We start from the raw sequence: 54,026 nt of genomic DNA on the forward strand, positions 1-54,026 counted from the left end.
TGGTGGGCCGTCTGGGAATCGAACCCAGGACACGCGGATTAAAAGTCCGCTGCTCTACCGACTGAGCTAACGGCCCTTGCAGGGCGAGGCGGGGGAACCGGCGTGTCCCGTCAGGCGGGGACGTAAGGCGTGGGATCCGCCACGCCGGCGGCGGCGAAACCATCCGCCCGCAGGCGGCAGGCGTCGCAGTGGCCGCAGGCGCGACCGAGCGGGTCGGCATTATAACAAGACACCGTCAGGCCAAAATCGACGCCCAGGGCCACACCGCGGTGCACGATGTCGGCCTTGGATAAGTGCAACAACGGCGCTTCGATCCGCGGCGCGTGGCCCTCCACGCCGGCCTTGGTCGCCACCCGCGCGAGCGCCTGAAACGCATCGACGAAGGCCGGGCGACAGTCGGGGTAGCCCGAGTAATCGACCGCGTTGACGCCGACGAAGATCGCCGCCGCGTCCAGAACCTCGGCGTAGCCGAGCGCGATGGCGAGAAACACCGTGTTGCGGGCCGGGACGTAGGTCACCGGAATGCCGGCGCTCGGCGCCGAAGGCACGGCGATCAAGCTGTCGGTGAGCGCGGAACCGCCGATGGCGTCGAGATTTACCGACACGGTGCGATGGCTGGCCGCGCCACCGGCCGCCGCCACACGCGCGGCGGCGGCGAGCTCCGCGCCGTGGCGTTGGCCGTAATCGATGCTGAGGGCATGGCAGGCGTAACCCGCCGCGCGCGCCATGGCGAGCACAGTGGCCGAGTCGAGCCCGCCCGACAGCAGCACCACCGCCGGTTTCGACGCTGCCGCGTTCATCGCCCCGGCGCCTCGCCCCACAGGATTTTGTGTAGCTGCAATTGCAGCCGGTACGGCAGGTGATCCGCCAGCATCCACTCGGCCAGCGCAGCGGCGTCGAGCTGGCCCCAGGCGGGCGAGAACAGCACGCACGCCCGGCTCGCGATGTCGTACTGCGCGGCCGTGGCCACCGCCCAGTCGTAATCGGCACGGTCGACCAGCACGAACTTCACCTGGTCACCCGGCCGCAGGTGTTCCAGGTTGGCGTAAAGGTTCCGCGCGCACTCGCCGGACGACGGGGTCTTCAGATCGAGCACCCGCACCACGCGCGGGTCGACCGCGGCGACATCGAGCGCGCCGCTGGTTTCGAGCGACACCGCGAGGCCGGCATCACACAGCGCTCGCATCAGATTGAGCGCGCCCGCCTGCGCCAGCGGCTCTCCGCCGGTCACGCACACGTGCCGTGTCTGAAAGGCGCGCACACGGTCGAGGATCTGCGGCACGGTCTGGTACTCACCACCGCTGAAGGCGTACGCCGTGTCGCAGTAGGTGCAGCGCAGCGGGCAGCCGGTGAGGCGCACGAACACGGTCGGCACGCCGGCCGTCAGGCCCTCGCCCTGGATGGAAAGAAAGATCTCGGTGATCTTGATCTGCGCGGCCACGGGGGCGGCGGTCGGGCTTGCAGACACTGTCATCGTCACGGCCGCACGGCGGCCAGGCCGCCGTCTGTCGTTATCAGGCTCAGACGCCCTCTTCCTTCATGCGGCTCAGGCGGTTGTCGGCCAGGCGCGCGGCCGGGCTGTTGGGCCACGTGGTCTTGAGGTTGTTCAGCGTCTGGCGGGCGGCGCTGAACTCGCGCCGCTCGTACTGGATATAGCCGACCTTGAGCAGCGCATCGGCCGCCTTCGGCGACTGCGGGTACTCGGACGCGACACGCTGGAACTCACTCAGCGCGCGGTCGAACTGCCGGGTGACGTAGTACGCCTCGCCGATCCAGTACTGGGCGTTGTCGGCGAGCGCGCCGCCGGGGTAGGTCTGGAGCTGTGTCTGAAAACCGGCGATGGCGTCCTCGTAACGACCCGTGCGCAACAGGTCGGAGGCTGCACGGTAGGCCGCCTGCTCGCCGCTGGTATCGACATGGGCCGCCGGCGCCACTGCGGCCACGGGCGGAACCTGTTCTGCGGCCGGCGGCTGGGGCTCGCCCGGGATAACTGGTGCAACCGGCGCCACCGGACGCTCCACCGGTCCGGGATCATTGCCCGCCGGCGGCGGCGGCGCAGCGCTCATCTCGGCGGGCGGTGCAGCTGGCGCTGGCGACTGTGCCGCCGCGTCGTCCGCCGTGGGCGCGCCCGGCTCGCGCGGCGTGGCGCCGCCGGGCTCCAGCGCACTCAGGCGGCTATCGAGATCAAGATAGAACTCGCGCTGGCGCTTCTGTAGCTGCTCCACCTGGTTGGCGGACTCCTCCACCATGCCGCGCAGCTGGCGAATCTCCGCCTGCATCTGCTGCAACTGGATGACCAGTTGCGCCTGGCTCTGGCCGGAGCCCGCACCCGCCGCGCTCATGGCCTGTTCGAGCGCCGTCAGGCGCTGGTCGAAGTCCCTGGGGTTGGGTGCAGCCGACGCTGCGCCGGCCATGGCCAGCGATACGAGCAGGGTGCCGCCCGCACGGGCGCAGCGTTGCAGCATCGAGGTTTACCGCGCCGTGTAGACGATTTCCACGCGCCGGTTCTGCGACCAGCAGCTCTCGTCATGGCAATCGGACGCCGGCTTCTCTTCGCCGTAGCTGACGGTGGTGATCTGCGTGGCCGACGCACCCAGCGCCACCAGCAGGTCACGCACGGCGTTCGAACGGCGCTCGCCGAGCGCGATGTTGTACTCGCGCGAGCCGCGCTCGTCGGTGTGGCCTTCCAGCGTCACGGCGGCGCTGGGGCTGCTGCGCAGGTAGCCGGCGTGCGCCTCGACCAGCGCCCGGTACTCGTCGCTCACGTCGTAGCGATCGAGGCCGAAATAAATCTTGCGCTGCGACAGCGGGCTGCTGGGGTCGTCCAGCGAGCCGGCGGCAAAACCGCTGCCGGAGCCCGCCCCGTAGGCGCCGTTGGTGCCGGTACCGGCTCCCGCCGTGCCGGCGGTGGACGCCGCGTCGCCGCCCGACCGGGTGGTGGACTTCTTGCCGCAACCGGTCGCCGCCACGGCCGTCAGCGCGATGACGCACACATACAAAAACTTCTTCATGGGCCGAAGCTCCTCACGAGCGTTGGGGGGAAATCAGGGGGTGCCGCCGAAGGGCGACCAGCCGGGTTCGCGAACCTTGGCCTGGGACACTCCCAGGCGCTGACGGACCGCGCCGTCAATGGAAACCGTGGCGAGCGCCTCGGCGCTGCCGGCCTTCGAAGTATAGATGATGACCTGTCCGTTGGGCGCGAAACCGGGCGACTCGTCAAGGGGGCCATCGGTCAGTACCTCAAGGCGCCGGCTGGGGATGTCGAGCACCGCGATGCGGTAGCCGCGCCCGGCGGCGCCGTGCACCACGGCGAGCTTGCGGCCGTCCGGCGACAGGGCCGGGCGGGCGTTGTAGTTGCCCTCGAAGGTGACGCGCTCCTCCGCGCCGCCACTCGCCGGCACGCGATAAATCTGCGGGCCGCCACTGCGGTCGGACGTGAAGTACACGTAGCGGCCGTCCGGCGACCAGGTGGGCTCGGTATCGATGGCGTAGTGCTGCGACAGGCGCCGCGGCGGGCCGCCGGCCAGATCCATCACGTACACGTCGGGGTTGCCGTCCTTGGACAGCACCAGCGCCATGCGGTTGCCGTCGGGCGAGAAAGCCGGCGCGCCGTTCAGGCCCGGGAAGGACGACACGAGCTGGCGCACGCCGCTGCCGACGTCCTGCCGGAACACCGCCGCGCGGCGGTTGGCGTACGTGGCGTAGGCCACGAAGCGGCCGTCCGCCGACCAGGTGGGCGACAGGATCGGCTCCTGCGAGCGCAGCACCGTGACCGGGTTGTGGCCGTCGGCGTCGGCCACCTGCAATTCATAGTTGTTGCCGACCTGCGTCACGTAGGTAATGCGCGTGCCGAACACGCCGCGCACGCCGGTGATGGCCTCGTAGATGAGATCGGCGATATGGTGCGCCAGGCGCCGCTTGCTGGCCGGCGACACGCCCGGGAAACGCGCGCCCGTCATGCGCTGGCCGGTGGCGACGTTGAACAGCTCGAACTCGGCCGTGAAGCGCCCGTCGGGCTGCGGCAGCAGCCGGCCGATGGCGAGGTACTGCGCCATCACCAGCTGGAAGTCGCGGAAATTGACCTGCGCCGCCTCGGTCGGCCGCGACAGTATCTGCTCGTCCGGCACCACGCGGAACTGTCCCGAGCGCGTGAGATCGGCGCCGATCACGGCGTGGATGGCGTCCGCCCCGCCATCGTTGCCGTAGGGCACCACGGCGATCGGGATCACCTGCGCGGCGCCCTGCGTGATCTCGATGCGCAGTTCCGCGCGCGCGGCGCAGCCGACGGCCAGAAGCAGCAGACCGATCAGCCAGCGCTCAGGGCGCATCGGCTTTGAACGTGAACGGCAAGTTTCTGAACTCTTCATTGAACAGCCTAATGTCTTTCGGAACGCTCAAGGGGGAGGCGGCGTTAATAGCGTCTTGCACCGATTCGAAGAAAACCGGGTCGCCACCACAACTTTCGACTCGTATATCGATCGCGTCTCCACTAGGAAGCAGCTTTACTCGGACATTGCACTTTAAGTCTTGCGGCCAGTTGAGCGGCTTGCGCCAACGCGCGCGCACCTGCCGCTGGATGGCTGCGACATAGGCGCCGAGTTCGTCCGCTCGCTGCGTCGCAGCCGCAGCCGCAGCTTGATCGGCGGCCGCCTTGTCTGCTGCCGCTTTATCCGCGGCCACCTTGTCGGCTGCGGCCTTGGCAGCAGCCGCCTTGTCCGCCGCGGCCTTGGCGGCGGCTTTATCCGCTGCCGCTTTTTCTGCGGCGGCCTTCTGCACAGCTGCCTTGTCAGCCGCCGCCTTGGCGGCGACTTCCTGTTGCCGCTTCTGCTCGGCGGCCTTCTGCGCAGCCGCCTTGTCGGCGGCAGCCTGCTGTGCGGCGGCCTTTTCGGCAGCGGCGCGCTCGGCGGCTTCCGCCTTTTGTCTGGCCTGCGCCGCCTGCTGCGCGGCTTCGCGTTCGCGCGCCGCTTTCTCGGCCGCCTCGGCGGCGGCCTGTTCGGCCTGCCGGCGCTGCTGGGCGGCCTGCTCGGCGCGCTGCTGTTCCTGTTCGCGCTGACGCTGCAAATCGGCGATGCGCCGCTGCTCGGCCTCGGCTTTTTCCGCACGCTCGCGCTCGGCTTGCTCGCGCGCCTGTTCGGCCGCCTCCATCTGCTCGCGTGCGGCGTCGAGCGCCGCGGGGTCGATGACCTCGGCCTCGATGGCCTGGCCGGACGGCGGCGTCGGATCGTCCTTCCACCAGTCGAAACCGACCGTCAGCACGAGGATCAGCACCACGTGCAGGGCCACGGCCCACGCCAGCGGGCGCGACAGGCCGGGGCCTTTCGTCCGGCGTGTGCTCGAACGCTCAGTCCGCAATCTCAGTCACCAACCCAACTTTTGGGGCGCCCGCTTCCTTCAACAAACTCATCGCCTGGATAACCGCCTGATAGGGCACTTCCTCGTGGCCACGCACCAACACCGGTGCTTGCGGCGCGCGCTTCATCGCCTCCTTGGCCAGAGCCACAATGTGCTTCGCATCCTCGGGCTTGTCCTTCTCGCTGCGGTAGTTCTTGGCGTCGAAGTACAGCTTGCCGTCGCGGTCCACGGTCACGGTGATCGGCGTCTGCTTGTCCTGCTCGACCGCCTGCCCCTTGGCCTGCGGCAGGTCGACCTCGACGCCCTGCTCCAGCAGCGGCGTGGTGATCATGAAGATGATCAGCAGCACCAGCATCACGTCGATGTAGGGCACGACGTTGATCTCGGCCACCACCCGGCCGCGCCGGCGCCGTCCGGACACCTGCGCCATGGATCAGCCGCCCTGGCCGGCGCGAAACGCGTGCGCCTGCCGCTGCAACAGGCTCATGAAGTCCTCGATGAAGGCCTCGTACTGGCCGGCGCGGTGGTCGACCACCGCCGCGAAGCGGTTATAGGCGATGACTGCCGGAATGGCCGCGAACAGCCCCATGGCGGTGGCGACCAGTGCCTCCGAGATGGCCGGCGCCACCAGCGCCAGCGTCGGCTGGCCCGTCGTGCCGAGTGACTGGAACGCGCTCATGATTCCCCACACGGTGCCGAACAGGCCGATGTACGGACTGATGGAGCCGATGGTGGCGAGATACGGCAACTGGTCGTCGAGCGCCTCCATTTCGCGCGCAAGACCCGCGCGCATGCCGCGCTGGGCGGAGTCGAGCGCGGCCGCGATCGGCAGGTGTTTTTGCTCGTACAGGTGGCGGAACTCGCGGTAGCCGCCGATGAACACGCCCTCCACGCTGCCGGCCGGGTACACGCTGCCGGCCACCTGGCGGAACAGCTCTTCCATGTCCTGGCCGGACCAGAAACGCCGCTCGAAGGCCTCCAGCGCCGCCGCCACCGCGGCGAACGCGCGCCGCTTGCGCAGCATGATGGCCCACGACAGGACCGACGCACCGAGCAGGATGATCATGACGGTCTTGACGACCGGACCCGCCCCCATGACCAGGTGGGCGATGGATAACTCGTTGGCCAAGCAGGGCTCCGCGGGTGTGCGAGAAGAAATGGAGAGATGCGGGCGGGCGACCAGTGACTCAGACCATTGCCGCGGCGCGAAATTTTAACAGCCGCACGGCGCCCGCTTAGTCAACAAAATTGCTCAACTGAACAGCTCGCCCGGCCCCGCGTCGCGCGCCGGGGCGACCGGCAGGCCCAGATACAGGCTGGCCGCCTCGGTCGCCACGCGCCCGCGCGGGGTGCGCATCAGCAAACCCTGCTGGATCAGGTAAGGCTCGATCACGTCCTCGATGGTGTCGCGCGTCTCGCCGATGGCGGCGGCGAGGCTGTCGACGCCTACCGGGCCGCCGCCGAATTTTTGCAGCACCGCCGACAGCATCCGCCGGTCGTTGCCGTCGAGGCCCTGGCGGTCCACGTCCAGCATGGCGAGCGCGGCGTCCGCCACCGCGCGCGTGACCGCGCCGTCGGCGCGCATCTGCGCGTAGTCGCGCGCGCGGCGCAGCAGGCGGTTGGCGATGCGCGGCGTGCCGCGCGAGCGGCGGGCGAGTTCCTGCGCACCACCCTCGTCGAGCTCGAACCCGAGCAGGCGCGCCGCGCGCTGCACGATGAGCGTGAGCTCGTCCTCGCTGTAGAACTCAAGCCGCGCCACGATGCCGAAGCGGTCGCGCAGCGGCGACGTGAGTTGGCCCGCGCGCGTGGTGGCGCCGACCAGCGTGAACGGCGGTAGGTCGAGCTTTATCGAGCGCGCCGCCGGCCCCTCGCCGATGACGATGTCGAGCTGAAAGTCTTCGAGCGCGGGGTAGAGCACTTCCTCCACCGTGGCGCTGAGCCGGTGAATCTCATCCACGAACAGCACGTCGTGCGGCGCGAGGTTGGTGAGGATGGCGGCAAGATCGCCCGGCCGCTCCAGCACCGGCCCCGAGGTGGTGCGCAGGCCCACGCCCAGCTCGTGGGCAATGATGTGCGCGAGCGTGGTCTTGCCAAGACCCGGCGGCCCGTACAGCAGCACGTGGTCCATGGCCTCGCGGCGCTCGCGCGCGGCGCCGATGAAGATGTCGAGCTGCTCGCGGATGGCGCGCTGGCCGACGTAGTCCGCGAGGCGCCCGGGGCGGATGCCGCGCTCGACGTGCACCTCGTCCGGCGCCGTCGGCTGCGGCTTCAGGATGCCGTCGCGTTCAATCGCCATGACGCCGGCTCCCCGCTCTAGGCCCGCATCAGGCGCTTGAGCGCCGCGCGGATCAGGTCTTCGCTGCTGTCGCAGGCCGGAAGATCCCGCAGCGCGGCGCGCACTTCGGTCGGCTTGTAGCCCAGCGCTTCGAGCGCGGCAGCGGCGTCACCGGGCGCGTCCGCGCGCGGCGCGATGGCGCTGTCGGGTGCGCTGGCGAGCTTGGCGAACGGCTCGCGCAGTTCGAGGATCAAGCGCTCGGCGGTCTTGCGGCCGATGCCGGGGATGCGCACCAGACGCGCCGGGTCGCCATCGGCGACGATGGCGACCAGCTCCTCGGCCGCCACGCCGGACAGGATGACCAGCGCCAGCTTGGCGCCGACGCCACTCACCTTGAGCAACTGGCGAAACAGCGCCCGCTCGGCCTCGGTGCCGAAGCCGTACAGCAGCTGCGCGTCCTCGCGCACCACCAGGTGCGCGTGCAGCACCACCGGCGCACCCACCGCCGGCAGGTTGTAGAAGGTGCTCATCGGCGCTTCGAGTTCGTAGCCGACACCGCCCACGTCCACCAGCAGCGCGGGCGGCGCCTTCACCAGCAGCGTGCCGGCGATGCGGCCGATCATGCGCCGGGCCGCCCGATGGCAGGGGCGGTCATGGTCATGTGCTGGGCGTGGCACAGCGCCCCCGCCAGCGCGTCCGCCGCGTCGGCGCGCGGCAGCGTGGCCAGGCCCAGCAGGCGACCGACCATGAACTCGATCTGCGCCTTGCTGGCGCGGCCGTGGCCGACGATGCTGAGCTTGATCTCGGCCGGCGTGTACTCGGCCACCGGCACGCCGGCCACCGCCGCCGCCACGATGGCGGCGCCGCGCGCCTGGCCGAGCTTGAGCGCCGATGCGGCGTTGCGGTGCATGAACACGTTTTCGATGGATACCGTGGTCGGCGCGAATTCGGCGATGAGTTCACTCACGCCGGAGAAGATGCAGCCCAGGCGCGCGGCTAACGGGCCCGGGTCGACGCGGATGATGCCGCTTTCGACGTACTGCGCGCCGCCGCGGCGGGTGTCGATCAGCCCGAAGCCGGTGAAGCGCGAGCCGGGGTCGATGCCGAGTATGCGCGCCACGCCGGCCGGTCAGGACAGCGCCGCCAGCGCCTCGTCGGAGAACTCGGCGTTCGAGTGCACCTGCTGCACGTCGTCGAGATCTTCGAGTCCGTCGAGCAGCTTGATCACGGCGAGCGTCTGCTCGACGTCGAGCTGCACGGTGGTGCTCGGCCGCTCGGCAAGCTCGGCCGACTGCGGCGTCACGCCGAGCGCCAGCAGCGCCTCGCGCACCTCGTGCAGGCGATCGGGCGCGGTCAGCAGTTCGATGCCGCCGTCCTGCACCGCCACATCGTCGGCGCCGGCTTCGAGCGCCAGCTCGTAGGCGCGTTCCTCGTTCACCGTCGCCGGCAGCACGATGCTGCCGCGCGCCTCGAACAGGTACGCCACCGAACCGTCGGTGCCGAGGTTGCCGCCGCGCTTGGAGAACAAATGCCGCACCTCGCCCACGGTGCGGTTCCGGTTATCGGTGAGGCAGTCGACCATCACCGCCACGCCGCCCGGGCCGTAGCCCTCGTAGCGCACGGCCTCGTAGTTGTCGCCGTCGGCCGCGCCGCCGCCGCGCTTGACGGCGCGGTCGATGGTGTCGCGGGTCATGTTGGCGACCAGCGCCTTGTCGATGGCCGTGCGCAGGCGCGGGTTGGAGTTCGGATCCGCGCCGCCCATGCGCGCGGCGGTGGTGAGCTCGCGAATCAGCTTGGTGAACAGCTTGCCGCGCTTGGCGTCCTGGGCGGACTTGCGGTGCTGGATGTTAGCCCACTTGGAATGGCCGGCCATGACGATTGCTTCGCAGATTCAGGTGGTTGCAGGCTTCTTGACGGCGGTGCGGATGGCGAGTTCCCGCAGCTGCGCGTCGTCCACGGTGGACGGCGCGTCGGTAAGCGGGCAGTGCGCGCGCTGCGTCTTGGGGAAGGCGATCACGTCGCGGATGGAGCCCGCGCCCGCCATCAGCATCACCAGGCGGTCGATGCCGAACGCCATGCCGCCGTGCGGCGGCGCGCCGTAACCGAGCGCCTCCAGCAGGAAGCCGAACTTGGCCTCGGCTTCCTCGGCGCCGATGCCGAGCAGGCCGAACACCGCCTGCTGCATGTCCGGCCGGTGGATGCGGATGGAGCCGCCGCCGATTTCGGAGCCGTTCAGCACCATGTCGTAGGCGCGCGACAGGCAGCGGCCGGGATCGGCCAGCATGGCGTCCGTGTCCGGCACCTGCGGGGCGGTGAACGGATGGTGCAGCGCCTGCCAGCGGCCGTTGTCGGCATCGCGCTCGAACATGGGGAAATCGACCACCCACAGCGGCTTCCAGCCGCCGTCGAGCAGGCCAAGATCGTCCGCCAGCTTGCCGCGCAGGTGGCTCATGTAGCCGTTGACGGTGCTCGCATTGTCGGCGCCGAAGAACACCACGTCGCCCACCTTGGCGCCGACGCGCTCAAGGATCGCGCTGACCGTCTCGCCCTGCAGGAACTTCACGATCGGAGACTGCCACTCGACACCGCCGTCAGCACCTTCGGCGAGGCGAATGTAGGCCAGACCCTTGGCGCCGAACTGCTTGACGAACTCGACGTAGTTGTCGAGCTCGCGCCGGCTCAGCGTGGCGCCGCCGCCCGGCACGCACAGCGCGGCGACGCGGCCTTCGGGATCGTTGGCCGGGCCGGAGAACACCTTGAAGTCGGTGTCGCGCAGCAGGTCCGACACCTCGACCAGCTCCAGCGGATTGCGCAAATCCGGCCGGTCGATGCCAAAGCGCGACATGGCCTCGGCGTAGCTCATGCGCGGCAGCGGGTTTGGCAGCTCCACGCCCAGCACGTCCGCGAACAGGCCGCGGATCATCGTCTCCATGATGGTCATGAAGGCGTCCTCGTCGAGGAACGACACCTCGATGTCGAGCTGCGTGAACTCCGGCTGGCGGTCAGCGCGCAGGTCCTCGTCGCGAAAGCAGCGGGCGACCTGGAAGTAGCGATCGAGCCCGCCCATCATCAGAAGCTGCTTGAACAGCTGCGGCGACTGCGGCAGGGCGAAGAAACTGCCCTGGTGCACGCGCGACGGCACCAGGTAATCGCGCGCGCCTTCGGGCGTGGCGCGGGTGAGGATGGGCGTCTCGACCTCGACGAAGCCCTCGGCTTCCATGAAGCGTCGCAGCCAGCCGGTCACCTTCGACCGCAGGCGAAGGCGCTCCTGCATCACCGGGCGGCGGATGTCGAGGTAGCGGTAACGCAGGCGCTTGTCCTCGCCGACGTCGTCCTCGTCGAGCTGGAACGGCGGCGTCTGGGCGGCGTTCAGCACCTCGATGGCGCCCGCCAGCACTTCCACCTGGCCGCTGCGCATGGCGGCATTCTCGGTGCCGGCCGGGCGGCGGCGCACGGCGCCGACGATCTTCAGCACGTACTCGGAGCGCACCTGCTCTGCGGTGCGAAATGCGGCCTCGGTGTCGGGGTCGATCACCACCTGCACCAGGCCCTCGCGGTCGCGCAGGTCGATGAAGATCACGCCGCCGTGGTCGCGCCGACGATGCACCCAGCCGCACAGCGTCACCGCCTGCCCCAGGGCCGACTCGTCGACCAGCCCGCAATAAACGCTACGCACGATGGTGCTCCGGTACGTGGGCGGACCTCACACGGCCCGCTGATAAACGCAAAAAGCGCCAGGTGGCGGGGTGCATTCCCGCCGGCCTGGCGCCAAAGAATATCGCGTCAACCCGCCGCAGCCGGCGCGGCGGGCGTGCTGTCGCTGCTGGAAGAAGGCGTGCTCGATGCCGTATCCGTCGTCGACTTCTCGGTACCGGCGCCGGACTCCGCGCCGCCGCCCTTCTTGGAATCACCGCGAAAATCGGTCACGTACCAGCCGCCGCCCTTGAGCTGGAAGCCGGCCGCCGACACCTTTTTCTCGAAAGCCTCGGCTTGGCACTGCGGGCAGGTGGTCAGCGGTGCATCGCTGATTTTCTGCATCACGTCGCGCTCGACGCCGCAGGCGCGACAGACATACTCGTAGATCGGCATGAAACCCGAAACCTCTTTGCCTTCCCTCAGGCGGCGTGGGCCTTGAGGTATTCCTCGACAAACATCAGCCGGTCGTTGCCCCACCAGATCTGGTCGTCCGCGATCATGATCGGCACGCCGTACACGCCCCGGGCGTGTGCCGCGACCCGCGATGCCTCGTAGGCCTTCTCGCCCTCGCGTGACGCGACGTAGGCCATGAAGGCGTCCACGTCCAGTCCCGCCTTGGCAGCCAGCCCGCGCAGCACGGCGTCGTCGTTGGGATCGACACCCTCGCCCCAGACCAGCCGAAAGCCCTCGTCTACGTATTGGCGCGCCCTGCCCTTTTCAATGGCAAAGAAGGTGCCGATGTTCATGCGCCAGGCGACGAGGCCCTTCGGGAACTTGAACGGCACGCCGTAGTGCTGGGCCCAGCGGTTCAGGTCCTGCATCAGCGCCTTGATCTTGGCCGGCACCTGGCGGTTCGACGGGCCGTAGTTGCCGGCGGCGAGCTTGGCGGTCGGGATGTCGATCACGTGGTAGTTCAACTGATAGCCGTACTTGGCGACCAGGTCCGGCAACTTGAGGTTGCACAGATACGTGAACGGGCTCGTGAAATCGATGTAGAAATCCAGTGCCTTTGCCATTGCCGACTCGCTCCTCGTTGATTGTTACGCCCAGCCCATCTGGTCCCGGTAGTACTCCCAGAACCCGATGATGCTGCCCTCGGTGACCAGGTGCTCGGCGTCCTTGGCCTCGGCGCCGCCCATGGCGATGTAGGAGGTCTGATCCTGGTCGCGCACGATGGAGCGGTGCACGATCTCGACCGCCTCGCCGTCTTCCATGGAAATGAGACCGGCCGGTCCGATCAGGTTGCCCTGCTTGTGGCGGATGGCGTCCATTTCGGTGTCGTCGTCGGCGTAGCCGAACTGCGTCCAGACCAGCTCGAACTTGTCGACGCCGCGCGGGATGATCTGGCGCACCGCGAGCGTGTTGGCGATCTGCTGCACCACGAGGTTCGGGAACACGGCGAGGATTACCAGCGTCACGCCGTCGTCGAACTCGGGTCGCCCGGCCAGGACCGACGGGTCGGCGAGCGTGAAGTCGGCGTTGAAGGTGCGCGTGTCCTTGTACTCGTCGGTCTGGCCCTCGTCGGTGCCGCGCTGCGCCGTCAGCATCGAGTGACGGTGCTTCGCGTCCATCACGCTGACGCCCTTCTGGCTCGACCGGTACAGGCCGAACGTGCAATGGAACAGGTGCAGCAGGCTCGCGTGGTAAGGATCGCGCGTGTTCTCGGCGTACAGCTTCCAGTTGCCGGCCACGTACTGGCGCTGGTCGCCCAGCACCTTGATCGGGCGGCGCATGATCCGGTCGATGGCCTTGCACGGCATCGGGCCGAGATAGTCCGCCAGCGGCTCAACGGATTCCGAGAAGGTGGCGAACACGAGCCCGCCGTAGCTGTCGACCCGCAGCTTCTGCAGGCCGTGCTTTTTCATGTCGAAGTCGGCCGGCATGCCGCCCTGGCCGTTCAGGCCGCGCCGGAACGGCACGCCGATCAGGTTGCCCTTGAGGTCGTACGCCCACTGGTGATAGACGCACAGGTGGTTTTGCACGTTGCCGCGCAGCTCGCGGCAGATGGCGGCGCCGCGGTGCGCGCAGCGGTTCACGTAGGCGTGGACGGTGCCATCCTCGGCGCGGCTGACCACCACCGGCGTGTCGCCAACGAAGGTGGACTTGTAGTCACCGCTGTTCGGGATCTCGGCTTCGAGCGCGACGAACGACCAGTTGTCGCCGCGGAACAGGCGCCGCTGCTCGGCCTCGTACACGGCGGGGTCGGTGAACACGCCGTAGGGAACGCGGCTGCCGCCGGCAACCGGCCAGGCGAGCTGACTCAATGCGGGTTCGCGGATGGCATTCATGGGGGAGTCTCCGGGTGACGACGGGGAGCGCCGGCCGGCGCCGCCTTACAGCGGGGTGACGAGCAGGTTCGGGATCCGATACGTGTCGAACACCACCACCTTGCGCTTGAATCGTAACCCGTCGGGCGTCGCCACCATGCGGTCGAGGTATTTGCCGGCGTTGAACACGTGCGTGTCGCCTTCGACCAGCGTCTGCAGCACCACGTAGTTGCTCTGCACGACCAGCTCGTCGCCTTCGACGCCCTTCACGTTGACGTTGCTCAGCACGTGCCGGTAGTAGTGTTTGGCGTAGATGTTGGCGTGGCGCAGCGCGACGATGCGGTCGACCAGCATGCCGCGGCTGTCGCAGTAGATGGCAGACGTCGGCAGGCCGCGGTCGGCGTTCTCGCGCGCGATGACCTGGTACACGCAGTCCGTCACGAACAGGTCCGGCCATTGTTCCAGCCGGTCCTCGTCGATGGTCTCGACGTAGTCGCTCAGCAGCTTGCTGGCCGCGTAATGCAGTTCCAGCGCGGAAAGTTTCGAAAGATCAATCATCGAAGGGCCTGCACCCGTGTCGGTCAGGCCGCCGGCCGTTCGATGCACACCTCGTCGCCCACCACCTTGACGGTGTAGGTCTGCAACGGAACCACGCACGGGAACGCAGTCGGCTCGCCGGTACGGATGTTGAAGCGGCCGCCGTGGAACGGGCACTCGACCTCGTCGCCCTCGACGTAGCCGTCGGTCATCCACGCCATGCCGTGCGTGCACATGTTGTTGGACACGAAGTACTCGCCATCGAGGTTATAGACGGCCATTGCCGGCAGACCCTCGGCATCCACTTGCAGCGACTGGCCTGGCGCCACGTCCTGCGTCTTGCACAGCTTGATCAGATCAGACATGTCATCCCCGTAACATCAACGGCGGCGGGCCGACGATGCCCGCCGCATACTCACTGGCCCTGTCAGGCGGTCACCGGCTTGGCGGCCGCGTGCGGCTTGCCGTCACCAAACACGAAGGCCGGCCGGAACACGTAAATCATCGCCGGGATCAGCAGCAGCGAGGTGATCGCCGACACCGTCAGCCACAGCGCCATCAGCAGTCCCATCTCGGCCTGGAACTTCAGCGACGAGGCATACCAGACCAGCACGGCGGCGATCATGGTGCCGCCGGTGATCAGCACGCCGCGGCCGGCGGTGCGCAGCGAGCCTTGCAGGGACTGCATGACGTCGCCGGTTTCCTCGAAGCGTTCCTTCACGCCGTCGACGATGTAGAACGCGTAGTCTACGCCCAGACCGATGCCCAAGGCAGCCACCGGCAGGGTGTTGATGTTCATGCCGATGCCCTTCCACGCCATGAAGGCGAACGTGATCGTGTTCGACATGATCACCAGCGGCATGTAGAACAGCCCGGCCACGGTGGAGCGATAGGCAATCGCCGACAGGATGAACAGCGTCAGCAACGCGAGCGCGATGCTCTCCACCTGACGCGCGAACACTTCCTCGTTGACGGCGGCCAGCACGCCGACCAGACCGCCGGCCAGCTTGTAGGTCGACTCGCCGGGCAACGGGTTGTTTTCGATGTACTCCTCGATGCGCGACACCGCGGTGCGGATGGTGTCGCCCTTGTGGTCGCGGAAGAACATGGTCACCGCGCCGTCCTTGAAGTCGGTGTCGACGAAGCGGTCCATGTCACCCGGATCGGCGCCCTGCATGTACATGAACAGCAGCTCACCGTTGATGTCCGCCACCGGGCCCAGCTCCTCGAAACGCCGGTTGCCCTCGTGCAGGTTGGCGTTCACCGGGCCGATCAGGTCCACCACCGACACGGTGCCGCCGATTTGCGGCTGGGTTTCGAGGTAACGCTGGAAGTTGTCGATGTTGGTCAGCAGCTCGGGCTCCTTGAGCGCGTTCGGGCCCTCGCCGTCGACCACGACGAACATCTGATCGCTGCCCTGGAAGGTGTCGTTGATGGCCTTGGCATCCACGTTGTACGGATGGTCCGGCCACAGCAGCGGCGTGCCTGGCAGCGCGTCACCAACCGTCACCTTGGTGGCGTAGAAGCCTGACAGCAGCAGCACCGCAAGCCCGAGCAGAACGACGATGATTGAGCGTCGACCAAGCACCAGCGTGCCGCACAGGTTCAACAACGGCCGCAGCAGCCAGCGATTCGTGTCGACCGGAAACGCCACCGCATGCGGCTTGGTCACCCAGGACAGCAGCGTCGGCACCAGCACCATGGCCGACACCGCAATCGTGCCCAGCCACACCGCGCCGACGAAGGCCGTCTTCTGCAGCAGCGGCATCGGCATGGCCGCGACGATGGCGACCGCCACCGCGTCCACCACCACGCCCAGCATGCCCGGCCGGAACAGTGCCACCAGCGCCTTGGCGGCGGCGTCTCGGGGGGCGTGACCGCGCTCCAGCTCATCGTCGAACGCGGCCAGCATCTGCACCGCGTGCGAGATGGCGCGGGCAGTCACCAGGAACGCCACCACGATGATCAGCGGGTCGAAGTTGACCTTGAACAGGCTGGCGATGCCCAGCGCCCACAGCGCGCTCACCAGACCCGCCAGCATCGGCAGCAGCACGCCACGCCAGGTGCGCACGGTCACAAACAGCAGCGCGGTCATGATCACGATGGTGATCAGGAACAGCTTGAACGTCTCCGGCAGGTAGTGCACCACCCAGCCGGTGAGCAGCGGCTCGCCGACAACGCGCACGTTCACGCCGTTGCCGTCGTACTTGGCGGCGATCGCCGTGACGGCGTCGTAGAGCTTCCCGTAGTCGATCAGGCGGTCGATGAAGTCCGCCGTCACCAGGGCGGACTTCAGGTCCGGCGACACGTAGCGGCCGTACACCAGCGGATTGGCCAGCACCTGCTCGCGCAGCAGGTCGATCTCGGCCTGATCCTTGGGCAGGTCGGGCCACATCATGGGCTTGGTTTCGATGCCCTCGGTCGACGAGTTGATCGACCGAATCTTGCGGGAGGCGAGCGAGATCACCTGGAACTGGTTGATGGCCGGCACCAGGTACAGGTCGTCGGTGACCTGCTTGATGCGCTCCAGCACCTGCGGCTGGAAGATGTCGCCGTTCTCGGCCTCGACCATGATCGAGACGATGTTCGGCCCGCCGAAGCGCTCGTTGTACTTGTCGTTGATCTCGATGAACGGGTGCCCCTTGGGCAGCAGATCGTGGAAGATCGTCTTGATCTCCACGTGCGCCGCGAACCAGGCGAATACCACCGTGAGGGCAAGAATGAGCGTGGTGACAAACTTGCGCCGTTCGATACAGAACGCCGCGAACCGCTCGACCCGACTAACCTGCTGCATGACCTGATCCCTGATCGAATACTGCGATTGAAACGATGCTGCCGCTGACGGACGGCATCAATGGAAGCGCGGGCCGAACAGCTCCCACTGCCCGGCTTCCCAGCGGCCGACGTTGAGGCCGACGGTCACGAACCCGTTGCCGTGGCGCGCCAGCGCGATGCGCCACGCAAAGTCAGCCGGGTTGACGCGGCCGATTTCCCAGTGCGCGGCGTCCGCGTCGCCGGTCAGCAGCACGCCCTTGTCGCCCACGGCAACCCAGCGCGCGTCGGTCCAGATCACGTCGAACAGGTGCCGTTCAAGGCCTTCGATTGTCGCCTGGCGCCAGCTGAGGCCGCCATCGCCCGTGGCGAGCACGGTACCGCTCAAGCCCACGGCCAAGCCGTTCTGCGCGTCCCGGAACACCACCGACATCAGGCTCGGCGCCACGTTGGTTTCCCGCGCCTCCCAGGTCACGCCGTCGTCCGCGCTGCACGCCAGGCGCCCGAACTCGCCCACCACGCAGACGGTGCCGGCGCCGTTGAAGGCGATGTCGTTCCAGGCCACGTCATCGTCGACCGACGTCACCCGCTCCCAGGTCTTGCCGAAATCCGCCGAGCGCAGGATCACGTTGATTTCGGACACCGCCCAGGCGCGGCCCTGCGGGTCGATGCGCACGCGCAGCACCTTGCCACTGCCCATGTCGGACACCGGCAGCGCGACGGGCTCCCAGGCTTTGCCGCCGTCGGTCGTGATCAGTCCCTTGCCGCCGTTGGCGACCACCACCGCTCGGTTCGCGTCCCAGGCGGCGATGGACTGGAAATTGTTGTGCACGCCGGTCACCTGGCGGGCCCAGGTCTTGCCGCCGTCCTCACTGCGGATGATCTTGCCGTCCTTGCCGACCGCCCACAGCACGTCGCCCACCGCGGTGACGGCGAGGAAACGATCGCGCGTTTCGATGACCGGGGGTTCGATGATCACCCGCGGCACCTCCAGCCGGACCCGCGACAGCGCCGTCAACGCCACCACCACCAGCACCGGCGACAAGATCGCCCACATCCTTGCGGTCATCGACTGCTGCGCCATTTCCAAAGGCCTCGTCCGTAAATCCACTAGTTCGGCACCCCGAAACTGTTCATAGGGTGCCGCCAAAAAAAAACCGCCGGTGTCACCGCGGCGGCCTTTGCAAACCAACCCCCGCCCGGTCATGCGTTACCGAGCGGGGGCCAGAGATTACTGCAACATGCGCGGCAGCGCTTCCGGCGTGTAGTCCGCCGCCTTCGCATCGGGCGGGTTGTGATGGAAAGCCGGCGAGTAGCCGAACGCGGTGGCGTGCATGCGCTGCACGTCGACCAGCACCACTCCGGTCACCGTCGGCCCGGTGCGGCCGTCATCCCACTTCCAGTCCTTGTAGCCCACGTACTCGGTATGCCAATGCTCGCCCTTGCGGTCGTAATGGTCCTGCCAGTAGAACTTCGGCGCGCCCAGCGTGGCACCCACGAACATGTGCCGACGGCTTACCAGGTGGTTGTTCTTGGGCGTGCCTTCCAATTCGTAGACGTCCTTGATCTCGTAATTATCCGGCTGGAAGTTCCAGTAGGGAGCTTCATCCAGGCGCATGAACGGGTACTTGGCCTTGCCGCTGGCCTTTTCGTCGAGGGGCGGCAGGATGGACTTGTCGACGCCCAGGCCCTGCCGCTTGGCGATCAGCTTCCAGTTCTCGTACCAGGTCGGGTCGAGGTTCAGGCCGAACGTGTCGTCGAACAGCAGGTCGGTACCCTGCACCGGATCAGCCCAGGCGCCGCTCGACAGCCGCCGCACGCGCCGCAGGCTCTTCACGTAGGCGTACACGTCCGGCAAGCGGCCGTCGGCATAGTTCACCGTGAGCAGACCCAGGCCGCGCGTGTCGTTGGGGTACACGTTGACCAGCGCCTCGTACTTGGAAATGCTGTTATCCAGCACATGCGGTTCGCCGAGGCGGCCCGACATCAGGAAGCGGCGGTAGACCCAGCCCTGCTCCTTCTCAAGACCCGTCTTGCCGCTGATGATCAGGAAGTTCAACGGTTGCAGATTCATCGTGTCGCCAAGCCAACCGAACCGCAGAATGTTGTAGGTCAGCTTGTAGCCGGCGTCCGGATCGGCCGGGTCCAGATCGGGGAACGGCACACCCGTGGTGTAGTTCACCAGGTGCTTGCCCGCGTCCAGGCTCGCCTCGCCCTTGTGCTTTTCCGTCACTTCCAGCACGCCGGACGTCACGTTGACCGGCGTAGCCTTGGTCAGCTTCATCTGCCAGCCGTACTCGCGAATCATCTTCTCCTGCTGGCCGACCAGCACATCGCGGATCGGCTTGCCGTCGAGCGTCTTGTCGAGCAGGCCGTCGATGGTCGCGGCGCTGAGCAACGTGCCTTCGGCCACTTCCTCGGCCTGCGCCGGCAGGGCCATCGCCAGGCCGACTGCCATGCCGCTGGCCGCCAACAGGCGGGTTAGATCGTTCTTGAACATCCTGTAGTCCTCACTCCGTTAGGTGTCAGCTTCTCCCGGCGGCCGGCCAGCGACCGGCGCCGGAAGATTCCTCTTGCAGACTCGCCGCCAGTTTTCTCAGAACTGGTAAGTGATGCGCGCCACGAACTGGTCGCGGTTATGCAGCGTGCCGAGCGTGCGCGTCTTGGTGTCGACCCGGCCGAGGTTGGTCTTCTCGACGTGGGTCGGGAAGAACAGGTCGGCCTCGAAGCGCACCCGCCAGTGGTCGCCAAACTGCAAGTCGAGCGACGGGATCAGGAACGAGTCGAAGCTGCCCAGATCCACACCCAGCGCGATGCCCGGCGTCACCGTGTCGTACTTGTACGGGAAGCTGAAGGCATTGGTCAGGAAGGTCTGGTGCTCACGCCGCGACGCGCCGAAACCGAAGTTTTCGACAATGTCGTCATCCCGATCGAAATTCATGACCCAGGTGTCGAACAACTGCATGGTCCAGAACGCCGGCCGCGAGGTGCCGAGCTTGCTCATGGTCCAGTTCAGGTTCTTGTCCACGCCGAGCATGATTTTCAGCGTGTCTTTTTCAATCACCGGCCCCAGGCCGGGAACGTCCATGGCCAGGCCGACCGGGATACCCCCCGAGGTGAGGGCGTCACCCGGCGTGTACCCGGACAACGGGTTGGCCGGGTCGTTCAGAATGCCGAACAGCGGCGGCATCGGCCCACCGGGCGTCGGCGTGCCTGCCGGAGGCAGTACGCCCAGCGCCTGGAACGCGCCCAACAGATCGATCATCGTGTTGGTGCCGGTGTTGTAGGGCTTGTTCGGCGTAAACGCCAGCTCACCACGCAGCACCGAATCCAGCGCCCCGGAATACGCATTGAACGTGAAACCGTAGGTCTCCACCATCGGCGACAGTAGTTCCACCAACCTTTGATTGATGCCGATGCCGCTGTCCTTCGGATCCCAGCGCCAGTTGCTGCCACCCGGGCTCAGGATCGGGTTGTAGGTCGTCACGCCCTCGCTGCTGATGCCGCGGTAGTAGGCGAACGAGTAACCCACCTGCTTGAACGTGCCGGACCAGCGGAAGCCGTAGTTGGCGTCGTCCTCGTCGCCGTACTCGTGGTGGCGGTTGATCGGGCCGATCAGGGAGCTGGTCACGCCCGCCCCGGTCCACGGCGCCGGCGCCCAGCGGCCGCCGTTGATGGGGCCGTCGTCGCCCACGTCGTCCGCGCCGTCCCAGCCGGGCCGGTAGATCAACTGCAGCGAGCCCGCCAGTTCCGGCACGTCGATGGTGACGTTGGCGAGGTTCAGCGGCTTGCGCAGTTCCTCGTTTTCCAGCTCCAGGAACGAGCGCCAGCGCAGGTCGTAACCGTGGATGATGTCCATGGCGCGGAAGAAGTCCGTCTCGCCCCACACCACCTGCTGCTTGCCGAGCTTGACGTGCACGCGATCGGTCACGTCGAAGGTGACGTAGAACTCGCGCAGCTCCGTGGAGTCGTAATCGTCCAGCAGCAGGTCGTCGGTGGTGCCGCCGCCGTAGCCGAACAGACCGGCATTGGCGTACACAGCTTGACCTGGAGCCACCAATGGAGCGCCCGTAGCATCCGTGGTTACCCCAAATCCGCCGAACGCCGGCGGAGCAGTGAGGGCGCCAAACCCAAAGGCACCCGTATAGACGTAAGCCGGGGTGATCTTTGACGCGTCTTGCAGTCCGCGCTCGTAGCTCGTGCGCGTCTCGCGCGCGATGCGCCCTACGCCGGCAATCTGAAACGGCCCGAAGTCGGCCGAGGCTTCCAGCTTGCCGCTGTGACGGATCATCGAGAACTCGCCCTGGCCGCCGAATTCGTCGCCCATCAGGGTCGTCGGATTGCCGCCCGGAAAGCCCTTCGGCTCGAACTGATCGTTGTCCTGCAAATTGACCGACAAGTGCTCGCGCACGTAGCCGGAGTATTCGAACTCCACCGCCCGGGCCATGCCCGGCGCCAATACGGCGGAGCCCAGCAGGGCCACCACGCCAGCCGGCAGGGTCGCGCGGACCCACTTCACTGATTGCATTTGCATGTTGGGTATACCCCTCCCAAAGTCGAGTTACGGTCGCCGCGTCCCGCGCCGACCCCGCCCCCCTCTACCCCGCCAAGGCGGAGCCCTCCAATGCGCCTGGGCACGGCGCACCGAACCTTGCCCGCTTACGCCATGCGCAGCACGGGCTTGAGCGTGCCGCCGGCCTCGGAATCGGCAGCGGCCTGATTGATCTCATCCAGGCTGTAGAACTTGATCAGTTTGTCGAACGGGAACCGGCCCTGCTTGTACAGCTCGATCAGGCGCGGGATGAACACGTCGGAGTTGCTGTCGCCCTCGATGATGCCGCGCAGGGTGCGGTTGAACAGCATGAAGTTGACGTCGATGCTGACCGTGGTGCCCATGGCCGGCGCGCCGACGATGCCACCGACGCCGCCCATGCCCAGGCTGAACACGGCGCCTTCCAGCACCTTGGGGTTGCCGGTGGTCTCCAGCATGTAGGGCACGCCAAGGCCGCCGGTGATTTTCTGGATTTCTTCCACCGGGTTGCACTGCATGCCGTTGATGACGTGCGTGGCGCCGAGTTCCTTGGCCAGCGCCAGACGGTTGTCCTTGATGTCGACGCAGATGATGGTGGTGCAGTTGGCGACCTTGGCGCCCATGACCGCGCTCAGGCCCACCGCGCCGGCGCCGAAGATGGCGATGGCGCTGCCGGCCGGCGGATTGAGCGCATTCAGCACCGAACCCGCGCCGGTCTGGATGCCGCAACCCAGCGGGCCGAGGATCTCCAGCGGCACGTCCTTGGACACCTTGACGGTGTTGCGCTCGTAGGACAACGCGTAGCCCGCGAACGAGGACTGGCCGAAGAAGCTGCAGCCGATTTCCTCGTCGTCCTTATGGATGGTGCAGCGGCCGTCCGGCGTGCGTCCGCCGAAGTTCATGCCGAACGCGTTAAGACAGGACAGCGACTGACCGGCAAGGCAGTTCTCGCACAGGCCGCAGCTGTAGAACGTCAGCACGACATGGTCGCCGGGAGCGACCTTGCGCACGTTGCGGCCGACCTTCTCGACCACGCCGGCGCCTTCGTGCCCCAACACCATGGGCAGCGGGGCCGGGTAGAGCTGGTCGCGGATGGACAGGTCCGTGTGGCACATGCCGGCTGCGACGATGCGTACCAGAATCTGGTCGTCCGCTGGGTCCGCAAGGTTGACGGCCTCGACCGTGAACTGCCCTTTGGGCGTCCGAATGACGGCGGCACGCGTCTGCATTCCCACTCCTCCTGGTGCTACAAGGCTGGTCCATAGCCCGACCCGAACATGCGTCAAGGTTCGGCGCGGGCGGTACCTTACGCACAAAAAATCGGCGTGGCAATTAAGCGCCGCAGAAAAATTAAGTTTTTTTTGTCGATCGCGCTTGACAGGCGGCCCGCGTTCGTCACGAGCCGACCGGTCGGCCAGTGTTCGGCACCCACCCTCACAGGCGCCGGTGTTGTACCGCCGGAAACCGCGTCCGGGTCTCGTGCAAAGCCGCGAGATCGACGCTGGCGCAGGCAACGCCCGCGCCGCTTTCGGTGCATTCGGCCAGCACCTCGCCCCACGGGCCGGCGATCAGGCTGTGGCCATAGGTGCGCCGGCCGTTGTCGTGCAGGCCGCCCTGGCCCGGGGCAAGCACGTAACCGAGGTTCTCGACCGCCCGCGCCCGGCACAGCAGATGCCAGTGCGCGGCGCCGGTGGTTTCGGTAAACGCCGACGGCAGCACCAGGATTTCCGCGCCACGCGCCAGCAGCGCGCGGAACAGCTCCGGGAAGCGCAGGTCGTAGCACACGGCTAGGCCGATGCGGCCAAGTTCCGTGTCGACCGCGACGATGTCCGCACCGGGCTCGATGCTGGCCGATTCGCGGTAGCGCTCGGCGCCGTCGGCGCCGACGTTCACGTCGAACAGGTGCATCTTGTCGTAGCGGGCAAGACGTCGTCCGTCCGGGCCGTGCAACAGGCAGGCGGCGCGCACGCGGGCGGGGTCGGCGCCACGCAGCGGGATGGTGCCGCCGACGAGATGAATGCCGTGCCGGGCGGCGGCATCGGCCAGAAAGTCCTGGATCGGTCCCGCGCCGTCGTCTTCCGCCACGGCGAGCTTGTCCTGCTCGCGCCGGCCGAGTAGCGCGAAGTTCTCCGGCAGCGCTACCAGCTTTGCGCCGGCCTGTGCCGCTTGCGCAATGAGCCTGTCGGCGCTCGCGAGGTTTGTGGCCACGTCTGCGCCGGACACCATCTGCACCACGGCGGCGGTGAAGGTCTGGGCCATGAACTTGCTCCCGGGATGCACGGTCGAAGGCCGCGATGTTAACGATCGGTCAGCGCGCGGCGCGTCCGTGCAGGCTTGTGGCTAGAATGCCCGGCCTTTTGCCATGGCGGCGCGGGCAATTGCTGTTGAGGGGGACTATGCAGCCAGCGGTCGCGGTCAGGCATCTGACCAAGGATTTCGGCGCCCTGCGGGCGGTGGACGATTTGTCGTTCAGCGTCGGCAGCGGCGAGGTGGTGGGGTTTCTCGGGCCAAACGGCGCCGGCAAGTCCACCACCATGAAGATGATCACCGGGTATCTGTCGCCCACGGCGGGCGAGATCGATGTGTGTGGCCTTGATCTCGCGCGCGAGCCGCTGGCCGTGAAGGCGGCGATCGGCTACCTGCCGGAGGGCGCGCCGCTGTACGGCGACATGACGCCGCGGCGGTTTCTGGATTTCGTGGCGAGCGTGCGCGGCATGGACCCCGATGTGCGCGGCCGGCGCATCAACGCCGTGGTGGACCGCATGGCGCTGCGCGGCGTGCTCGATCAGTCCATCGAGACGCTGTCGAAGGGCTTCAAGCGCCGCGTGGGCCTGGCGCAGGCCATCCTGCACGACCCGCCGGTGCTGATCCTGGACGAGCCGACCGACGGGCTCGATCCGAACCAGAAGCACGAGGTGCGCGAGCTGATCCGCGACATCGCCGCCGACAAGGTGATCATCGTCTCGACGCACATCCTGGAAGAGGTCGAGGCCATCTGCAGCCGCGCCGTCATCATCGCCGGTGGCCGGCTGCTGGCCGACGGCCGTCCGGCCGAGTTGGCGAGCCGCTCGCAGTTCCACAACGCCGTGGTGCTGGTGCTGCGCGGCGGCCCGGCCGATCTGCCGGAACAGCTCGCCGCCGTGCCCGGCGTGGCGCGGGTGGAAGTGCTGGACGAGGCGGGCGACACGCGGCGCCTGCGCCTGCTGGCGCAGCACGGCCGCGGCCTGCTGGAGACCGTCACCGACAAACTGCGCAGCGCCGGCTGGCAGGCGGACGAGCTGTACGTGGAACAGGGGCGTCTCGACGACGTGTTCCGTCAACTCACGCTCGAAGTCGCCGGCCGGGAGACGCGCTCATGAATGCCATGCTGACCGTGCTGCGGCGCGAGCTCGCGGCGTATTTCTACACGCCGCTCGCGTATGTGTTCATCGTGATCTTTCTGTTCCTGAACGGCATCTTCACGTTCTACCTCGGCCAGTTCTTCACCCGCGGGCAGGCGGATCTGCTGCCGTTCTTCCAGTTCCACCCGTACCTGTACCTGGTGCTGATTCCGCCGGTGGCGATGCGCCTGTGGGCGGAGGAGCGCAAGACCGGCACGCTGGAACTGCTGATGACGCTGCCGATCACCACCGGCCAGGCCGTGCTCGGCAAGTTCCTCGCCGCGTGGCTGTTCACGGCGGTGGCGCTGGCGCTGACTTTCCCGATCTGGATCACCGTGAGCTACCTCGGCAACCCGGACCACGGCGCCATCGTGGCGGGGTATCTGGGCAGCCTGCTGATGGCGGGCGCGTATCTGGCCATCGGCGCCTGCATCTCGGTGCTCACCAAGAGCCAGGTGATCGCGTTCGTGCTGTCGGTGGTGGTGAGCTTTCTGTTCATCGTCAGCGGCCTGCCGATCGTGCTCGATTTCTTCGGCGCCTGGGCGCCGGCGTGGCTCACGCAGGCGGTGGCGTCGCTGAGCTTCATGCGGCACTTCGAGGCCATCCAGACGGGCGTCATCGAGCTCCCGGACATCGTGTACTTCGCCAGCATGATCGGCGTGTGGCTGTACGCCAACACGGTGCTGGTGGAAGCCAAGAAAGCGGCGGGTTAAGGGGACATAGCCATGCGACGCGGAGTTCTTTCGACCGGCAGCCTGCTGCTGGCGGTGGTGGTGCTGCTGGCGGCCAATATCCTGGCCGCCACGGTGTTCGGCGGCTGGCGGCTCGATCTGACGCAAAACCGCCTGTACACGCTCAGCGACGGTTCGCGCGCCGTGGTCGGCAAGCTGGAGGAGCCAATCACGCTGAACCTGTTCTTCTCGCAAAAGGCGCTGCGCGACGTGCCGCAGATTCAGGCCTACGCGGCCCGCGTGCGGGCGCTGCTCGGCGAGTACGTGGCGCAGTCCGGCGGCAAGCTGCAACTGAAGGTGATCGACCCCGAGCCGTTCTCGGACGCCGAGGACCGCGCCGTGCAGTTCGGCCTGCGCGGTCTGCCGGTGGGCGGGGCGGGCGGCGAGAGCGCCTACTTTGGTCTTGCCGCCACCAACAGCACCGACGGCGAGGAGGTCATTCCCTTCCTGTCGCCGGCCAGCGAGGACACGCTGGAGTACGACCTCACGCGCCTCATCTACAAGCTCGGCCAGGCCAAGCGGCCGGTGGTGGCGGTGATGAGCTCGCTGCCGGTCAACGGCTCGGTGGCGCCGATGACCCAGCAGCAGGCGCCGGCCTGGGCGGTGATCGAGCAACTGCGCGAGCTGTTCGAGGTGCGCGTGCTGGCCACGTTCGAGAAGAAGATTCCGGACGACGTCGAGCTGCTGATCCTGATACACCCGAAGGGCCTGTCACCGGCCACGCAGTTCGCCATCGACCAGTTCGCATTGCGCAAGGGCCGCGTGCTGGCGCTGCTGGACCCGTACAGCGACGTGGAAGCGCCGCCGCGCGACCCGATCATGCCGACCATGACGCTGCCCAAGATGCCGTCCGATCTGGGTCCGTTGCTCGGCGCCTGGGGCGTGGACATGGCGCCCGACAAGGTCATCGGCGACCGCGAGGCGGCGCGCATGGTCAGCTTCCGCGAGGACGCGCCGCCGCAGGAATATCTGGTCTGGCTGGACCTGCAGGCGCCACGCTTCGACCGCAAGGACGTGGTCACGGCGCGTCTGACGCAGATGTACATGAACACCGTCGGTGCGCTGGTCAAGAAGGATGGCGCCAGCACCGAGTTCACGCCGCTGATGACCTCCAGCCGCCAGTCCACGCTGATCGGCACCGACGGGCTCGACAAGCCGGACCCCGAGGCGCTGCTGCGTGAGTTCAAGCCGTCCGATCAGAGCTACACCTTCGCCGCGCGTGTGCAGGGCCCGCTCAGGACGGCGTTCCCGGACGGCCCGCCAGAAGGCGCGGAGGTGCCGGCGCAGGTGCTGAAGGAATCGGCCGCGCCGGCCAACCTCATCCTGATCGCCGACGCCGATTTCATCTACGACCGCTTCTGGGCGCAGGTGGCCGACATGCGCGGCAGCCGCATGGTGCAGCCGTTCGCCGACAACGGCGCGTTCTTCATCAACGCCGTGGACAACCTCAGCGGCAGCGGCGACCTCATCAACGTGCGCTCGCAGGGCACCTACGCGCGGCCGTTCACCGTGGTGCAGGCCATGAACCGCACCGCGCAGGAGCAGTTCCGCGCCGCCGAGCAGCGCCTTCAAGCCGAGCTCGAACAGACCGAGCAGAAGCTCGCGCAGTTGCAGCAGAGCCGTGGCGAGCAGGCCGGCCCGCTGATGAGCGCCGAGCAGCAGCAGGAGATCACCCGCTTCCAGGCCGAGCGCGTGCGCCTGCGGCGCGAGCTGCGCGAGGTGCAGCACAACCTGCGGCAGGACATCGACCGCCTGGAGACGCGCCTGAAATTCGTCAACATTGGTCTGGTGCCGCTGGTGATCGCGTTTGCCGCCGCGCTGGTGGTGCTCACGCGCGGCCGTGGACGGCGCAGCACGGGGGAGCGTCATGTCGCGGGCTAAGTGGATACTCGCTGGCGCCACGCTGGCGCTGGTGCTGATCACGCTGTGGGCGGTGCGCGACTTCGGCACCCGCACCGGTTACGTCGCGCGCGCCGAAAAGCTGTTTCCGGACCTGCCGGCGCAGGCCGCCGCAGCGCGGCGCATCGAGGTGCGCTCGGCCGGTCAGCAGGTCACCCTGCACGGAGAAGGTGCCGCCTGGGCCATCGCCGACAAGCATGACTACCCGGCCGATCCGGCCAAGGTGCGGGCGCTGCTGGAGGGGCTGGCGGGCCTCACGCTGATCGAGCCGCGCACCGCCGATCCGGCCCGCCACGCGGCGCTGAACCTCGACGCACCCGACGCGGCCGGCGGCAAAGCCGTGCTGGTGCGCGTGCTGGGCGAGGGCGACAAGGAACTCGCGGCGGTGCTGATCGGCAAACCGCGCGCCGCGGCCGGCCAAGGCCCGCGCCAGACCTACGTGCGCCGGCCGGGCGAAAAGCAGACCTGGCTCGCCGAGGGCGCGGTCGATGTGCAGCGCACCCCGCCGCTGTGGCTGCCGGCCGAGGCCTTTGATCTGCCGCAGGCCAGCGTGCGGCAGGTAAGCGTGCAGCACCCCGGACAACTGCCGTTGCTGATCGCCCGCAACACGCCGGACGAGGCCTTTGCCCTGCGGGCCAAGCTGCCCGAAGGCCGCTCGCCGCAGGCATCCACCGTCGGTGCCGTGGCCTATGGCCTGCAGCGGCTGCCGCTGCAGAACGTGTTCAAGCCGGACGAAGTGGCCGACGACTGGGCGCAGGCGACCGCGGTCGTGTTCGACACGTTCGACGGTGTCAGCGTCACGGCCACCGTGCTGCCACTGAACAGCGTGCCGCATCTGCGTCTTGCGGCCGCCGTGGCGGCCGACGCCGCTGACCCGGCCCGCGCCGCGGCGGAAGTGGAGCGCATCAACCGCCAGGTCGGCGACTGGGTATTCGTGGTGCCGCCGCACACGGCGGCGACCTTCACGCCCACGCTCGACACGCTGATGGAGCCGCTGGCGCCGCCACCGGAAGCGGGGCCAGCCGGCCCGACGGGCATGCCGCCGGGGATGCGGGGAATGCCGGGCATGCCGGCTGGTATGCGCCCGCCTGGGATGTAGGCAAACGAGTGGTCATGGCGGGCGCCAGTGCCCGCCGGGGCGGCTGCATTCAGAGGGCGGTTGGAACCGGTCGCCTACAATACGGGTGCCCCTTCGTCACGCCCGCCCGCCATGTCCCGCCCCGTGCTGCATCTCGCGTTTGACCTGCCCGCAGACATCCTCTACGACGACGCCGGCCTGGCGCGGGTCGACAGGGCCTTCCTGGATCACCTTGGCGCCGGCGACGCGGGGCTTGCGACGCGCCTGCTGGCGGCGCGCGAGGGCGTCGAAACGTTCGATGACAAGGCGCACAGCGAGCTGTTGGTCGAACTGGCTCCCCACGTCGAGGACTTCATCGGCACGCTGTTCGGCATCGCGCCCGAGCTGCGGGCGCTCGCCGGCCGGCTCAACGGGCTGGCGCCCCTGTCGATCTGCAAGCGGCAGTTCGTGCAGCGCCAGGCGGCGCGCAAGCTGACTGCCGAGCAGGCGGCGCTCGAAGATGGCCCGGCGCTCGCCACGGAGCTTGAACAATCATTCGGCGAACCGTTCTCGGAGCTCGCCTTCGCGCGGCAGGTGAATGCCTGGTCCGACGCGCCGGAGCAGCACGCGGACGACCTTGATCTCGCGCTGCGCTACGCCGCCTGGGCGCTGCACACGCCGGCCGGGCAGGCGGCCCACGCGGCCGGCGTGCTGTTCCGCGAGCCGCATAAACTGGACCCGCAGCACCTGGTGCCGCTTGCCACCGTGCGCGAGCAGGTCATCACCCGCCATCGCCTGGATGGCCCGCCGCGACAGCGCGAGGGCTTTGCGCTCACGGACGCCGGCGGCAGCGCCGAGTACGTGCAGGATCAGGCGCATTACTGCATCTGGTGTCACAGCCAGGAGCGCGATTCCTGCTCGCATGGCCTGCGCGAAAAATCGGGCGCCTTCAAATCGAGCGCGCTCGGCGTGCCGCTGCAGGGCTGCCCGCTCGACGAGCGCATCTCGGAGATGAACTACCTGCGCGCGAACGGCCACGGTGTCGGCGCGCTCGCGGTAGCGGCAGTCGACAACCCCATGCTGGCCGGCACCGGCCACCGCATCTGCAACGACTGCTCGAAGGCCTGCATTTATCAAAAGCAGGAGCCGGTCGACATCCCGCAGGTGGAAACGCGCACCCTGCAGGACGTGCTGGAGCTGCCCTGGGGTTTCGAGATCTACAGCTTGCTGACGCGCTGGAATCCGCTCAATCTCGCCCGTCCCCTGCCGCGCCCGGCCACCGGCCGCAAGGTGCTGGTGGCCGGCATGGGCCCCGCCGGCTACACGCTGGCGCATCACCTGCTGAACGACGGCCACACGGTGGTGGGCGTCGACGGCCTCAAGATCGAGCCGCTGCCGGCGGACCTCACCGGCGTCGCGCACGACGGCACGCGCCAGCCGCCGCGCCTCATCCGCGACGTGAGCGAGCTGTACGAGCCGCTCGACGCGCGCGTCATGGCCGGCTTCGGCGGCGTGGCCGAGTACGGCATCACCGTGCGCTGGAACAAGAACTACCTGAAGCTGATCCGCCTGCTGCTGGAGCGGCGCGCCGGCTTTGCGCTGCACGGCGGCGTGCGTATGGGCGGCACGCTGACGCTGGAGGACGCGTTCGATCTTGGCTTCGACCACGTGGCGCTGGCCATGGGCGCCGGCCGGCCACGCTTTGTGGACGTGCCGAACGGCCTTGCGCGCGGCGTGCGCCAGGCGTCGGACTTCCTGATGGGCCTGCAACTCACCGGCGCGGCGCGGCGCGATTCCATCGCCAACCTGCAACTGCGCCTGCCGGTGCTGGTGATCGGCGGCGGCCTGACCGCCATCGACACCGCCACCGAGGCGCTCGCCTACTACCCGCTGCAGGTGGAGAAGTTCCTCACCCGCTACGAGACGCTGTGCGCGGAACGCGGCGAGGCGGGCGTGCGCGCGCGCTGGGATGGCGAGGAGCAGACCATCGCCGACGAGTTCATCGCCCACGCCCGCGCGCTGCGTGCCGAGCGTGCCGCGGCCGCCGCCGAGAATCGCGCGCCGCGCGTGCTGGAGCTGCTCCGCTCCTGGGGCGGCGCCACGCTGGTGTACCGCCGGCGCCTGGTGGATGCGCCCTGCTACACGCTGAACCACGAGGAAGTGCACAAGGCGCTCGAAGAAGGCATCGAGTTCGCCGAGTGCCTGGTGCCGGTCGGCGTGCAGGCGGACGCGCATGGCCACGCGATGGGCCTGGAAGTCGAGCTGCAAACAGCCGGCGAGGACGGCCGCCTCGCGCCGAGCGGCCAACGGCAAGTGTTGCCGGCGCGGGCGATTCTGGTCGCCGCCGGCACGGTGCCGAACACGGTGCTGGCGCGCGAGGCGCCGGATCAGTTGTCGCTCGACGGCGCCTATTTCCGCAGCCTGGATGAGCACGGCGAAGTTCAGCCGGCGCCGCGTCTTGCGAAGTCCGGCGAGGTGCCGATGCTCACCGAGCGCCGCGCCGACGGCCGCGCGGTGAGCTTTTTCGGCGACCTGCATCCGAGCTTCGCCGGCAACGTGGTCAAGGCCATGGCGAGCGCCAAGCGCGGCTACCCCGTGATCAGCCGCCTGCTGGCGACGCGGGCGCCGGCCAGCGCCGAAACCGCGGCCGACTTCCACGCCCGGCTGCACGGCCTGCTGCGCGCCCGCGTCGAGCGCGTCGAGCGCCTCACGCCGACCATCGTCGAGGTGGTGCTGCACGCGCCGCTGGCGGCGCAGCGCTTCGAGCCCGGCCAGTTCTACCGCCTGCAGAACTTCGAGACGCTGGCCCGGCGCGACGCCGACACCACGCTCGCCATGGAGGGCCTCGCGCTCACCGGCGCCTGGGTGGACCGCGAGCGGGGTCTGGTGGCGCTGATCGTGCTGGAAATGGGCGGCTCATCGGACGTGTGCGCACACCTCGAACACGGCGAGCCGGTGGTGCTGATGGGCCCGACCGGCGCGCCGACGGAAATCCCGGCCAACGAAACCGTGCTGCTGGCCGGCGGCGGGCTCGGCAACGCGGTGCTGCTGTCCATCGGCAAGGCGCTACGGGCGGCGGGCTCGCGCGTCGTCTACTTCGCCGGCTACAAACACGCCGCCGACCGCTACCGCGTGGCGGACATCGAAGCCGCCGCCGACGTAGTGGTTTGGGCCTGCGACGAGGCGCCCGGCTTCGTGCCGGGCCGCCCGCAGGACCGCGCGTTTACCGGCAACATCGTCGCCGCCATGCAGGCGTATGCCGCGGGCGAACTCGGCGCGAACGACATCGCCCTCGACACGGTCGACCGCATCATCGCCATCGGTTCGGACCGCATGATGGCCGCCGTGGCCGCCGCCCGCCACGGCGCGCTCAAGCCGTATCTCAAGACCCACGTCGCCATCGGCTCCATCAACTCGCCGATGCAGTGCATGCTCAAGGAGATCTGCGCCCAGTGCCTGCAGGGCCGGCGCGATCCAGCCACCGGCCGGCCGCTGGCGCCGGTATTCACCTGCTTCAACCAGGACCAGCCGCTCGACGAGGTGGACTTCGCCTGTCTCGGCCAGCGCCTGCGCCAGAACGGGGTGCAGGAGAAGCTATCCGCGCAGTGGATCGACCGCAGCCTGCGGCGGCTGGGGCTGCGCGCAACGGCTTAGCCGCCCGGAGTCCGGTCAGGACGTGGCGGTTTGCGGCACCGCTCGATCGCTGTGCAGGCTCGTCCCGTGGCCGCCGCGCAGGTGATCGACCGCGTACCGTCGCCAGGCCAACTGAAACCCGTCCGGCCGGTACAGCGGCGCGGGATCGTTGCTGCCGTGGGTCTTGGCGTAGGCGTGCGAGTCCTCGGTCATGTCGAGGTCCTGCGCGTTGAAGCGCACCATGCCGGCCCAGCGACCCCAGGCGAAAAACCGCGTGAGCCAGCTTGCGCGTTGCAGCCAGGTTTTCGGGTAGCCGCAGGCAACCTGAAAGTAGAGGTAGTGGTCGGCGTCGGTCTGCACGAACCATTCGTAATAGAGCGCGCCCTCGATCGGGAAACGCGCCACCCGAACGATGCCCGGCAGGCGCACCGACACGATGGTGCGCACGCCCATCGGGCCACCCACGAAATCGCCGAGCGGAATGAACTCGCCGAAGCGATGACGTGGCCACTGCCCGAGCCCCGGGTAATCGCGATTGCTGCCCATGGCCTCGAATTTCTCCATCAGCCACTCGCCGTCTTCGCCTTCCTGGCCAAGCACGGCGTGGGGCCCCTGCGCGTAGCCGAACATGTCCACGATGCGCATGTAGGCGGAATCGCGGTGCAGGAACGTGGCGTGGCCAAGGCCCGGGTTCTCGACGTGCCAGCGCCAGTTGCCTGGGGCGATGCGGCGCACCGTGTGCACTTCGTCGGCTTGCAGCAACCCGTTCGGGATGTCCTGCTCCACTGGCACGGGCGCCGAGTCCGCCAGCCAGATCCACACGATGCCCTTCCGCTCCTCAACCGGGTAGGTACGCACGCGCGCCTTGCCGACGATGGGGCTGTCCGGGCCGTCGGTGAGCGCCGCCACCAGACGACCGTCGGCGACGTCGAAGGTCCAGCCGTGGTAGCGGCAGGTGATGGTGCGTGAGCCCGGAAACTCGCAGCTACCCTTGGACAGCCGGGTGCCGCGATGCGGGCACTCGTTGCGCACTGCATAGGCGCGACCTTGCCGGCGCAGCAGCACGACCGGGTCGCCCATCAGCGTCATCGCCGTGGGTTGTTCGGTGATGTCGCGCGACATCGCCACCGGGTGCCAGTAGTTGCGCAGGCCGGATTCCGGAATGTGCCGGTAGAAAAGCTGGTTGATGCGGGCCGTGTCGGCGCGGGCATCGATCACCTGCATGGCGTTCTCCTCGCATGCTGCGGCGCTTGGTGGTGCCGTCGTTCGGTCGGTTCGCAGCCTAGCAACGCCACTCGGCGCCCACAAGCGCGACGACCGCTGCCGTACGGCTTAGTCAGATTGTTACCATCCCGCTGCGCGCAGCACCCCGAGTGCCGCGCCAACACGACCAGGAGGAGATGCTCGATGGCCGAGATTCTGGGCCTGACGGTTTCGGATTTTCCGTTCCTGCGGATGAAGCCCGCCAACATGCCGTGGGTGCTGTGGGGCAACCTCGCCTGGGGTTGGCGGCAGCGCCCGGACCTGCGCGACCCCGCCAACTGGCCGGCGCCGATGCGCGCCGAATGGGGCACCGATCAGGGCTTTGCCGCCGGCGCGGCGCACCAGCTGCGCCAGCACGAGCAGTTCCGAACGCTGCGCGGGGCGCTGGACGACTTTCGGCCGGATCTGTTGCTGGTGCTGTATCGCGACGTGCACGAGACCTTTGCCGGTGCCGAGCGTCCGCAGTGGTGGCTGCATACGCACGACGCGATCACGGTGCGGCCTTACAACCTGTGGACCTTTTTTCGGGACAACTGGTTCGAGGAAGACCCCGACCGCGCGCAGACCTTTCACGGCCACCCGCAGGCCGCGGCGGCCATTGCGCGGCATCTGGAAACGGTCGGCATCGCGCCGCGTCTGGTGTCGACGTCGCCTCATCCGGCCGGGCTTGGGCACAACGCCATCGCCGGCGCCGTGCACCTCGATTTCGAGCGGCGTGCGTTCGGCACGCCCATCCTGCCGCTTGGCATCGACCCGTTTCGGTTTGGACGCGCGCGGGACGAGGAGGGCCTGAGCCCGCTCGACCCGTCGCGTATCGACGCGCCGCTGACGCCGCGGCAGGCGTTCGATCTTGGCGTGGAGCTCGCGCGCGCGCTGCGGCCGTCGCCATGGCGGGTGGCCGTCGTTGCTGCGGGTGACTGGTCGCACGCCAACGACGCGCCCAAGACGCAGGGCCGCATCCACCCGGACATCGACGCCGACCGCGCGCGCTTCGCGCAGTGGCAGGCCGGCGAGTACACCGCCTGGCCGGACGTGCTGAGCTTCGACGAGTTCGAGGCGCACGCCCAGTGGGAGCTGCTGATCGCGACCGTGCTCGCCGGGGCCATGGCCGAGCTCGGCGCGGGCGCGCCGCGACACGCCGATTTTCAGCCCACCTGGGTGTGCAACGACAATTTCGTGACCACGGTATTCGAGCCCCGCTGAGGACACCGCCATGGGACGTTTGCAGGATCGCGTGGCGCTGGTGTTCGGCGCCAGCCCGCACATTGCCGGCACCACCGCGCACTGGTTTGCAAAGGAAGGCGCCCGCGTGGCGGTAGCCGACTGCAAGGCCGAAGCGGCCGAGGCCTGCGTGGCGTTCCTGCGCGGCAAGGGTTTCGATGCCCGGCCGCTGGTGGGCGACCCGACGGACGAAGCCGACGCCGAGCGTCTGGTCGCCGAGGCGGTGGCGCACTACGGGCGCATCGACATCATGTTCAACCAGGTAGGCAATCAGTACCGGCACACGGTGCTCGACATGAACCTGCACGACTGGAACCGCAGCCTGCACGGCTACCTCACGGGCGGCATGCTGACCACCAAGTACACGGCGCGTGCCATGACGACGCTCGGCGTCGCCGGCTCGATCATCCACATCGTGTCGGACGCCGGCCACCAAGGCGAGGCCGGCAACAGCGCCTACAACGCCGCCAAGGCCGGCCTGCTCAATTTCTGTCGCGGCGCGGCCATGGAGCTGGCGCGCAGCCGCATCCGCGTCAACACCATCAGTCCGACCTTCATGGACCACCTGCTGTGGCAGTACCCGGCCAAGATGCTGAATCCGCGCATCCACGGCCCGAACACGATGTCCGCGGACGATTTCCTGAAGGGCATTCCGCTCGGGCGTTTCTGCAACGCGCGCGACATTGCCAACGCCGCGGTGTTCCTGGCCTCGGACGAGTCCTCGTTCATGACCGGGCAGGATCTGATGCTCGACGGGGGCGCCCGAGCCGGGTATTTCTGCTGGGCGCCAGGCGAGTACGCCGGTGCCAGCACCGAGGCGGTGGCGGCGGGTCTTGAGCCGCACCAGTACGGTGACCCGGCGCCACACATCACGATCAACTACTGAACCCGGAGCAGCCCATGGCCGAGGACTTCGTATCCCGCTTCGTGCGGGCCGGCGCCTACAAGATGCACTACATCGAGGCCGGCGACGGTTACCCCCTGGTCATGGTGCACGGCGGCGGGCCGGGTGCGGCCGGCGAGTTCGGCTGGGGCCACAACGTCGGCCCGCTCGGCCGCCATGGGCGAGCCATCGCCGTCGATCAGATCGGTTTTGGCCTCAGCGACAAGCCGCTCGACCGCGAGTTCTCGCACCTGTTCATGGTCGATCAGCTCGCCGCCTTCATCGACGCGCTGTGCCTGGACGAGCTCTACCTCACCGGCAACTCGCTTGGCGCCTACGTCGCGGCGCGCTACGCGCTGGACCACCCCGGTCGCGTGAAGAAGCTGCTGCTGGTCAGCAGCGGCACGGTGGCAACCGGCATGGGCATCGAGATGGGCATGACGGCTGGCATGAAGAAACTGGTGGCCTACGACGGCACCAAGCAGGGCCTGCGCAACTTCATCAGCGGCATCCAGCACCACCCCGAACGCGTGAGCGAGGCGCGGCTCGAAAAGCGCTGGCAGTACGCGCAGCTGCCGGGCGTGCCCGAGGTGCAGGCGTCGTTCCTGAATTTCTTTCGCAACCGGCGCGTCAACGAACCGCAGGTGGCGCAGTGGTTCGACCTGCGCCAGCGCCTGCCGCGGCTCGACATTCCGATGCACTTCATCTGGGGCCGGCACGACGTGTTCGCCACGCCGGAGATGGCCGATGCGCTGATGCAGCTGCTGCCGAACGCCACCTTCGAGTGGTTCGAGGACTCCGGGCACGTGTGCCAGAACGACGAGCCCGAGCGCTACAACGCCGTGGCGAGCCGGTTCTTTTTCGATCGCTGAGGCCGCGGCCGACGCCGCCACCACGAGGTGAGCCATGGCCGAGATCGTCGGCGCCTTCGCCCTGAGCCACGCCGCGGTCATGGTGCGGCACTGGGAGCAGGCCACCGCGGCCGACCAGGCCGCCGTGCGGGGTGCCTTTGACGAAATCGCGCGCCGCCTGCGCGCGGCGCGGGCAGATGCGTTGCTGATCGTCGGTAACGACCACTACCGCAGCTTTTTCCTCGACCAGATGCCGGCCTTCTGCCTGGGCATTGGCGACACCAGCATCGGCTGCGGCGACGGCGGCTTTCCGCCCCATGCGCTGCCGGTCGCGAGCCAATTGGCGGACGGCCTGCTGGAAGGGCTGCTGGCGCGGCAATTCGACCTCGCCTTTGCCCACAACCTGCCTCTCGACCACGCGTTCATCGGCCCGATGCACAACCTCTTTGGCGGCGCCGGGCTGCCGATCGTGCCGCTGTTTCAGAACTGTGTGGCACCGCCGCTGCCGCCGCTGGCCCGCTATCTGGCACTGGGTGCGGCCATCGCGGAGGTGCTCGCGCAAATCGAGCCCGGCCTGCGCGTGGCGCTGCTCGGCACCGGTGGCCTGTCGCACGAGGTACCGCTGCCGGACTGGCGCCGGCTGCCGCAGGACGCCGAAGGTGAACACTGGCTGCGCTTCATGACGGCCGGCCGCAGCGGCGCGGATGCGAAGACGCTGGAACGCATCGGCGCCGAAGTCGACCGCTGGGGGCGGGAGCGTCGCGGGCGTATCGACGAAACGTTCGACCGCGAACTGCTCGCGTGGATGCAGGCTGGCGACTATGCGCGTTTCGCCGACCTGGATGCCGAAACGCTGCGGCGGCGCGGCGGCAACGGCGCCCAGGAAGTCCGCAACTGGGTCACCGTGATGGGTGCCGTGCCCGGCACTCGCGCCGAGCTGCTGGTCTATGCGCCGGTGCCCGCGTGGCTGACGGGCGTCGCCGCGGTGGAGTTTCGCTAGCCGCGCCAGTCAAACGCGTTCAGCTGGCCGTAGGAATGCTCGTGGTGAAAGTCGAGCGGCAGCTCGCCGAACAGCTCGATCGACACCGTGTCGGCCATCTCGGCTTCCTGGTACTCGAAGCCGTGCGGCAGCACGATGCGCGCCCGGTGCTCGGAGCCGGTGATGGGGTTTCGGATCGGTTCCACGCGGCTTTGCGCGAAGCCCTGCACGTGGAGGCGCGCCGTGCGCGCCTCGCGGTCGCAGTCGATGTCGATTTTCGCGATGCGCGGCTCGCGCAATTCGGCGCACACGCTGGCGAAGATCGGGAACGGCCCGCCGCCGCCGGCCCGCCCGGAGCCAATGGCGGCGAGCGCCTCGCGCTGCGCCGGGGTGGTGCTTTCGTCGAAGGCGAACTGCAGGGTGCCGCCGCCGTGGTGGATGGCGCCCGGCCAGGACGCCGCGACCGCGAAGCGCACGCCATCGAGTCGCGTGCTGCCGTAGTGGCCCTCGCGCACGGCAAAGCCGAGTAGCGCCTGGCAGTAGCCGTGCGTCGGCAGCGCATTGAACTGGCACGGGCAGCCCCAGTCGCAATTGCAGCCGTTGACCTCGTCGCCGGCGAGACGCCAGGGTGTCGCAGTGGGTGTGTTCATGGCGTGCCTCCGTCGGCGGAATCGGCCGTTTGCGGAATCCTACGCGCCCGTCACAGGTACACGTTGAGGTTCTTCGATTGCAGCACGGTCTGGTCGAGCAGCACCGTGCGCCGGGCGATGCGCAGCTCGCCCTGCACCGTGCGCAGCGCGTCCTCGCGGCGACCGACCAGCCAGGCTTCCTCGCGCTCCAGGCGGTGCCGGTAGACGATGAAGTTGGACAGCGCGCGCAGCTCGCCGCCGGCCGGAAACACCTCCACGTTGGTGATCAGGTGCCGGTAGCGCGTGCGCGGGTTCTCCGACCAGGCGGTGCCGGTGGCAAGGCGTGACGCGCGCATGCGCAGCGACTCCAGCGTTTCGCGGTAGAAGTTCATGCGCTGCGGGTCGGGCGGCGCCTCGTCGCGCCGAAAGCGCGTCTCGCGGGTCGGCATCCAGTACTCGAGGTCTTCCGTGAGCAGGGCGAACCAGCGCTCGTAGTCCTCCTCGTCGAGGTAGCGCGCCTCGGCGGCGTACAGGCGCTGCACGGCGAACCACAGCGCGGCGTCGTTCGAGCTGTCGATGAGCATGGCCGGCCCCTCAGCGCACGCGCGGGATGTCGCGCCAGGACGGCGCGGTCATGAAGTCCAGCCAGCGCTGGTAGAACGCGAGCTGGTTCACGTCGCTGTACATCGGCCGGGCGATGTTGCCCGGCAGGTCCGGGTCGTCGCGCCGGCTGGTGCCCACGCGCAGCCCGTAGTGCAGGCGCTGGCGGCGGGTGACCACGCCCTCGTTGGCGCGGGTGGCGTTCTCCCAGTTCTCGCCGTCGTCCATCTCGAACACGCCGCTTGGCGAGAAGGTTTCCATGCACGCATCGCGCACGGCGTCGCGCACCTCATCCGGCATGTCGCGGTTGATCAGCGTCCAGGCGCGCAGCTCGATGCGCCGCGGCCCCTTGGGCAGCCACACGCGCATGGTGCCGATGCCGGGCAGGTAGGAAAAATTCGGGAACACCGACGCCGACACCACCGACCCGAACAGGCGCGTGGCGCGCAGCTCGCCGAGGCGCCGCGCCATGTCGGCGCGCTTTTGCTGGTAGTAGGCCATGATCGCCGGCCGGCGCAGGCCGAGCAGACCGAGCGTGCCGATGCCGTCGGTGCCGCCCTCCCAGCCGTGGCCGTTGGCGTTGGCGTGGAACGAGTCCGGCGCCACCGGCATGAAGTCCGGCACCGGCTTGCCGAAGGTGTTGGCCTTGGCGCCGGAGTCGTGCGTCCAGGAGGCGTGCAGCGAGTCGCCGATGAAGTTTTCGGCGCCGAACTTCCAGTTGGCCTGAAAGTCGTTGCGCACGCAGCCGCCGATGAACTCGGTGCCCTCGTCGGTCTGGTCGAGCACGATGTCGAGGTACCAGCGGTAGTCGCCGAGGTACTCCTCCAGCGACGGCGCCTCGGCGTCGAAGCAGGCGAACACCAGGCCCTTGTAGGTCTCCACGCGTGCGTTCTGCAGGCCCCAGTGCGGCTTGTTGAGCCAGCCGGCGTAGTGGGCTTCCTCGTGCATGCCGAGCAGCGCGCCGTCGGTACCGAACGACCAGCCGTGGTAGTTGCAGGTGAACTGGCGCGCGTGGCCGGCGTCGGCAAAGCAGATGCGGTTGCCGCGGTGCGTGCAGGAGTTGGTAAAGACGCGGATGCGCCCGTCGGTGTGGCGGGCCACGATCACGCTGTCCTGGCCCATGTAGGTGGTCAGGAAATCGCCCGACTTGGGCAGCTCGCTCTCGTGCGCCACGAACAGCCAGGCGCGCGCGAACACGCGGTCGAGCTCCTGCTGGTAGATGGCCTCGTCCCAGAAAATCCGCCGGTCGACCCAGCCCTCACCGGTGTCGATCAAGCCGTTCACGTCCATGTGCCGCCCTCCCTTGCTACGTGGCGGACGTTAGCGTAGGGGCGGCTTGCGGGCTGGTCAAACGCTCGTTCAGGATGCGAGGATGCGCGCCGAAGCGTGACGACAAAAAACGCCAGACCCGCCGCGACGCGCGGGCAGGAGGAGCGATGAGCCATGCCGTGACCACGCGCACGCTGGGTGGCGTGCGCATCAAGCTGATGCGCGGCGCCGCGCCGCCGGGTGGTGGCGCGCCGCTGCTGTTCCTGCACGGCGCGGGCGGTGCGAGCGCGTGGCTGCCGTTCATGGACCGGCTCGCGCAGCGCCATGACCTGTGGGTGCCGGAGCACCCGGGCTTTGGCGATTCCGACACGCCGCCGTGGCTCAAACGCGTCGAGGACCTCGCCTACTACTACCTCGATGTGCTGGCGGAGTTGGACCTCACCGGCGTGCACCTGGTCGGCCACAGCCTGGGTGGCTGGACGGCCGCCGCGCTCGCCATCAAGGACTGCTCGCGTCTGGCTTCGCTGACCCTGATCGCCGCCGCCGGCGTGCACGTGCACGGCGTGCAGCGGCTCGACAACTTCATGGGCAACCCCGAGCAGACGCTGCGCGGGCTGATCCACGACCAGCGCATCGCCGACCAGCTGCTGGCGCTGGATGTGCCGCCCGAGGAGCGCGACCGTCAGCTCAAGAACCGCTTCACGACGGCGCGGCTGGTGTGGCAGCCGCGCTCGTACGACCCGTATTTGCCGCCGTGGCTGCACCGCATCCGCGTGCCGGCGCACGTGGTGTGGGGCGAGCACGATCGCCTGTTTCCGCTGCGCATCGGCGAGGAGTACCAGCGCTTCATCCCCGGCGCGCGGCTCAGCGTGCTGCCGGGCTGCGGCCACCTGCCGCCGATGGAGCAGCCCGAGCCGTGTGCGGCGGCGGTTTTGCAATTCCTCGCGAGCGTGGAGGGCCGGGCATGAAATTCTTCAATTTCCACCTCATGCCCTACGCGGACATGGACGTGTCGCTGATCCGCGAGCACGGCAGCGCCTGGGTCACCTTCCCGAACCGCCATTACGACCCCAAGGTCGGCGCCGCGCTCTACAACCGCTACCTCGACGAGCTGGAATACGCCGACCGGCTCGGCTTCGACGGCGTGTGCGTCAACGAGCACCACCAGACCGCCTACGGCCTGATGCCGGTGCCGGGCGTGATGGCGGGCGCGCTGGCGCGGTCGGTAAAGCGCGCCAGGATCGCCGTGCTCGGCCGTGCGCTGCCGCTGGTGAACAACCCGCTCAGCATCGCCGAAGAATTCGCCATGCTGGACAACCTCTGCCACGGCCGCTTCATCGCCGGCTTCGTGCGCGGCATCGGCGCCGAGTACCACTCGACCGGCGTCAACCCGGCCGAGTCGCTCGCGCGCTTTCAGGAGGCGCACGACCTCATCATCCGCGCCTGGTCCGAGCCCGGGCCGTTCGAGTTCGACGGCGAGTACTACCACTACCGCTACGTGAACCTGTGGCCGCGGCCGTACCAGGCGCCGCACCCGCCGGTGTGGGTGCCTTCGCAGGGCTCGGCCGAGACCATCGCCTGGGCGGCCCGCCACCGCTACACGTACTGTCAGACGCTCGGCGCCATCAAGACCGTGGCCGGCTTTTTCAACAAGTACCGCGAGGAGGCGGACAAGGCCGGTTACGCCGCGACCTGGGACCAGTGCGCCTGGTCGACGACGATTTACGTGGCCGAAACCGACGAGCAGGCGCTGCGCGAGGCCGGCCCGCACGCCGAGGCGATCCAGAACGAATTCCTGCGCATGCCGCTCGAAATGCTGCTGCCGCCGGGCTACACCTCGCTCGAATCGTTCAGGCACATCCAGCCGGACATGATCGGCAAGCCGCAGACCGTGCGCTCGCTGAACGACGCCGGCGTCATCATCATCGGCAGCCCGAGCACGGTGCGCGAGCGCCTGGCCGAGTATCAGGAGCTCGCCGGCTTCAACACCGCCTTGGTGAAAACGCAGTTCGGCACGCTGCCGGCCGACATGACGCGGGCGAACATGGAAGCGATCGCCCGCGAGGTGCTGCCGTATTTTCAGGAGGCGGCGATCGGCTGAAGCCCTGCCCGAAATCGTCGCGAGCGTAGTCGGGCCGTCGTTGCTGGCGCCACATGCCGTGACCGCTTCATCATGTGGGGCCTCAAGCCTGCGCCCGGGCGCGCGGTCCCTACCCAGGTTCTCCTGTGCCACCCGACACGATTTTCGATCCCGAACCGGGCTTTGCCGCGCTGCTCGACGGCGCCGGCCTTGGGGATTTCGACGCCTGGTGGCGGCTGAACATGCCGACCGTCGAGCCCGGCAACGAGCGCCGCGGCGGCTGGAGCGCTGTTGTGCGGCACACGCTGGGCGGGTCGGGCGGCTCCCCGTTCGGCGTGTACGTGAAGCGCCAGCAGGATCACGTGTACCGGTCCTGGCGCCACCCGTGGCGCGGGCGCCTGACCGGCGAGCGCGAGATGCGCGTCATGCGCCAGTGCCGGGCGCTCGGCATCCACACCGCGCAGCCCGTGCTGTACGCGCAGCGCCGGGCGGGCGGGCACGTGCAGGGCGTGCTGGTGACCCGCGAGCTGGCCGGTTACCGGGCGCTCGACGAGCTTGTTCTGGACTGGCAACGCACAGGGCCACCGCCGCGCGGGCAGCGCCGGCGCCTGTTGCAGGCCATCGCGATCCAGGTGCGGGCGCTGCACGCAGCCCACCTGGAGCACAACTGCCTGTACCCCAAGCACCTCATGATCAGCACCGCCTGGCTGGCTGGGGACGAGACTGCCGCGGTGGTCGCGTTGATCGATCTTGAAAAATGCAAGTGGCGCTGGCGGCGGCAGACCTGCACGCTGCGCGATCTCGATTCCCTGAACCGGCGCAGCGTGGGCTGGTCGCGAACCGACCGGCGCCGGTTTCTTGGCTGGTACCTCGACGCCGGACGGCGGCTGTCGCGCCGCGATAGACGGTTGTGGAAGACGCTCGCGCGCCGCGCGGCGGCCGGCGCGCGTCAGTCGGTGGATACCGCCTCGTCCACCGCGTAGGGCAGATCAAGACCTGCGAGCCGCTCCCCGCCTGGCAGGTGCAGCGCGGCGCTGTCCTTGCCGCGCTGCAGGACGGCGAGCAGGTGCGCGCCGTCCGCTGCCGCCTGGGCGTCCACTACAGTGCCGACTTCGCGATCGGCCTCGTCCAGCACCGGCGTCCCGGGGGCGGGGGCGGCGGCGGCCTGCCAGCGGTACATGCGCCGCGACGGCTTGCCGAGGTAATGCATGCGGGCGACGATTTCCTGCCCGGGGTAGCAGCCCTTTTTGAAGCTGACGCCGCCGATCAGTTCGAGATTCACCATCTGCGGCACGAAGGCTTCCAGCGTCGGCGCGTAAATGGCCGGCTGGCCGGCGTCGATGTCGAGCAGCCGCCAAACTGACGTCGGTGCCGGCTGGGCGCCGGTGCTGAGTGCCGTCCAGCACGCTGGCGCCGCAGCGTCGGGCACGCAAATCTGAAACCGCGGCGTCGCGCCGGGCAAGCGCAGCACGCTCGTGTCGCCAGTCGATTCCACCCCGTCGATGGCGTCCGGCGCCGGCAAACCCGCCCCACGCAGGCACTGCGCCGCGCCGTCGCCGGCCACGCCGAGCAGGGTGAGGTCGTCACGCCGGTTGAGCGTGACCTTGCTGCGCAGCACGAACATCCGCAGGCGCTTCAGCACCGCGTCGGCGATGTCGGCAGGCAAACACAGTCGCCAATCATCGCCGCTGCGCCACAGGCGCGGCAGGGCGTAGAGGCGCCCCTTGGCGTTGCAGTAGCCGGCCAGCAGGCTGCGGCCGGGTGGCAGGCCCTGCACGTCGTTGCTGAGCTGCGCGTGCAGGAACGCCGTCGCGTCGGCGCCGCTCGCCTCGATGACCGCCAGGTGCGTCAAGGGCATGAGCAGCGCTGGCGCTGGCGCGGACAACTCGGCTTCGGGTAGAACGGGCGTCCAGGTCATGATCGGGCTCCATCGGCAGCGGCGTCGCGCAGCCGCTGGGGCATTACACGGAACGCAAAAAATGCTGTCGGATTCTACGGTGCGCTGGCGCTGCCGCCGCGGCAAGAAGGAGCTCGACGTGCTGCTCGGGCGGTTTCTGGAGCGCCACCTGGCGTCGCTCGGTGCCGCGCAGCGCGCCGCACTCGAATGCCTGCTGGCACTGGAGGACGACGACCTGCTCGATCTTGCGCTCGGCCGCGCGGCGCCGGCGGACGCCGACACCGCCGCCGTGCTGGCGCTGATGAAGCCCGGTGCATGACCTCGCGCCCGGCCGCTCGGTCGGGCTGCGGGTGCTCGCATCGGTGCTGCATCTGGGCGGCCTGATCGGCGCGCTCTGCGCGCTGCCGGTCGCGACCTGGCCGGTCGCCGTCGTGCTGATCGGGGTCGCGTACTGGCGCGCGCTGCGCGCCACGCCGAACGACGTGACGCGCGCACAGGGCCAGCTCGACGGCGACTGGACGCTGACGCGCCGCGACGGCCGGCGCGAGCACGGCTGGCAGGTCGACGCCGCACGCTCGTTCTGTCACCCGTGGCTGGTGATCCTGGCGCTGCGCGGTGAGCGGCGCCGCCTATACCTGCCGCTCGCCGCCGATGCGGTGAACACCGACGCGTTGCGCCGCCTGCGCGTCAGCCTGCGCGCGGGCTGAGCACGGTTGGCTGCCGCGCCAGCGCGTCGTCCGGCTGCGGGCAGTCGAGGCTGTAGTGCAGGCCGCGGCTCTCGCGCCGCTGCTGCGCCGAGCGCACGATCAGCCCCGCCACCTGCACCAGGTTGCGCAGTTCGATGAGGTCCGGCGTGACGCGGAAATTGGCGTAGTACTCCTGCGCCTCCCGCGCGAGCAGCTGCACGCGGTTCAGCGCCCGGGCAAGACGCTTGTCGGTGCGCACGATGCCGACGTAGTCCCACATGGCGCGGCGCAGTTCCTGCCAGTTGTGGGTGACCACGACTTCCTCGTCGGAATCGGTGACCTGGCTCTCGTCCCAGGGCGGAATCGCGACGTCGTGCCTCATATCGGCCGGGCTCGCCAGGATGTCGGCGGCGGCGGATTCGGCGAACACCAGGCACTCCAGCAGCGAGTTGCTGGCCAGGCGATTGGCACCGTGCAGGCCGGTGCAGGCGGACTCGCCGACCGTGTACAGGCCGGGCACGTCGGTGCGGCCGTTGAGGTCCGTGACCACGCCGCCGCACAGGTAATGCGCCGCCGGCACCACCGGGATCGGCTCGCGCGAGATGTCGATGCCAAGCTCCAGGCAGCGCGCGGCGATGGTCGGGAAGTGCTCGCGGATGAACTCGGCCGGCTGGTGGCTGATGTCGAGGTACACGCAGTCGAGACCGAGCCGCTTCATCTCGCTGTCGATGGCGCGCGCCACCACGTCGCGCGGGGCGAGTTCCAGGCGCTCGTCGTAGCGGTGCATGAAGCGCTCGCCGCCCGGCAGGCACAGGCGCGCGCCCTCGCCACGCAGCGCTTCCGAAATCAGGAAGGTCTTGGCCTGCGGGTGGTACAGACAGGTGGGGTGGAACTGGATGAACTCCATGTTGCCGACCCGGCAACCCGCCCGCCAGGCCATGGCGATACCGTCGCCGGTCGCCACGTCCGGGTTGCTGGTGTACAGGTAAACCTTGCCCACACCGCCCGTGGCCAGCGCCACCGCGCGGCCGCGGAATACCTTGACCCGGCCGGCGCGCTGGTCGAGCACGTAGGCGCCAAGGCAGCGGTTCTCGCCCGCGATGCCCAGGCGCGCACGCGTGATCAGATCGATGGCGATGTGGTGCTCGTGCAGCGTGATGTTGGGGTGCGCGCGGACCTTGTCTTCCAGCGTAGTGGTGATGGCGCGGCCGGTGGAGTCGGCCGCGTGGATGATGCGCCGCTGCGCATGGCCGCCCTCGCGCGTCAAATGATAGTCGTCGAACGGCCCGTTGCCGCCGGGCTCGGTCAGGCGCGTGAAGGCGACGCCCTGCTCGATCAGCCAGGCGATGGCGCCCCGGCTGTGCGCCACGGTGAAGCGCACCGCCGCCTCGTCGCACAGGCCGGCGCCCGCCACCAGCGTGTCCGCCACGTGGGACTCGATGGAATCCTGATCGCCCAGCACGGCGGCGACGCCGCCCTGCGCATACAGGCTGGAGCCTTCGGTGAGCGGCCCCTTGGCGAGCACGCACACCGGCACGTGATCGGCCAGGCGCAGCGCCAGGCTGAGGCCGGCCGCGCCGCCGCCGATGACGAGAACCTGCGCGTTGCTGTCCATGAGGCGGCGTCGGGAAGGGACGGTGGGGGTAGCTGCTAAAATCGCCGGCACTGTAACAAAAGCGCAACCCCGCGCCCGGTCCGAACCGTTCAAGGGAGGCTCGTTTGGCTCGCCACCCTCGGCGCGCGTCCCTTGCGTGCGCCGCGTTCCACACCCGCCTGCTTGACCACCCGCGAAGGCGACCGGTGGCCGGGACGCCTGCCCGCCGCAGATGAACGACAACGACTACGAGAAGCCCGCCGACGACAGCGCCGTCGATCTGGCACTGGTGCGGCGCGTGCAGCGCGGCGACAAGCGCGCCTTCGACCTGCTGGTCAGCAAGTACCAGCTGCGCCTGGCGAAGCTCGTCGGGCGCCTGGTGTCGGACCGCGCCGAGGCCCAGGACGTGGTGCAGGAAGCCTTCATCAAGGCCTACCGGGCGCTGCCCAATTTTCGCGGCGACAGCGCGTTCTATACCTGGCTGTACCGCATCGCGGTCAACGCGGCCAAGAATCATTTGGTGGCAAGATCGCGCCGCCCGCCGACCGCCGACGTCGACATCACCGACGGCGACGTGGAGGAAGCCGGCGTGCTGATGGCGGATGTCGCCACGCCGGAGTCGTACGCGGCGCGCGACCAGCTCCAGGCGGCGCTGGCGCAGGCGCTGGCCGAGTTGCCGGAAGACCTGCGCACCGCGTTAACTTTGTGTGAAATGGAAGGTCTTAGCTACGACGAAATCGCCCAGGTGCTCGATTGCCCCATCGGCACGGTGCGTTCGCGTATCTTTCGCGCGCGCCGTGCGCTCGACGTGAAGCTCAAACCGTTTCTCTAACCCGCGGGAGACCTGAATGGCGGAGCCACAACACCAAGCGCTGTCCGATCTGCTGGACGGGGTGCTGGATGAAGCCAGTGCGGAAGCCGCCATTGACGCCTTGCTCCAGGATCCCGCGCTCGCCGCCGAATGGCACCGCATGCACCAGCTGCGCGGCCTGCTGCGCGCCGAAGCGGATGCGCCGTTTGACGTCGCCAGCGCCGTGCGAGACGCCATCGCCAGCGAGCCCGCATTCCTGCTGCCCACCCTTGACAGGCCGGCGCAGCCGCGGCGCTGGCCGCGCTATGCCGTGGGCGGTGCGCTTGCCGCGTCGGTTGCCTTGGCCACGGTAATCGGCATCCGGCCGTGGCAATCGACACCTGCCCCGGCTCAAGTGGCGAGCGACGCAGCCACGCCCGCGGTGGAACTTGCGCGGGTTACGAACGGCGGTGAAGTCAACCGCCAGGCGCCGCGCAAAAATCGACTGGACAGCTACTGGGCAGTGCATGCCGACAGCACGCTTTTGGCCGGGCCGGAATCCCTGTCGCCTCTGGTGCACAACGTCAGCATCGACAGCCGGCGATGAAGCGCGCCCTGGCGCTGCTGGCTTTTTTGTGGAGCGGCCTGCCGGCCGCCGCGGACGCCCCGCCGCTGCTCCAACGCATGCTGGACGCCGCCAGCACGCTCAATTACCGCGGCCACGTGGTGCAGATCGAGGGCACCCAGCCGCAGACGCTGAAGCTGCTGCACCGCGCCGGCGCGCAGGCCGGCGAAGACCGCGTGCACAGCATTCAGGGCGCCTATTGGGAGCTGCGCCGGGTCGGTGCGCAGTGCAAGGTCGCCATGACCGACACCCGCCCGGCGCCGGACGAAGCGCTGGTCGCGGCCGCCTTTCCGAGCCTGGTCCCGCAGCGGCTGATGCGGCTCGCGGACTTGTATACGTTCCAGCCGCTCGGCGCTGGGCGCTTTGCCGAACGCACCGCCGACTTCACGCTCGCCGAGCCGCGCGACACGTTTCGCTTTGCCTACCTGCTGGTCACCGACGCTGCGACCGGGCTGCTGCTGAAGGCCGGGCTGGTCGATCGCCGCGGCCATATCCTGCGGCAGGTCTTTTTTGTCGACCTGCAAGTGCTGCCGATGGTCCCGGATGCGGAATGGCAGCAAGCCGTTGCGGACGCGCCGGCCGAGCTGACGTGGACCGAACGCCGCCTGACCGCGGAACCGGTGTCGGTTGAGCTGCCCTGGCCGATCGGCCCGCTCCCGGCGGGCTTCCAGGTGAGCGGATACGGGCGAAAACGCATGCCTGGCGGCGAGCACGAGATCGATCAGATCACTTTTTCGGATGGTCTTGCCACCGTGTCGGCCTTCATCGACGCGCAGGCGGGCGCCGATCCCGGCGCGGTCGGCGCCAGGCGCGTCGCGGCCATGCCCGCCTATGGCGCCTCGGTCGACGGACGGCAGGTCACCGTGCTCGGCGCCGCGCCCCACGCGGCCTTGCGCGAGATCGCCAACGCGCTGAGCGCACCGCCTCCAACGCCGGTACCGGCGCAGACCGATAACCTGTCACACCCCGCCAGTACACCGTGATGAACACCCTCCCCCGTTTCCCGACGCTGGCCACGCTGTCCGGCGCCGCTGCCCTGTTCGCGCTGCTGGCAGTGGCTCCGGTACGCGCCGCCGACTTGCCGGATTTCAGCAGCCTGGTGACGGCCAGCGGCCCGGCCGTGGTCAACATCAGCAGCGAGCAGAAGCCAGCCACCGCGCAGGCCGCGCGGCCGAAGCTGCCGTTCGAGCTGCCGGAGGGCATGGAGCTGCCGGACGGGATGCCGCTCGAAGAATTCATGCGGCGGTTCTTTGGCGAGCAGGGCGAGATGCCGCAGTTGCCGAGCGAGTCACTCGGCTCGGGTTTCATCATTTCCGCCGACGGCTACGTGCTCACCAACCACCACGTGGTCAGGAACGCCGACGAGATCATCGTGCGCCTGGGCGACCGCAACGAGCTGCCGGCCACGCTGGTCGGCTCGGACGAGCGCAGCGACATCGCGCTGCTGAAGGTCACGCCAAAGAACGGCGCGCTGCCGACGGTGAAGATCGGCGACCCGGCGCGCCTGAAGGTCGGCGAGTGGGTACTCGCCATCGGTTCGCCGTTCGGCTTCGACCACTCGGTCACCGCCGGTATCGTCAGCGCCAAGGGCCGCGCCTTGCCGCAGGACACCTACGTGCCGTTCATCCAGACCGACGTCGCCATCAACCCCGGCAACTCCGGCGGGCCGCTGTTCAACATGGCGGGCGAGGTGGTCGGCATCAACTCGCAGATTTACAGCCGCACCGGCGGCTTCATGGGGCTGTCGTTCGCGGTGCCGATCGACGTCGCCATGGACGTGGTGGAGCAACTCAAGAAGAGCGGCAAGGTCACGCGCGGCTGGCTTGGGGTGCTGATTCAGGACGTGACGCGCGAGCTCGCCGAATCGTTCGGCATGGCGCAGCCGCGCGGCGCGCTGGTGGCGCGGGTGATGCCGGACGGCCCGGCCGCCAAGGCGGGGCTCGAAGCCGGCGACGTGATCCTGCGCTTCAACGGCGAGGACATCGTCTATTCGAGCGACCTGCCGCCGCGGGTCGGCCGCACCGCGGTCGGGCGCACGGTGGAGGTGGACATCCTGCGCGCCGGCAAGCCGCGCACGGTCAAGCTCGCCGTCGAGGCTTTGCCGGCGCAGGCCGACAGCAAGGTCGAAACGCCGCAACCGGCCAGGGCCAGCGCGGATCGCCTCGGTCTGCGCGTGGTCGATATGACCGCCCAGCAGCGCAAGGACGGCAAGTTCGGGGACGGCGGCGTGCGGGTGGAGGGCGTCGAAGATGGCCCGGCGCAGGACGCGGGTGTGCAGCGCGGTGACGTGATCCTGTCCGTGAACAGCCAGGCGGTGAAGGACGCCGCCGGTTTCACGCGGGTCGTCGAGGGCCTGCCGGCCGGCAAGGTGGCGCGGCTGCTGGTGCAGCGCGGTGAGAACCCGCTGTGGCTGGCGCTGCGCGTACCGAAATAGCTGCCCGGGGCCAAAAAGGCGCGTGTTACACTGCGCGCCACTCTCGAAGGGGCGCCGCGGCGCCCCTTCCGTCGTTATGGAGCGGCCGCAGCGGCGATTACGCCCGGTCCGCGCGGCCGGCCGACACAGCCCATCGACGCACGCTTTGCTCTTCCGTCTCCATCCGGTCCGCCGATGACCCCGCTCGACCGCATTCGCAATTTTTCCATCATCGCCCACATCGACCACGGCAAGTCGACCCTGGCCGACCGCTTCATCCAGCGCTGCCAGGGCCTCAGCGAGCGCGAGATGTCGGCGCAGGTGCTGGACTCGATGGACCTGGAACGCGAGCGCGGCATCACCATCAAGGCGCAAAGCGTGTCGCTGCGCTACACCGCGCGCGACGGCAAGGAGTACCTGCTGAACTTCATCGACACGCCCGGGCATGTCGATTTCTCGTACGAGGTGTCGCGCTCGCTCGCCGCCTGCGAGGGTGCGCTGCTGGTGGTGGACGCCGCGCAGGGCGTCGAGGCGCAGACCGTCGCCAACTGCTACACGGCCATCGAGCAGGGGCTCGAAGTGCTGCCGGTGCTGAACAAGATTGACCTGCCCACCGCCGAGCCCGAGCGGGTGAAGCGCGAGATCGAGGAAATCGTCGGCATCGACGCCGAGGACGCCGTGCCGTGCAGCGCCAAGACCGGCCAGGGCGTGGACGACGTGCTGGAAGCGCTGATCGCGCGCATCCCGCCGCCCAAGGGCGCGCTCGACGCGCCGCTGCAGGCGCTGGTGATCGACTCCTGGTTCGACAACTACCTCGGCGTGGTGGGCCTGGTGCGGGTGGTGAACGGTGCGCTGCGCGTCGGCCAGCGCATCCGCATCCTGTCGACCGGGCGCGCGTACGGCATCGACCGGCTCGCCATCCACACCCCCAAGCGCCGCGACGTGCAGGAGCTTGGCCCCGGCGAGGCCGGCATCGTGATCGCCGGCATCAAGGACATCGATGCGCTGCCGGTCGGCGACACCATCACCGAGGACGCACGCCCGGCGCCGGCGCCGCTGCCGGGCTTCCAGCGCGTCAAGCCGCGCGTGTTCGCCGGCCTGTTCCCGGTCGACTCGTCCGACTACGAGAGCTTGCGCGAGGCGCTGCGCAAGCTGCGCCTCAACGACGCGGCGCTGAGCTTCGAGCCCGAAACCTCGCAGGCGCTCGGCTTCGGCTTTCGCTGCGGGTTTCTCGGCATGCTGCACATGGAGATCGTGCAGGAGCGGCTGGAGCGCGAGTACAACCTTGAACTCATCACCACCGCACCGACCGTGCTGTACGAGGTGCAGACGCGCGCCGGCGAGGTGCTGCTGGTGGACAACCCGGCCAAACTGCCGGACCCGTCGGAGCTGGCCGAGATCCGCGAGCCGATCCTCGCCGTCAGCATTCTGGTGCCGCCGGCGTACCTCGGCGCCGTGCTCGCACTGTGCGAGGAAAAGCGCGGCCGGCAGGTGCGCATGAATCACCTCGGCGGGCAGGTGTCGCTGCAGTACGACATTCCGGCCGCCGAGGTGGTGGCCGATTTCTTCGATCGCCTGAAGTCAGTGAGCCGCGGCTTCGCCTCGTTCGACTACGAGTTCACGCGCTTCGAGCCGGCCGATCTGTGCAAGCTCGACGTGCTGGTCAACAAGGACAAGGTCGACTCGCTGTCGGTGATCGTGCACCGCCAGACCGCCGCCCAGCGCGGTCGGGAGCTCGTGTCGAAGATGGTCGAGCTGATCCCGAAACAGATGTTCGAGGTGCCGATCCAGGCCGCCATCGGCGCCAAGATCGTCGCCCGCGAGACGGTGCGCGCCATGCGCAAGAACGTCACCGCCAAGTGCTACGGCGGCGACATCACGCGCAAGCGCAAGCTGCTGGAGAAACAGAAAGAGGGCAAGAAGCGCATGAAGCAGGTCGGCAACGTGCAGATTCCGCAGGAGGCCTTCATGGCCGTGCTGCACACCGGCAAGGAGAAGTGAGCGTGGACTTCGCGCTGCTGCTGTTCGTGCTGCTGGTGGTGAGCGGGCTCATCTGGGCGGTGGACGAAATCTGGCTGGTACGCCACCGCACCGCCGCCGGCACGCCGCCCGAGAAGATGCCGTGGTGGGTGGAGTACGGGCGGTCGTTCTTTCCGGTCATCCTCGCTGTGTTCCTGCTGCGCTCGTTTCTGGTGGAGCCGTTTCGCATCCCGTCGGGCTCCATGCTGCCGACGCTGCACGTGGGCGATTTCATTCTGGTCAACAAGTTCACCTACGGCATTCGCCTGCCGGTGATCGACAAGAAGGTCATCGAACTCGGCAGCCCGCAGCGCGGCGACGTGGTGGTGTTCCGCTACCCGCCGGAGCCGTCCACCGACTACATCAAGCGCGTCATCGGCGTGCCGGGCGACCGCATCGGTTACTACGACAAGGTGCTGTACGTGAACGGCGAGCCGGTGACGCAGCGCGACGCCGCGACGCCGGCGCAGGACGCGGGCGTCGAGTACCTGCGCCTGCCCGAGCGGCTCGGCACGCACCAGTACACGGTGCAGTGGATGGCGCAGCGGCCGAGCCCGCAGGGCGAGGTCGTGGTGCCCGAGGGGCAGTATTTCGTGCTCGGCGACAACCGCGACAACAGCAAGGACAGCCGCTACTGGGGCTTCGTGCCGGATGAAAACCTGGTCGGCAAGGCGTTCTTCATCTGGATGAGCTGGGACGGCGGGCGGTTTTCGATCGACTGGCGGCGCATCGGGAACAGCATTCCGTGATGACGGCATCCCGCCGGCGGCCGGTTGATAATGGCGCCGGCCGCGCCATGTCGGCCGACCACAGGGAGGATTCACTCATGCCGTGTCGTGCTGCTGCCCGTCAGGGTGGCTGGTCGATTTTCTCAGCGACTATCGCTTTGGCCGTCGCGGTGGTGTTCTTCATGATCGGCCTCGCCATGTACCCCGGTTATTACGAGGCCTTCGCCGTGCGCAAGGCGGTCAACTCGCTGGGCGAGGACTCCACCATCGGCCTCATGGGCAAGCCGGCGGTCTGGGCGCTGCTCGAAAAGCGCTTCGACATGAGCGGCCTGTATACGCCCACGCCGACCAAGGAAAGCCTGAAGCTCGGCTACGACAAGAAGACCGGCAAGAAAAGCATCGTGGTCGAGTACGACTACAGCAAGCCGGTGTTCGCCAACATCAGTGTGATGATGCATTTCCGGCACGAGTTGCAGGTCGAGGGCACCGTGCCCGGGGAGCTTTGACGCCGCCGCTCGACCTGCTGCAGCTGCGCCTGGGGCATCGCTTCGCCGATGCGGATTTGCTGCGCCGGGCGCTCACCCACCGCAGCGCGCGCCGCCAGCACAACGAGCGGCTGGAGTTTCTGGGCGATGCGCTGCTGGGGTTCGTGGTCGCCGAGGCACTGACGCGGCGCTTCCCGGACGCGAGCGAGGGCGAACTCACGCGCCTTCGGGCGCGCCTCGTGAGCGGCGAAGCACTGGCCGCGGCGGCGAGCGAACTGCGCCTTGGCGAGTTCATGGAGCTTGGCCACGGCGAGCGCAAGAGCGGCGGGCAGCGCCGGGCGTCCATACTGGCGGACGCCTTCGAGGCGCTCGTCTGCGCCATTTATCTGGATGCCGGCATCGACGCCTGCCGCGAGCGCGTGCTGCATCTTCTGGGGCCGGCACTCGATCAGCTGCAACCCGGCGAGGCGCTCAAGGATCCCAAGACGCGCCTGCAGGAATGGCTGCAAAGCCGCGCCCTGGAGCGCCCGCACTATCATCTGGTCGGCGAACAGGAACGCGCCGGCGTGTGGCAGTTCGAGGTTGAATGCCGCGTCGCCGCGCTGCTGGAACCCTGCCGCGGCACCGGCGGCACCCGCCGCGGCGCCGAGCAGGCCGCCGCCGCCATCGCGCTGGAACAGCTGCAAGACCATGACTGAACCCGCATCACCCGCCGCGCCTGTCGAACGCGCCGGCACCGTCGCCATCGTCGGCCGGCCGAACGTCGGCAAGTCGACGCTGCTCAATCGCCTGGTCGGGCAAAAGCTCGCCATCACCTCGCCCAAGCCACAGACCACGCGCCACCGCCTGCTCGGCATCCGCACCGAGGGCGGCGTGCAGGCGGT

53 protein-coding genes and 1 tRNA gene are annotated in these 54,026 nt (G+C 68.6%); 23 read left to right on the forward strand and 31 right to left on the reverse strand.

Annotated elements, in window-relative coordinates:
- The 25 genes from AB7F93_RS10945 to AB7F93_RS11065 all read right to left on the reverse strand — a co-directional run bounded on the left by AB7F93_RS10945 (position 1) and on the right by AB7F93_RS11065 (position 23,689).
- A tRNA-Lys gene (locus AB7F93_RS10945) sits at positions 1-76 on the reverse strand.
- A 34-nt stretch (positions 77-110) separates the two neighbouring features.
- Positions 111-800 carry a 7-cyano-7-deazaguanine synthase QueC gene (gene queC, locus AB7F93_RS10950; RefSeq protein ID WP_428302944.1) on the reverse strand — a complete coding sequence of 230 codons (690 nt, stop codon included), beginning with the start codon at positions 798-800 and terminating at the stop codon, positions 111-113.
- Positions 797-1,474, reverse strand: a complete 678-nt coding sequence (gene queE, locus AB7F93_RS10955) for a 7-carboxy-7-deazaguanine synthase QueE (RefSeq protein WP_428302945.1) — start codon at positions 1,472-1,474, stop codon at positions 797-799. Before queE ends, queC begins: the two co-directional genes overlap by 4 nt.
- 46 nt (positions 1,475-1,520) lie before the next feature.
- Complete coding sequence (gene ybgF, locus AB7F93_RS10960) at positions 1,521-2,465, reverse strand: tol-pal system protein YbgF (protein WP_428302946.1); 945 nt, start codon at positions 2,463-2,465, stop codon at positions 1,521-1,523.
- A 6-nt stretch (positions 2,466-2,471) separates the two neighbouring features.
- Positions 2,472-3,011, reverse strand: coding sequence for a peptidoglycan-associated lipoprotein Pal (gene pal, locus AB7F93_RS10965; protein WP_428302947.1), 540 nt, complete (start codon positions 3,009-3,011; stop codon positions 2,472-2,474).
- 33 nt (positions 3,012-3,044) lie between these two features.
- A complete protein-coding gene (gene tolB / locus AB7F93_RS10970) occupies positions 3,045-4,328 on the reverse strand; it encodes a Tol-Pal system beta propeller repeat protein TolB (protein ID WP_428302948.1) in 1,284 nt (427 codons plus the stop codon).
- Positions 4,318-5,352: a cell envelope integrity protein TolA gene (gene tolA, locus AB7F93_RS10975; protein ID WP_428302949.1), complete on the reverse strand. Its 1,035-nt coding sequence runs from the start codon at positions 5,350-5,352 to the stop codon at positions 4,318-4,320. The genes tolB and tolA overlap by 11 nt, the downstream gene beginning before the upstream one ends.
- The gene (gene tolR, locus AB7F93_RS10980) at positions 5,342-5,782 is read right to left on the reverse strand and encodes a protein TolR (protein ID WP_428302950.1); all 441 of its coding nucleotides are present in this window, start codon (positions 5,780-5,782) and stop codon (positions 5,342-5,344) included. The genes tolA and tolR overlap by 11 nt, the downstream gene beginning before the upstream one ends.
- A 3-nt stretch (positions 5,783-5,785) precedes the next feature.
- Positions 5,786-6,481 (reverse strand): protein TolQ, encoded by a 696-nt coding sequence (tolQ, locus tag AB7F93_RS10985; protein ID WP_428302951.1) that lies wholly within the window; start codon positions 6,479-6,481, stop codon positions 5,786-5,788.
- 123 nt (positions 6,482-6,604) lie between these two features.
- On the reverse strand, positions 6,605-7,648 hold the full coding sequence (ruvB, locus tag AB7F93_RS10990) for a Holliday junction branch migration DNA helicase RuvB (protein WP_428302952.1): 1,044 nt from the start codon (positions 7,646-7,648) through the stop codon (positions 6,605-6,607).
- A 17-nt stretch (positions 7,649-7,665) separates the two neighbouring features.
- Positions 7,666-8,250 carry a Holliday junction branch migration protein RuvA gene (ruvA, locus tag AB7F93_RS10995; RefSeq protein ID WP_428302953.1) on the reverse strand — a complete coding sequence of 195 codons (585 nt, stop codon included), beginning with the start codon at positions 8,248-8,250 and terminating at the stop codon, positions 7,666-7,668.
- The gene (ruvC, locus tag AB7F93_RS11000; RefSeq protein WP_428302954.1) at positions 8,247-8,747 is read right to left on the reverse strand and encodes a crossover junction endodeoxyribonuclease RuvC; all 501 of its coding nucleotides are present in this window, start codon (positions 8,745-8,747) and stop codon (positions 8,247-8,249) included. Before ruvC ends, ruvA begins: the two co-directional genes overlap by 4 nt.
- Positions 8,748-8,756: 9 nt before the next feature.
- Entirely contained in the window at positions 8,757-9,500 is a 744-nt protein-coding gene (locus AB7F93_RS11005) for a YebC/PmpR family DNA-binding transcriptional regulator (protein ID WP_428302955.1), read from the reverse strand.
- An 18-nt stretch (positions 9,501-9,518) separates the two neighbouring features.
- On the reverse strand, positions 9,519-11,303 hold the full coding sequence (aspS, locus tag AB7F93_RS11010; RefSeq protein WP_428302956.1) for an aspartate--tRNA ligase: 1,785 nt from the start codon (positions 11,301-11,303) through the stop codon (positions 9,519-9,521).
- A gap of 107 nt (positions 11,304-11,410) precedes the next feature.
- Entirely contained in the window at positions 11,411-11,716 is a 306-nt protein-coding gene (locus AB7F93_RS11015) for an FmdB family zinc ribbon protein (RefSeq protein ID WP_428302957.1), read from the reverse strand.
- Between the two features lie 26 nt (positions 11,717-11,742).
- Positions 11,743-12,339, reverse strand: coding sequence for a 2-hydroxychromene-2-carboxylate isomerase (locus AB7F93_RS11020; RefSeq protein WP_428302958.1), 597 nt, complete (start codon positions 12,337-12,339; stop codon positions 11,743-11,745).
- 24 nt (positions 12,340-12,363) lie between these two features.
- Positions 12,364-13,611 carry an aromatic ring-hydroxylating dioxygenase subunit alpha gene (locus AB7F93_RS11025; RefSeq protein WP_428302959.1) on the reverse strand — a complete coding sequence of 416 codons (1,248 nt, stop codon included), beginning with the start codon at positions 13,609-13,611 and terminating at the stop codon, positions 12,364-12,366.
- A 45-nt stretch (positions 13,612-13,656) separates the two neighbouring features.
- On the reverse strand, positions 13,657-14,148 hold the full coding sequence (locus AB7F93_RS11030) for an aromatic-ring-hydroxylating dioxygenase subunit beta (RefSeq protein ID WP_428302960.1): 492 nt from the start codon (positions 14,146-14,148) through the stop codon (positions 13,657-13,659).
- Positions 14,149-14,171: 23 nt separating this feature from the next.
- Entirely contained in the window at positions 14,172-14,492 is a 321-nt protein-coding gene (locus AB7F93_RS11035) for a non-heme iron oxygenase ferredoxin subunit (RefSeq protein WP_428302961.1), read from the reverse strand.
- Positions 14,493-14,554: 62 nt separating this feature from the next.
- Entirely contained in the window at positions 14,555-16,921 is a 2,367-nt protein-coding gene (locus AB7F93_RS11040; RefSeq protein WP_428302962.1) for an efflux RND transporter permease subunit, read from the reverse strand.
- A gap of 57 nt (positions 16,922-16,978) precedes the next feature.
- Complete coding sequence (locus AB7F93_RS11045; protein ID WP_428302963.1) at positions 16,979-17,956, reverse strand: WD40/YVTN/BNR-like repeat-containing protein; 978 nt, start codon at positions 17,954-17,956, stop codon at positions 16,979-16,981.
- Positions 17,957-18,130: 174 nt separating this feature from the next.
- Positions 18,131-19,399 (reverse strand): DUF1329 domain-containing protein, encoded by a 1,269-nt coding sequence (locus AB7F93_RS11050; protein ID WP_428302964.1) that lies wholly within the window; start codon positions 19,397-19,399, stop codon positions 18,131-18,133.
- 96 nt (positions 19,400-19,495) lie between these two features.
- Positions 19,496-21,418: a DUF1302 family protein gene (locus AB7F93_RS11055; RefSeq protein WP_428302965.1), complete on the reverse strand. Its 1,923-nt coding sequence runs from the start codon at positions 21,416-21,418 to the stop codon at positions 19,496-19,498.
- A gap of 140 nt (positions 21,419-21,558) precedes the next feature.
- Complete coding sequence (locus AB7F93_RS11060) at positions 21,559-22,659, reverse strand: NAD(P)-dependent alcohol dehydrogenase (RefSeq protein ID WP_428302966.1); 1,101 nt, start codon at positions 22,657-22,659, stop codon at positions 21,559-21,561.
- Between the two features lie 205 nt (positions 22,660-22,864).
- The gene (locus tag AB7F93_RS11065; protein ID WP_428302967.1) at positions 22,865-23,689 is read right to left on the reverse strand and encodes a carbon-nitrogen hydrolase family protein; all 825 of its coding nucleotides are present in this window, start codon (positions 23,687-23,689) and stop codon (positions 22,865-22,867) included.
- Between the two features lie 137 nt (positions 23,690-23,826).
- Between AB7F93_RS11065 and AB7F93_RS11070 the strand changes: the two genes are divergently transcribed.
- The 5 genes from AB7F93_RS11070 to AB7F93_RS11090 all read left to right on the forward strand — a co-directional run bounded on the left by AB7F93_RS11070 (position 23,827) and on the right by AB7F93_RS11090 (position 32,151).
- On the forward strand, positions 23,827-24,789 hold the full coding sequence (locus AB7F93_RS11070) for an ABC transporter ATP-binding protein (protein WP_428302968.1): 963 nt from the start codon (positions 23,827-23,829) through the stop codon (positions 24,787-24,789).
- Positions 24,786-25,523, forward strand: coding sequence for an ABC transporter permease subunit (locus AB7F93_RS11075; protein ID WP_428302969.1), 738 nt, complete (start codon positions 24,786-24,788; stop codon positions 25,521-25,523). The genes AB7F93_RS11070 and AB7F93_RS11075 overlap by 4 nt, the downstream gene beginning before the upstream one ends.
- 12 nt (positions 25,524-25,535) lie before the next feature.
- Positions 25,536-27,422, forward strand: coding sequence for a GldG family protein (locus tag AB7F93_RS11080; RefSeq protein ID WP_428302970.1), 1,887 nt, complete (start codon positions 25,536-25,538; stop codon positions 27,420-27,422).
- Positions 27,409-28,539, forward strand: a complete 1,131-nt coding sequence (locus AB7F93_RS11085) for a DUF4340 domain-containing protein (RefSeq protein ID WP_428302971.1) — start codon at positions 27,409-27,411, stop codon at positions 28,537-28,539. The genes AB7F93_RS11080 and AB7F93_RS11085 overlap by 14 nt, the downstream gene beginning before the upstream one ends.
- Positions 28,540-28,650: 111 nt before the next feature.
- Positions 28,651-32,151, forward strand: coding sequence for an FAD-dependent oxidoreductase (locus AB7F93_RS11090; RefSeq protein WP_428302972.1), 3,501 nt, complete (start codon positions 28,651-28,653; stop codon positions 32,149-32,151).
- A 15-nt stretch (positions 32,152-32,166) separates the two neighbouring features.
- Here AB7F93_RS11090 and AB7F93_RS11095 read toward each other — a convergent pair whose 3' ends face one another.
- Complete coding sequence (locus AB7F93_RS11095; protein ID WP_428302973.1) at positions 32,167-33,354, reverse strand: aromatic ring-hydroxylating oxygenase subunit alpha; 1,188 nt, start codon at positions 33,352-33,354, stop codon at positions 32,167-32,169.
- A gap of 183 nt (positions 33,355-33,537) precedes the next feature.
- On the opposite strand from AB7F93_RS11095, the gene AB7F93_RS11100 reads away from it, so the two are divergent.
- From AB7F93_RS11100 to AB7F93_RS11115, 4 genes are read left to right on the forward strand one after another with little or no spacing between them, the layout of a single operon-like run.
- Positions 33,538-34,596: a hypothetical protein gene (locus AB7F93_RS11100; protein ID WP_428302974.1), complete on the forward strand. Its 1,059-nt coding sequence runs from the start codon at positions 33,538-33,540 to the stop codon at positions 34,594-34,596.
- Positions 34,597-34,606: 10 nt separating this feature from the next.
- Complete coding sequence (locus AB7F93_RS11105; RefSeq protein ID WP_428302975.1) at positions 34,607-35,500, forward strand: SDR family NAD(P)-dependent oxidoreductase; 894 nt, start codon at positions 34,607-34,609, stop codon at positions 35,498-35,500.
- Between the two features lie 14 nt (positions 35,501-35,514).
- On the forward strand, positions 35,515-36,369 hold the full coding sequence (locus tag AB7F93_RS11110) for an alpha/beta fold hydrolase (protein ID WP_428302976.1): 855 nt from the start codon (positions 35,515-35,517) through the stop codon (positions 36,367-36,369).
- Positions 36,370-36,403: 34 nt separating this feature from the next.
- Positions 36,404-37,348, forward strand: a complete 945-nt coding sequence (locus AB7F93_RS11115; RefSeq protein ID WP_428302977.1) for a hypothetical protein — start codon at positions 36,404-36,406, stop codon at positions 37,346-37,348.
- Here the strand turns inward: AB7F93_RS11115 and AB7F93_RS11120 are convergent.
- The 3 genes from AB7F93_RS11120 to AB7F93_RS11130 are packed head-to-tail and all read right to left on the reverse strand — an operon-like array spanning position 37,345 to position 39,846.
- Positions 37,345-37,977, reverse strand: coding sequence for a DUF1326 domain-containing protein (locus AB7F93_RS11120; RefSeq protein ID WP_428302978.1), 633 nt, complete (start codon positions 37,975-37,977; stop codon positions 37,345-37,347). The two genes, AB7F93_RS11115 and AB7F93_RS11120, sit on opposite strands and share 4 nt — an antisense overlap.
- Before the next feature lie 50 nt (positions 37,978-38,027).
- Positions 38,028-38,540: an aromatic-ring-hydroxylating dioxygenase subunit beta gene (locus AB7F93_RS11125; RefSeq protein WP_428302979.1), complete on the reverse strand. Its 513-nt coding sequence runs from the start codon at positions 38,538-38,540 to the stop codon at positions 38,028-38,030.
- Between the two features lie 10 nt (positions 38,541-38,550).
- Complete coding sequence (locus AB7F93_RS11130) at positions 38,551-39,846, reverse strand: aromatic ring-hydroxylating oxygenase subunit alpha (protein ID WP_428302980.1); 1,296 nt, start codon at positions 39,844-39,846, stop codon at positions 38,551-38,553.
- A 146-nt stretch (positions 39,847-39,992) separates the two neighbouring features.
- Between AB7F93_RS11130 and AB7F93_RS11135 the strand changes: the two genes are divergently transcribed.
- The 3 genes from AB7F93_RS11135 (at position 39,993) to AB7F93_RS11145 (ending at position 42,888) form a co-directional block, all read left to right on the forward strand.
- Positions 39,993-40,793, forward strand: a complete 801-nt coding sequence (locus AB7F93_RS11135) for an alpha/beta fold hydrolase (protein WP_428302981.1) — start codon at positions 39,993-39,995, stop codon at positions 40,791-40,793.
- The gene (locus AB7F93_RS11140; RefSeq protein ID WP_428302982.1) at positions 40,790-41,926 is read left to right on the forward strand and encodes an LLM class flavin-dependent oxidoreductase; all 1,137 of its coding nucleotides are present in this window, start codon (positions 40,790-40,792) and stop codon (positions 41,924-41,926) included. Before AB7F93_RS11135 ends, AB7F93_RS11140 begins: the two co-directional genes overlap by 4 nt.
- A 125-nt stretch (positions 41,927-42,051) precedes the next feature.
- Positions 42,052-42,888 (forward strand): lipopolysaccharide kinase InaA family protein, encoded by an 837-nt coding sequence (locus AB7F93_RS11145; protein ID WP_428302983.1) that lies wholly within the window; start codon positions 42,052-42,054, stop codon positions 42,886-42,888.
- Here the strand turns inward: AB7F93_RS11145 and AB7F93_RS11150 are convergent.
- Positions 42,855-43,823: a YgfZ/GcvT domain-containing protein gene (locus AB7F93_RS11150; RefSeq protein WP_428302984.1), complete on the reverse strand. Its 969-nt coding sequence runs from the start codon at positions 43,821-43,823 to the stop codon at positions 42,855-42,857. The genes AB7F93_RS11145 and AB7F93_RS11150 overlap by 34 nt on opposite strands.
- 61 nt (positions 43,824-43,884) lie before the next feature.
- On the opposite strand from AB7F93_RS11150, the gene AB7F93_RS11155 reads away from it, so the two are divergent.
- A complete protein-coding gene (locus tag AB7F93_RS11155) occupies positions 43,885-44,121 on the forward strand; it encodes a succinate dehydrogenase assembly factor 2 (protein ID WP_428302985.1) in 237 nt (78 codons plus the stop codon).
- Positions 44,114-44,509 (forward strand): protein YgfX, encoded by a 396-nt coding sequence (locus AB7F93_RS11160; protein ID WP_428302986.1) that lies wholly within the window; start codon positions 44,114-44,116, stop codon positions 44,507-44,509. The genes AB7F93_RS11155 and AB7F93_RS11160 overlap by 8 nt, the downstream gene beginning before the upstream one ends.
- Here AB7F93_RS11160 and nadB read toward each other — a convergent pair.
- Entirely contained in the window at positions 44,490-46,103 is a 1,614-nt protein-coding gene (nadB, locus tag AB7F93_RS11165; protein ID WP_428302987.1) for an L-aspartate oxidase, read from the reverse strand. The two genes, AB7F93_RS11160 and nadB, sit on opposite strands and share 20 nt — an antisense overlap.
- Before the next feature lie 211 nt (positions 46,104-46,314).
- On the opposite strand from nadB, the gene rpoE reads away from it, so the two are divergent.
- The 9 genes from rpoE to AB7F93_RS11210 all read left to right on the forward strand — a co-directional run.
- The gene (rpoE, locus tag AB7F93_RS11170) at positions 46,315-46,914 is read left to right on the forward strand and encodes an RNA polymerase sigma factor RpoE (protein ID WP_428302988.1); all 600 of its coding nucleotides are present in this window, start codon (positions 46,315-46,317) and stop codon (positions 46,912-46,914) included.
- Positions 46,915-46,930: 16 nt separating this feature from the next.
- Positions 46,931-47,479: a sigma-E factor negative regulatory protein gene (locus AB7F93_RS11175; RefSeq protein WP_428302989.1), complete on the forward strand. Its 549-nt coding sequence runs from the start codon at positions 46,931-46,933 to the stop codon at positions 47,477-47,479.
- Positions 47,476-48,480 (forward strand): MucB/RseB C-terminal domain-containing protein, encoded by a 1,005-nt coding sequence (locus AB7F93_RS11180; RefSeq protein ID WP_428302990.1) that lies wholly within the window; start codon positions 47,476-47,478, stop codon positions 48,478-48,480. The genes AB7F93_RS11175 and AB7F93_RS11180 overlap by 4 nt, the downstream gene beginning before the upstream one ends.
- On the forward strand, positions 48,480-49,931 hold the full coding sequence (locus AB7F93_RS11185; protein WP_428302991.1) for a DegQ family serine endoprotease: 1,452 nt from the start codon (positions 48,480-48,482) through the stop codon (positions 49,929-49,931). Before AB7F93_RS11180 ends, AB7F93_RS11185 begins: the two co-directional genes overlap by 1 nt.
- Positions 49,932-50,105: 174 nt before the next feature.
- The gene (lepA, locus tag AB7F93_RS11190; protein ID WP_428302992.1) at positions 50,106-51,911 is read left to right on the forward strand and encodes a translation elongation factor 4; all 1,806 of its coding nucleotides are present in this window, start codon (positions 50,106-50,108) and stop codon (positions 51,909-51,911) included.
- Entirely contained in the window at positions 51,908-52,678 is a 771-nt protein-coding gene (gene lepB / locus AB7F93_RS11195) for a signal peptidase I (protein ID WP_428302993.1), read from the forward strand. The genes lepA and lepB overlap by 4 nt, the downstream gene beginning before the upstream one ends.
- Before the next feature lie 137 nt (positions 52,679-52,815).
- Positions 52,816-53,163, forward strand: a complete 348-nt coding sequence (locus AB7F93_RS11200) for a DUF4845 domain-containing protein (protein ID WP_428302994.1) — start codon at positions 52,816-52,818, stop codon at positions 53,161-53,163.
- Positions 53,160-53,840: a ribonuclease III gene (rnc, locus tag AB7F93_RS11205; RefSeq protein WP_428302995.1), complete on the forward strand. Its 681-nt coding sequence runs from the start codon at positions 53,160-53,162 to the stop codon at positions 53,838-53,840. The genes AB7F93_RS11200 and rnc overlap by 4 nt, the downstream gene beginning before the upstream one ends.
- Positions 53,833-54,026 (forward strand): GTPase (locus AB7F93_RS11210; protein WP_428302996.1); only part of this gene is annotated, 194 nt, incomplete at its 3' end. The genes rnc and AB7F93_RS11210, both read left to right, overlap by 8 nt.

Source organism: Immundisolibacter sp., assembly GCF_050250495.1.
Lineage (GTDB): Bacteria > Pseudomonadota > Gammaproteobacteria > Immundisolibacterales > Immundisolibacteraceae > Immundisolibacter.

Excerpts from the sequence above, each read along its gene's own strand:
- AB7F93_RS11095 (WP_428302973.1), bottom strand. The coding sequence starts at position 33,354 with ATGCAGGTGATCGATGCCCGCGCCGACACGGCCCGCATCAACCAGCTT.
- AB7F93_RS11100 (WP_428302974.1), top strand. The coding sequence starts at position 33,538 with ATGGCCGAGATTCTGGGCCTGACGGTTTCGGATTTTCCGTTCCTGCGG.
- AB7F93_RS11020 (WP_428302958.1), bottom strand. The coding sequence starts at position 12,339 with ATGGCAAAGGCACTGGATTTCTACATCGATTTCACGAGCCCGTTCACG.
- AB7F93_RS11035 (WP_428302961.1), bottom strand. The coding sequence starts at position 14,492 with ATGTCTGATCTGATCAAGCTGTGCAAGACGCAGGACGTGGCGCCAGGC.
- AB7F93_RS11180 (WP_428302990.1), top strand. The coding sequence starts at position 47,476 with ATGAAGCGCGCCCTGGCGCTGCTGGCTTTTTTGTGGAGCGGCCTGCCG.
- lepA (WP_428302992.1), top strand. The coding sequence starts at position 50,106 with ATGACCCCGCTCGACCGCATTCGCAATTTTTCCATCATCGCCCACATC.
- AB7F93_RS11115 (WP_428302977.1), top strand. The coding sequence starts at position 36,404 with ATGGCCGAGATCGTCGGCGCCTTCGCCCTGAGCCACGCCGCGGTCATG.
- AB7F93_RS11185 (WP_428302991.1), top strand. The coding sequence starts at position 48,480 with ATGAACACCCTCCCCCGTTTCCCGACGCTGGCCACGCTGTCCGGCGCC.
- pal (WP_428302947.1), bottom strand. The coding sequence starts at position 3,011 with ATGAAGAAGTTTTTGTATGTGTGCGTCATCGCGCTGACGGCCGTGGCG.
- AB7F93_RS11135 (WP_428302981.1), top strand. The coding sequence starts at position 39,993 with ATGAGCCATGCCGTGACCACGCGCACGCTGGGTGGCGTGCGCATCAAG.
- AB7F93_RS11030 (WP_428302960.1), bottom strand. The coding sequence starts at position 14,148 with ATGATTGATCTTTCGAAACTTTCCGCGCTGGAACTGCATTACGCGGCC.
- AB7F93_RS11065 (WP_428302967.1), bottom strand. The coding sequence starts at position 23,689 with ATGGCCCAGACCTTCACCGCCGCCGTGGTGCAGATGGTGTCCGGCGCA.
- AB7F93_RS11070 (WP_428302968.1), top strand. The coding sequence starts at position 23,827 with ATGCAGCCAGCGGTCGCGGTCAGGCATCTGACCAAGGATTTCGGCGCC.
- AB7F93_RS11085 (WP_428302971.1), top strand. The coding sequence starts at position 27,409 with ATGTCGCGGGCTAAGTGGATACTCGCTGGCGCCACGCTGGCGCTGGTG.
- AB7F93_RS11080 (WP_428302970.1), top strand. The coding sequence starts at position 25,536 with ATGCGACGCGGAGTTCTTTCGACCGGCAGCCTGCTGCTGGCGGTGGTG.
- AB7F93_RS11140 (WP_428302982.1), top strand. The coding sequence starts at position 40,790 with ATGAAATTCTTCAATTTCCACCTCATGCCCTACGCGGACATGGACGTG.
- AB7F93_RS11005 (WP_428302955.1), bottom strand. The coding sequence starts at position 9,500 with ATGGCCGGCCATTCCAAGTGGGCTAACATCCAGCACCGCAAGTCCGCC.
- AB7F93_RS11040 (WP_428302962.1), bottom strand. The coding sequence starts at position 16,921 with ATGCAGCAGGTTAGTCGGGTCGAGCGGTTCGCGGCGTTCTGTATCGAA.
- nadB (WP_428302987.1), bottom strand. The coding sequence starts at position 46,103 with ATGGACAGCAACGCGCAGGTTCTCGTCATCGGCGGCGGCGCGGCCGGC.
- AB7F93_RS11130 (WP_428302980.1), bottom strand. The coding sequence starts at position 39,846 with ATGGACGTGAACGGCTTGATCGACACCGGTGAGGGCTGGGTCGACCGG.
- AB7F93_RS11060 (WP_428302966.1), bottom strand. The coding sequence starts at position 22,659 with ATGCAGACGCGTGCCGCCGTCATTCGGACGCCCAAAGGGCAGTTCACG.
- AB7F93_RS11105 (WP_428302975.1), top strand. The coding sequence starts at position 34,607 with ATGGGACGTTTGCAGGATCGCGTGGCGCTGGTGTTCGGCGCCAGCCCG.
- AB7F93_RS11125 (WP_428302979.1), bottom strand. The coding sequence starts at position 38,540 with ATGCTCATCGACAGCTCGAACGACGCCGCGCTGTGGTTCGCCGTGCAG.
- tolR (WP_428302950.1), bottom strand. The coding sequence starts at position 5,782 with ATGGCGCAGGTGTCCGGACGGCGCCGGCGCGGCCGGGTGGTGGCCGAG.
- ybgF (WP_428302946.1), bottom strand. The coding sequence starts at position 2,465 with ATGCTGCAACGCTGCGCCCGTGCGGGCGGCACCCTGCTCGTATCGCTG.
- AB7F93_RS11015 (WP_428302957.1), bottom strand. The coding sequence starts at position 11,716 with ATGCCGATCTACGAGTATGTCTGTCGCGCCTGCGGCGTCGAGCGCGAC.
- AB7F93_RS11075 (WP_428302969.1), top strand. The coding sequence starts at position 24,786 with ATGAATGCCATGCTGACCGTGCTGCGGCGCGAGCTCGCGGCGTATTTC.
- AB7F93_RS11025 (WP_428302959.1), bottom strand. The coding sequence starts at position 13,611 with ATGAATGCCATCCGCGAACCCGCATTGAGTCAGCTCGCCTGGCCGGTT.
- AB7F93_RS11045 (WP_428302963.1), bottom strand. The coding sequence starts at position 17,956 with ATGTGGGCGATCTTGTCGCCGGTGCTGGTGGTGGTGGCGTTGACGGCG.
- AB7F93_RS11050 (WP_428302964.1), bottom strand. The coding sequence starts at position 19,399 with ATGTTCAAGAACGATCTAACCCGCCTGTTGGCGGCCAGCGGCATGGCA.
- tolB (WP_428302948.1), bottom strand. The coding sequence starts at position 4,328 with ATGCGCCCTGAGCGCTGGCTGATCGGTCTGCTGCTTCTGGCCGTCGGC.
- ruvB (WP_428302952.1), bottom strand. The coding sequence starts at position 7,648 with ATGGCGATTGAACGCGACGGCATCCTGAAGCCGCAGCCGACGGCGCCG.
- ruvA (WP_428302953.1), bottom strand. The coding sequence starts at position 8,250 with ATGATCGGCCGCATCGCCGGCACGCTGCTGGTGAAGGCGCCGCCCGCG.
- AB7F93_RS11155 (WP_428302985.1), top strand. The coding sequence starts at position 43,885 with ATGCTGTCGGATTCTACGGTGCGCTGGCGCTGCCGCCGCGGCAAGAAG.
- rpoE (WP_428302988.1), top strand. The coding sequence starts at position 46,315 with ATGAACGACAACGACTACGAGAAGCCCGCCGACGACAGCGCCGTCGAT.
- queE (WP_428302945.1), bottom strand. The coding sequence starts at position 1,474 with ATGACAGTGTCTGCAAGCCCGACCGCCGCCCCCGTGGCCGCGCAGATC.
- AB7F93_RS11120 (WP_428302978.1), bottom strand. The coding sequence starts at position 37,977 with ATGAACACACCCACTGCGACACCCTGGCGTCTCGCCGGCGACGAGGTC.
- queC (WP_428302944.1), bottom strand. The coding sequence starts at position 800 with ATGAACGCGGCAGCGTCGAAACCGGCGGTGGTGCTGCTGTCGGGCGGG.
- AB7F93_RS11090 (WP_428302972.1), top strand. The coding sequence starts at position 28,651 with ATGTCCCGCCCCGTGCTGCATCTCGCGTTTGACCTGCCCGCAGACATC.
- AB7F93_RS11150 (WP_428302984.1), bottom strand. The coding sequence starts at position 43,823 with ATGACCTGGACGCCCGTTCTACCCGAAGCCGAGTTGTCCGCGCCAGCG.
- AB7F93_RS11175 (WP_428302989.1), top strand. The coding sequence starts at position 46,931 with ATGGCGGAGCCACAACACCAAGCGCTGTCCGATCTGCTGGACGGGGTG.
- AB7F93_RS11110 (WP_428302976.1), top strand. The coding sequence starts at position 35,515 with ATGGCCGAGGACTTCGTATCCCGCTTCGTGCGGGCCGGCGCCTACAAG.